This is a genomic window from Halopseudomonas oceani (genome assembly GCF_002903165.1).
GTDB lineage: Bacteria > Pseudomonadota > Gammaproteobacteria > Pseudomonadales > Pseudomonadaceae > Halopseudomonas > Halopseudomonas oceani.
In genome coordinates, this window is the sequence record NZ_PPSK01000002.1 from 168,497 (window position 1) to 223,965 (window position 55,469).

The window sequence follows — 55,469 nt, forward strand, 5'->3', positions numbered from 1 at the left end:
CGGCTGTATCACCTGATCATCGAGAACACTACCGACCTGATTTCGCGCCACCGCCCCGATGGTCGCTTTATTGATGCGTCTCCTGCGTCCTGGAACCTGTTGGGCGTGTGGCCCGAGCAATTGCGCGGCGAGCGCCTCGATAGCCTGTTTCATCCGCAGGAACGTGATGCCTTGTTGACCCGATTTCGCAGTTCGCTGGAGCAGGACGGCTACCTGACCTACAGCTACCGCATTCGCCACGCCAGCGGTGAGTACCGCTGGTTCGAAACTGCCAGCCGGGCGATCCGCGAGACCTACACCGGGGAGGTTGTGGAAGTGATCAGCGTTTCCCGTGATATCACCGAGCGGCTGCAAAGCGAGGAGCACAACCGCCGGTTGCAGGACGAATTGGCCCATGCGGCACGGCTGGCAACTCTGGGGGAGCTGGCATCCGGTATCGCCCATGAATTGAACCAGCCGCTCGCTGCAATCCTTAACTATGCCGGAGCCAGCCAGCGCTATCTGGCGCAGATGGGAAGTACCGAGCCTGAGGCCGAGCGGGTCGGACACGGACTGGCGCGAATCAGTGAGCAGGCTGAGCACGCCGCCTCGGTGATTCGCCGTTTGCGTGGTTTTTTACGCAAGGGTACGCGGCGGCTGCAGCAAGTGGATGCCGCCATTCTGGCGCATGAGGCGGTTGGGCTGTGCGCCTGGGAGGCGTCGCAACATCAGGTGCAGATCATTCAGCAGGCCGAGGCTGGCTTGCCCAAGCTGCAGGTTGACCCGATTTTGCTGCAGCAGGTGCTGTTGAACCTGCTGCGTAACGCAATCGACGCCAACCGTGAACAGCATCCCGAGCAGAGCTCACAGGTGCAGCTGCATATCCAGCTGGTTGACGAGATGGTCTGTATTGACGTGATTGATCAGGGTGCGGGGGTGAGTGCCGAGGCGCGTGAGCAGCTGTTTGTACCTTTCTACACCAGCAAGGCCGATGGTCTGGGCTTGGGGCTGTCGATGAGTCAGGGTATCGTAGAGGGCTTTGGCGGCAGCCTCAACGCGCTGCCCGCCGATACCGGTGGCCTGTGCTTGCGTTGCCTGCTGCCGGCCGTTTCCAACTAGGGGCTGCAATGCCGGAACACCTACAACAACTGGTTTATGTGGTAGACGACGATCAGGGCATGCTGGACTCGACCGTCTGGCTGTTCGAATCGATGGGCCTTAAGGCGCTGCCATTTACTAACGGTCAGGCTTTTCTTGATGCCTGCGACCCCACCGCTGCGGCCTGCGTTCTGCTTGATGTGCGCATGCCCGGAATGGGTGGGCTGGCCGTGCAGGATGCCATGCGCGAGCGTGATATTGGTCTGCCGGTGATTTTTGTCAGCGCCCATGCCGACGTGCCCATCGTGGTGCGTGCGTTCCGTGGCGGAGCCGTCGACTTTATCGAAAAACCCTATAACGAGCAGTTGCTGCTGGACAGCGTGCAACGTGCGCTGAGTCAGCGTCCCGCGCAGGTTGCACCGCAGGGGCAGGAGGTCCAGCAGCGGCTGGAGCGGCTGACGCCGCGCGAGCAGGATATCGTGCTACCGTTGGTTCAGGGCTACAGTAATCGGGAGATTGCCGAGCAGTTGGGCGTCAGTGTTAAGACAATTGATCTGTACCGCTCGCGGGTGATGAAGCGGATGCAGGCCGATAGCCTGCCTGCGCTGGTTGGCATGCTGGTTGGGGTGGGTGTGGTCGATCCGTTCACGCTGCAACCGCTGCGGTCCTTGCAGGACTGAGTTCAAACAAGGATGTGGAGTTGGGTCACAGGAGGTGACAGATAAAATAATGGCGTCATAATGACATCACTTCTTGAGATGAGCCGTCCGCTCCCGGTAGGCGGCGTGCACAATAATAAAAAGGATCTCACGGGTGCATACAGCTACGACCGATTACAGGCTCAGCGGCTGGCGCGGCGAGTTTGTTCATCCCTCCATCGAGCAGGCATTTCGTCGCCATAGCGAAGCTGATGCTGCACGTTCGCTGCGCCGGGCCCTGCTGGTCTGGGCGTCCCTTTTGTTGCTGTTCGGCCTGATGGATTACTCCGCACTAGGCAGTGGATACGACCTCTTCCTGCTGTTCGGCTGGCGTTTGGCAACCGCGGCGGTGCTGCTGTTGCTTTACTGGCAATTGCGCAGCAAGCCATCGCTGGTCAGCGATGGCTATGCCGTCACCGCCGCCGAGGTGTTCGGCAGTGTGCTGTTCTTCATGCTCTACTTCCTGCGTCACGATATGGTCAGCTGGGTGATCGCGGTAGTTGCGATTTCATTGCTGGCGCTGTTCATGTTCATCCCCAACCGTGTGTATCTGTCGCTGCTGGCGGCCGCCTTCCTCAGCATCGGTATGATGGCCTGTGTTGCCGCACGCGGTATGGGCGCCGACAAGGTGATTGGTCTGGGTTTCATTCTGGCGCTGCCGACCGCCGTGGGCTTTTTTACTGCCTTGCGCTGGCAGCTCGCCCAGCGGCAGCAGTATGCCCTGTTGATGCAGGTGATCAGCAGCAACCGCGATCTGCAGGACGAAATAAAGCGGCGCGAGGCGCTGGAAGCAGAACTGAAGCGGCAGGCCACCACCGATCCGCTGACCGGTCTGTTTAATCGGCGTCAGTACGAAATGCTGTTCCAGCGCGAACGGGAACGCTGCAGCCGGCTGCAGCAGGAAATGTCTCTCTGCGTGATGGACCTAGACCACTTCAAGCGGATCAACGATCAGTATGGGCATGATGTCGGCGATACGGTACTCAAGCATGTCGCTCAGCACCTCTCATGCGCTTTGCGTCACTCTGATGTGGTGGGTCGTTTTGGCGGTGAGGAGTTTATTTTGATCCTGCCCGATACGGGCCTGGAGCAGGCTGTCGCGGTGCTTAACCGGCTGCGCGAGGCGCTGGCCGAGACGCCGGTGCCGGTGCAAGGGGAGTTGCTGCCGGTCAGCGCTACGTTCGGAGTGACCACCGTTCAGCCGGATGATTTCGACCTTGAGGTAATCATACGCCGGGCGGATCAGGCGTTGTATGAAGGCAAAGGTGCCGGGCGCAATCGGGTAATGACCGCCTGATCGGTTACACTGCCTGCCTGTCTACCCGCTGTGTCGGTGGCCCGTGCGCAAGATTCTCCATATCGACTGTGATTGCTTCTACGCCGCGATAGAAATGCGCGACGACCCGCGCCTGCGCGGCCGGCCGCTGGCGGTCGGCGGCGATCCGGGCAAGCGCGGCGTCATCGCCACCTGCAACTACGAGGCGCGTGCCTACGGGGTGCGGTCGGCGATGGCCTCGGCCTACGCCAAGAAGCTGTGTCCGGAGTTGTTGATCGTGCCGGGCCGGATGTCGGTCTACCGTGAGGTCTCCCAGGCCATTCAGGCCATCTTCGCCGATTACACACCGCTGATTCAGCCGCTGTCGCTCGATGAGGCCTATCTGGATGTCACCGACAGTCCAGCCTGCCGCGGTAGCGCAACGCTGATGGCCAAGGAGATTCGCCAGCGGGTGCGCGATACCCAGGGCATTACGGTGTCGGCCGGGGTCGCGCCGAACAAGTTTCTCGCCAAGATTGCCAGTGACTGGAACAAGCCGGATGGCCTGAAGGTGATTCTGCCCGATCAGGTGGAAGATTTTTTGCGTGACCTGCCGGTGTCGCGGCTGCATGGCGTTGGGCGCAAGACAGCAGAGCGGCTGCAGCGTCTGGGCGTTGATGTGTGCAGCGAGCTGTTGCCGTGGCGCAAGCAGGATCTGGCTCGGGAGTTCGGCAGTTTCGGTGAGCGCTTGTGGGAGTTGGCGCGGGGAATCGACGAGCGTCCGGTGGTGGTCGAAAGCCGCCGTCAGTCGGTCAGCGTCGAGAACACCTACGAGCATGATCTGCCCGATCTGGACGCCTGCCTGGCGGCGTTGCCGCCGCTACTGGACAAGCTGGCCGAGCGTATTGGCAGGTTGGAAGGCAGTTACCGGGTCAGCAAGCCGTTTATCAAACTCAAGTTTCACGACTTCACCCAGACCACGCTGGAGCAGGCCGGTGCGCCAATTACCCCGGCTGGCTACGCCGAGCTGTGCGCTCAGGCGTTTGCCCGTGGCAATTGTGCGGTGCGACTGATTGGCGTGGGCGTGCGGCTGGACAGCAGTCACAGCCAGCTGGGTGAGCAGCTCAGGCTGTTCTAGGGTCTGTTGCCGTTTCGTTCACCGGCCTGTTGCAGCCTGTAAAGCCGCCAATCAAGGAGCGAGAAGCGTAGCGTGGTCATTCCGCGTAAGCGACGAGCGACGCCGAGTGGCGGCTTTACAGGCGCAACCCGCAGGGCCGGGGCCATTTTTCGGCCATGCTGCGTTGTCGGTCGCTCATGTGGACTAACCACACTGCACTCCCTCCGCCTTGCGTGGCCGAAAAATGGCCTCCGGCAGGCGGGTGAACGAAGCGGCAACAGACCCTATCCCGCCGCTCTGGCGCACTTGGGGCACAAGTGGTTGTCGCCGCGTGGCTGCCAGCCCAGCTCACTGATACGTGTGACCGCCTTGGCGGTGCGGGCGTTCAGGTCATCCCGGTCGGCGACAAGAAACTCGAATGGCTGCTCGCGGCCACACTCATCACAGGTAATCGACCAGCCCAGCACGCTCTGACCGCGCAGGTCTGGTCCGCGGGCTGAAGCAGTCCATTGGCCCGGTGGGTTGATCAGGTAGCGAATCTTATCGACCACCAGGCGCATGGGCAGATCGCGACTACCCTTGATCGTGCAGATCAGCTGGTCGCCGGGCTGCACGCCGCCGCCCTGACCGGTGACCTGAAACAGCCCGGCACCCAGGGTGCGACATTCGATCAGGGTGTGTGACGGGTTCAGTGCCGTGCGGCGAAAGTCGTGTTCTGCCATGGTGGGGGCTCGCTGGTCGGTGGGGCGCGCATGATAACACCGGAGTGTAGCGGCATATCACCCGCATCACTGATGGTCGGTCCGGGACGGGTCAGTGATTATCATGGCGCGGTCTTTTACGTATTCACAACGAGGAGTTCACATGAGCGTCAAGCAAATGTTCGATCTGAGCGGCAAGGTCGCCCTGATCACCGGCGGTACCAAAGGTCTGGGTCTGCAAATGGCAGAAGCCTTCGGCGAACTGGGTGCCAAGGTGTTCATCAGCGCCCGTAATGCTGCCGAGATCGAAGCGGTCGTCGCTGAACTGAAGAGCCAGGGCGTAGAAGCCGCCGGTATCGCCTGTGATCTGGGCAAGCTGGACAGCAACCCGGTAAAAACGCTGGTCGACGCCTGTGAAGCAGCCTTCGGCACCGTTGACGTGCTGGTCAACAATGCGGGCACCACCTGGGGTCAGCCGGCAGAAGAGCACAGCTACGAAGGCTGGCAGAAAGTCATGACCCTGAACGTGGACGTCTGCTTCCTGGTTGCACAGGAAGTGGCGCGCCGTTTCATGATCCCGCGCAAGTCCGGCAAGATCATCAACATCGCCTCCATCGCCGGCTTCAAGGGCAATCGTGCCAACTCCGGCGTATTCACGTCTGCCTACAACACCTCCAAGGCTGCTGCGATCAACCTGACTCGCGCACTGGCTGGCGAGTGGGGACGTTACAACATCAACGTCAACGCGATCTGCCCGGGCTACTTCCCGACCAAGCTGGCAAAAGGTCTGGACAAGGTCAGCGAGATGATCAAGGAAGGCACGCCGCTGGGTCGTATCGGTGGTGATGAGGACATCAAGGGCGCTGCGGTGTTCTTTGCGACTGAAATGTCCCGTCACGTAACGGGTCAGGCCATGGCCGTCGACGGCGGCAACTCCGTAGTCTGATGCATGAGGGCGGTCGTGCCATGCACGCGACCGCCCATCAGCCCCTCTCTGGCAGCTTAAGTCTGCTCAGTTCAGCCCTTGGGCCAAAGCCCGAGCTGCAGCTTCAACCTCACTGCGATGATCCCGTTCCAGGGTCTCCATCAGACGCAGATGCAATTTGCGCTCAGCCCGACTCAAGTCCTTCCACGCCTGATGGGTAGGGATGTGTGCAGTTTGGTCGTAGATACGTTCGAAGACGGTGACGTCCAGCCCTTCGCGGCGCTCGCCCTGGTAGTTATCCAGCAGCACTTTGATGCGAATGGCACCTTCGATGGTCGGCACCTGGCCGTCCAGCAGGCTCTGGGCAATGATGCGAATATCTCCGCTGAGGCGGTCGTCACGGGCTTCCAGTGCCTTGGCGCGGGCTTCGTCCTGCTGCCAGACCCTGCGCCAAAGGGTCAAGGCATACGCGGCCAGCGCCAGAATGATCAGGGTGCCTGCGGCAATCAGCCAGTAATGGTTTTGCATGGGGTTCAGAAACTCAGTTGTGAGGGATCCAGCGTCCCTTCCTCGTGCAGATTGATGCTGGGCGCCAGCCACATGCCTGTACGGATGTTGCCGTCGATACGGTAATCGACCGGCTGCTGTTTATCTACCAGCTTGATCAGGTCGGCGAGATGGCGCCACAGGTTGGAGCGTACATCCAGTTCAAAGTAGGACGAGCCGTAGGCTGGCACATCAAAACGATTATCGCTGACGCCGGTAGCCAGCTTCATGTCGTTGAGGTAGACCTGGTAGTGCATGCCGCGAATCGGCAATACCCGGTCGTTGGGGTTGTCGACCCGCAGCTTGAGCCGAAAGGATTGCTCCCAGAGATTCGACTTGAGCATCTCGACATTTGCCAGGCTGACGTCGGGCTTGGTGTAGGAAGGGCTGAAAACAGCGCAGCCGTGTAGCAGTACGCAGCAAAACAGCGTTATTACCCCCAGCATCCGCGCTTTCATCGCGTCCCCTCTCCCCATGCAGGCTGCTTTGTGTATGGAGTTGTTACGCAGCCTGGACCATACTTTACCCCTGATTTACGTACAGGGAGTGACAAGATGACCCGTTTCGAGGTGGTTTTTCAAGGTCAGGTACAGAAAGGCGCTGCGCCGGAGCAGGTTCGGGCCAACGTCGGCAAGCTGTTTCAGGTCTCGGGAGCCCAGCTGGATACGCTGTTCTCCGGTCGCCGCGTTGTGATCAAGCAGGGGCTGGATCAGGTCGGCGCCGAGAAGTACCGCATTGCCCTTGAGCGTGCTGGCGCTCAATGCAGCATCGTCCCGATGGACGACCCGGCAGCGCCCACCGCGGAGAGCCAGTCTGGACCCGCAGCAGCGCCGGGCACTGACCAAGCAGCCCAAGTTGAACCGACTCCTACGGTAACGCCCAGCGCTGAGCCGGAGGCAGGATCATCGTCGCGTGTTGTGCCACGAGACGAGTACATGGCTGCCTTCAGCGAGGTTGAAGCGCCTGATTTTGGTATTGCCCCGCTGGGCGCCGATCTTCAGGACGAGTATGACCCCCATACGCCGTTGCCGATTGACCTTTCGGCGCTGAGCCTGGCGCCGGTGGGGAGTGATATGGGCGAGATTTCGCGGGATCAGGCCGCACCTCTGCCTAATATCGACCACCTGAAGCTGGTCGACGACTGAGGGTGTGCCACCGGGTCAGTCCTGCACTGCCCCGGTGACAGCGTAACCGAGTTGCTGTTTTTGCCGCAAAATGCGGACTCCTTCGACTTCTGTCGCTTTTTCTCCTGCCATCAACCGCTTCTGTCCTTAAGCTTTGCTCCAGCGTTGGCCGTGATGTCGGCCGGCGTGGCTCGGATCGCATAGCAAGGAACAAGGATGTTCTCACCAGCAAATGAAGCCCATTTTGCGTTGCACATCGACGGCGTTGAGCATGATTTCAACGTGCTTGAATTCACCGGTGTGGAGCGGCTTAACCAGCCCTACAGCATCGAACTGACGCTGGTAAGCGAGCGGCCCGATTTCGATCCCACTAGCTTGTTGCATCTGCCGGCCTGGCTGGAAACCGGCTCCGACGGTGGTTTTCACGGTTTTATCAACCAGTTCACCCAGGGCGAGTCTGGCCGTCGCCTGACCCGTTACCAGCTCCGGCTGGGGCCCCAGCTCGGTTACCTTGAATACCGCACCAACCAGCGCATCTTTCAACACCAGTCGGTAGAGCAGATCATCACTTGTGTGCTGCAGGAGCATGCCATTCACAGTGATGCCTGGCGCTTCAAGCTGAACGCCGATCACGGCGAGCGCCGCTATTGCACCCAGTATGATGAAAACGACCTGCACTTTATCCAGCGTTTGTGTGAAGAGGAGGGACTGCATTTTCACTTTGAGCACAGCCGTCAGGGTCATGTACTGGTGTTTGGCGACGACCAGACCAGTTTCCCGCAACTGGCGCCGATCGGTTTCAGTCAGGGTTCCGGCATGGTCGCTGATCAGCCGGTGGTAAAGCGCTTCAGTGTGACCGCTGCCACCCGGCCTGACCGGGTCAGCCGTCGGGACTACAACTTTGAAACACCGCATCTGCTGCTGGAAGCAGGGGCTCAACTGGAGAGTGCGCAAGCCCAGCCTGCGCTAGAGGATTACGACTATCCCGGTCGCTTCAGTGATCGCGGCCGCGGCAGGCAACTTAGCCAGATTCAACTGGAGCGTCATCGTAGCCATCAGCTCGAGGCGCGCGGCGACAGTGATCGGCCGGACCTGCGCAGTGGACACTTTCTGCCGCTGACGGGGCATCTACGCGACGACTGGAACGATCTCTGGTTACTCACGGAAGTGCATCACCATGGCAAGCAGCCGCAGGCGCTGGAAGAGTCGATCAGCAGCGACACAAGCGTTGCCGACGGGTTCGTTCAAGGCTATCGCAATCGGTTTGTGGCCACCCCGTGGCAGGCGATCTGGCGGCCGCCACTGGAGCATCTTAAGCCGCGCATTGCCGGCAGCCAGAGCGCGGTGGTGACCGGCCCCGCTGGTGAAGAGATTCACTGCGATCAGCATGGCCGGGTCAAGGTACAGTTCCACTGGGACCGCGAAGCGCAGGCCGACGAGCACACCAGCTGCTGGCTGCGTGTGGCGTCCGGCTGGGCAGGGGACCGTTACGGTGCCATCGCCATTCCGCGCATCGGAATGGAGGTGCTGGTCAGCTTTCTGGAAGGCGATCCGGATCAGCCACTGATTACCGGTTGCCTGTATCACGCCGAACACGTACCTCCGGTCGAGCTGCCAGCGCACAAGACGCGCAGCTCTTTCAAAACGCTTAGCTCACCGGGTGGTGAGGGCTACAACGAGCTGCGCATTGAAGATCGCAAGGGAGCCGAACAGGTCTACATCCACGCACAGCGTGACTGGGATCAGCGCATTGAGCATGACCAGCGACTGCATGTAGGCAATGAGCGGCACGAGCACACCACGGCCAATCATTACAGCGACCACCTCGCCGAACTGCATCGCACCGTCCACGGCGACCGTCTGACGGAACTCAAATCCAGTGATCATCTCAGCATAGCCGGCAATCAACACTGCCGTATCGGTCAATCCCTGCTGGCCGACGTCGGCCAGGAGATTCATCTGGCCAGTGGCCGCAAGGTCGTCATCGAAGCGGGTATGGAGCTGACCATCAAGGCTGGTGGCAGCTTTATCAAACTCGACCCCAGCGGAGTCACCATTAGCGGCCCGGCGGTGCGGATCAACTCAGGCGGCAAGCCGGGGGTGGGGACGGGTGCTTCTCCGCGCTTGCCCGGCGACTTAACGGCCGCCGATCAGAGTCAAGCGGGAAGCCTGCTGGTGCCGGCGCAGCGTCAGGCGCTAATGCTTGGAAAGCCACTGTGCGCTATCTGTAAGGAGCCAGGTTCCGACGCCTGAAGTGCTTTGGGAGTGGACGCTTCGGCGGGCTGTGGGGCTTACCGCGCGCAGCACTGCTTGAACTTGCGTCCGGACCCGCACGGGCAGGGCTCGTTACGTCCCGCCTTGATCGGCTGGTTGGGGTCGAGGAAGTACCAGCGGCTCTGGATCAGGCGAAAGTCCGAGCACTCTCGGTGGGTCTGGGCGCTGCCGTCCGGGTCTTGCCAGCGGGCAATAAACGTTACCTGGGCAGTGGGCGCTCCCGGCAGCTCGTTTGCGCTCTCCACCGTCAGCCCCAGCCAGCGGCTGTGTTGGCTCCATTGGCGCATGGCATCAACGTCCAGGTAAGCCTGTTGGGCGGGAACGGTGGTAGCGACCAGGTAATCGATTAGACCGAGGGTGTAGGCGCAGTAGCGCGAGCGCATTAGGCGCTCGGCGCTGGGGGCCGCGTTGCCTTGATGTAGGGGCTGACAGCATTCGCCATATTGCCGACCGCTGTCGCAGGGGCAGGGCGCAGCGGCGGTGATGGTTGGAGTCATCGCGTTACCACCAATATTTGTCGAACATCTCCGGGTTGGCCCAGTACTTGGAGTTCAGCCAGTCCGGGACGCTCTTGTATTCGGCCAGATCGTAGGCGTAAAGCGTCAGGCTCTGGCCATCCTGGCTGAAGCGCGCGTGGCGTTGCAGGGCGAGGGCGTAGAAGTCATTCTCCTGCCAGTCGTCGGTGCGCTCTATGTCGACCAGCACCGCAATCCGGCTGGCAGAGAGGTTGCGCAGGCCGGCTAGCAGTTCGGTGGCGGTGCGTTTGTCGAGGTGCTCGAGCTGATCGGCGACAATGGCCAGGTCGTAGCGTTGATTGCGCAGGTCGTCGCTCAGCGGGACGTCATCTGTGCTGCTGACCTGACAGTCCGGGTGTTGCTGGCGCCAGGCTTCAACCGCCGGAATGGCGCTGCGGCTGACGCAGAGCAGGCTGGCGGGTCGATAGTGCTGGAGGATGCCCAGCAGGGAAGATGTCGGCGTGGCGCTCATCGGAAGACTCGACTGTGAACGGATTCAGCGCAGCAGGGTAGGGGCTGGTTGGTGTTGATGCAAGCACCGGCGGTCCAGCTTGGCGGCGTTGAATGGTATCATCGCCGGCTGATCCGGAGCCCGCATGCTGAACGACGAACTCAAAGGCCAGATCCAGACGGCCTACCGTACCTTTCTGGAAAACAAGTCGCTGAAGCCGCGCTACGGCCAGCGGGTGATGATTGCCGAGGTCGCCAAGGTCTTCGGCAACGTTGCGTTGGACGAGGAGGGACATCGCGCTGGTGATCCGGCGGTGGCGGTGATTGAAGCCGGCACCGGCACCGGTAAGACCGTAGCCTACTGCTTGGCGGCCATCCCGATTGCCCGTCATTTGGGCAAGCCACTGGTCATTTCTACTGCAACGATTGCCCTGCAGGAGCAGATCGTGCTCAAGGATCTGCCGGATATTCTGCGCAACTCCGGTCTCAAGTTCGGCTTCTCGCTGGCCAAAGGTCGCGGTCGTTACGTCTGCCTGGCCAAGCTCGACAATCTGCTGCGCGAAAACCAGTCTATGGCCGATCAGCAGCAGATCTTTGCCGATGATGGCTTTCGTATCGACGTGGACGAGGCCGGGCTCAAACTCTATACCCGCATGGTCGAAGCGCTTGGTGGCAACAAATGGGACGGCGAGCGTGACTCCTGGCCAGAGGCGCTGGAGGATCAGGACTGGTCGCGGCTGACCACTGACCATATCCAATGCAGCAACCGCCGCTGCGGCCACTTTCAACAGTGCGTGTTCTACAAGGCCCGTGAGGGCGTGCAGAAGGTCGACGTCATCGTCACCAATCACGACCTGGTGCTGGCGGATCTGGCGCTGGGTGGCGGCGCGATTCTGCCCGACCCGCGTGATTGTCTGTACGTCTTTGACGAGGCGCATCACCTGCCGGACAAGGCCATCGGGCATTTCGCCCACCATACTCGCTTGCACGCGACCGCCGAGTGGCTGGACCAGATCGACAAGAATCTTAGCAAGTTGCTGGCCCAGCATCCGCTGCCCGGTGATCTCGGCCGCGTGCTGGAGCAGGTGCCGACCACCGCCCGCGATCTGAAGCCGCATCAGCAGTTCATGCAGCAGGCGCTGGGCGATGTCGCCGACTTTGCCAGCGCCGAGGATCGAGGCGGCAACATTCGTCCGCAGTACCGCTTCGAGAATGGAGAGGTTCCCGCCGAGCTGTGCGACATGGGCATGGAGCTGAAATCGGGTTTTGGCAGGCTGAGTGACCAGTTGCAGCGGATCGTCGATATGCTCAAGGAGGCGATGGATGGGGAAACCACCATTGGCGTCTCCGAATCCCAGGCTGAGGAGTGGTATCCGCTGTTTGGCGCCCTGCAGGCGCGGGCAGAAGCCAACTGGACGCTGTGGACCCAGTTCTGCCTGCAGGACCCGGAGGGCAAACCGCCGACCGCGCGCTGGTTGACCCTGACCGAAGGCGGCGACATCGAAGTCCACGTAAGCCCCATTCTGGCCGCCGACACCCTGCGTCAGTACCTCTGGAATCCAGCCTTCGCAGCTCTGGCCACCTCGGCAACGCTGACCGCGCTGGGCAAGTTCGACCGCTTCAGCCACCGCGCCGGTTTGCCGCGCAGCGCGGTCTGTGCGCTGGCACCCAGCCCGTTCAAACATGGCGAAGCAGGCCTGTTGCGTGTGCCGAATTACGGCGCCGACCCGCGCGACAGCGTCGCCCACACGGCGGCGATCATTGAACACCTGCCGGAGATTCTGGCGGATGAGCGCGGCAGCCTGGTGTTGTTCTCCTCGCGCAAGCAGATGCTGGAGGTGTTTGCCGGGGTGCCTGCCGAGTTTCGTCAGCGGGTGCTGGTGCAGGGCGATCTGTCCAAGCAGGAGCTGATCCGTCAGCACCGCAAGCAGGTGGATGATAACAAGCAGAGTGTGATCTTCGGCTTGGCTAGCTTCGCCGAAGGGGTCGACCTGCCCGGCAAGTACTGCGAGCACGTGGTGATCGCCAAGATCCCCTTTGCCGTACCGGATGACCCGGTTGAAGCGGCGCTGGCCGAGTGGATCGAGAAGAATGGCGGTAACCCGTTTATGGAGATCGCCGTGCCGGACGCCAGTTTGCGGCTGATTCAGGCCTGCGGCCGCTTGCTGCGCACCGAGAGTGACAGTGGCACCGTCACCGTGCTGGACCGCCGGCTGGTTACCCAGCGCTATGGCAAGGCGATTCTCAATGCGTTGCCACCGTTCCGCCGCGAGATCGATTGAGTCATCAGCCTGAGCGATGGGCTGTCGACAGGCGAACTGATGATGGCTGCCACGCGTCGGCGGCTTCGGTTTAATGGCAGAAAACAAGACAACAAGGACCGCATGATGAGTACTATCCAGGGTTACTTTGATCCCCGTTTCGAGTCGGTACGCGAGCTGTTCGCTGAACAGCAGCAGGATGAGCAGGCCTGTGGCGCGGCGCTGTGTGTCACCGTTGGCGGCGAAACCGTGCTGGATCTCTGGCAGGGCGTGCGTGACAAGGACAATCAGGCGGTCTGGGAGCAGGACACCCTGGTCAACGTATTCTCCTGCACCAAGCCGCTCGGTGCGGTCGCGTTGCTGCAACAGGTGGCGGCCGGGAAGCTGGAACTGGACGCGCCGCTGGCGGTGGTTTGGCCCGAGTTTGCCCAGGCCGGCAAAGCGTCAGTCACCCTGCGGCAGATCCTCAGTCATCGCTCCGGCCTGTCGGCCGTCAGCGAAACCCTGCCGCCGGAGGCGCTGTTCGAGTGGGACGCCATGAGCGCCGCGCTGGCGGCGCAGCAGCCCTGGTGGACGCCGGGCGAGCATCACGGTTACGCGCCGGTTACTTACGCCTGGTTGCTGGGTGAGCCGCTGCGACGACTGACAGGGAGGCGTCCCGGCCAGGCGATTGCCGACAGTATCTGCGAGCCGCTGGGTATGGATTTCTTCATTGGCGTGCCGGATCAGGATCTGGAACGCATCGCCTCTGTCTCCCGCCTTCGCAACCAGATGGGGGACGACGGCGCGCGCCGCCTGTTCGCGGCCATGGGGCAGGGCGACAGCATGACCGCCAAGGCCTTCGGCAACCCGTCGAGCATGATGACCAGCACCAACCGCCGGGAGTGGCAGCAGGCCGATATTCTGTCGGCCAACGGCACCGGCAATGCGCGTTCACTGGCGCGCTTCTGGCAACTGCTGGCCAATGATGGTCAGCTCGATGGTGTCAGCCTGCTGGATGCCGAACTGGTCAAGCAGATGCAGCAGGAGCACAGCGCCGGTGACGATCGCACCCTGCTGTGTCAGACCCGCTTTGGTCTCGGTGTGATGCTGGAGCATGACGGCCCCGGCGGCAGTTTCGGTATGGGCAAGAACGCGTTCGGTCACCCCGGTGCAGGCGGTTCTCTGGGCTTCTGTGACCCGGACGCGAAAGTCGGCTTTGGCTACGTCACCAATACCATGGGGCCCTACGTGCTGATGGATCCCCGTGCGGTGTCGCTCAGCCAGGCGGTGTACCGCTGCCTGCAGTCGATCGACTGACGTCTGCGCAAAGCCTGCGCTGCATCAATGTGCGGCGCAGTTTGCCTGCTAGCATAGGATACGTTCTCATCGTCTCCATTCACTGTTGCCGGAAACTGATCTGATGAAACCCAGTATTGCCGATCTGCGTCGTGACTATACCCGCGATGGCCTGACTGAAGCTCAGGCGCCCGCCGATCCCTTTGCTCTGTTTGGGCAGTGGTTCGGCCAGGCCGTCGAAATTGAGAGCACCGAAGCCAACGCCATGATGCTGGCCACGGTCGACGGTGAAGGCCAGCCGCATCTTCGCACCCTCTTGCTCAAGGGCTTTGACGAGCGCGGCTTTGTCTTCTTTACCAACTACCAGAGTGCCAAGGGACAGCAGCTGGCTGATCAGCCGGCGGCGGCGATGACCTTCTGGTGGCACGATCTGGAACGTCAGGTGCGAATCGAAGGTCAGGTCGAGCAGACCAGCGCCGAGGAGTCTGACGCTTACTTCCACAGCCGCCCGGCAGGCAGCCGGCTGGGTGCCTGGGCATCACCACAGAGTCAGGTTATCGCCAGTCGCGAGGTGTTGGAGCAGCGCCTAGATGCGGTGCAGCAGCAATACGCCGATGCCGCAGCGCCGCGTCCGCCGCACTGGGGCGGTTATCGTTTGCTGCCCACCCTGATCGAGTTCTGGCAGGGGCGCCCCAGCCGCCTGCATGACCGGCTCTGCTATCGTCTGGTTGAGGGCAACTGGGTACGGGAGCGACTGGCACCCTGATTTGCTCATTGTCGGGTCCCGTTGCTTGCTGCTGCCGCGCTTCGGCTTTACGCTGAAAGACAACCGCGACAGCAGGAGGCGACATGGGCAGAGGGGCGTTTCAGCAGAAGGTTGTTGTGATTACTGGCGGCTGCGCCGGAATCGGTCGGGCACTGGCCCTGCGCTTCGCGCAGGCCGGAGCTCATCTGGCCATCCTCGATGTGCAGGACGAATCGCTGGCCGCCTTCCGCCAGCAACTGCACGATAAACTCAATGCCGATGTGCTGGCGCTCAAATGCGATGTGTCCGATGACCAGGCCTGTGCGGAGGCGATGGCGCAGGTGGTGGAGCGTTTTGGGGGCATCGACCTGCTGATCAATAACGCGGGTATCACCCATCGCAGTGCCTTTGCCGATACCGACTTGTCGGTGTTCCAGCGGATCATGGCTGTAAACTACTTCGGTGCTGTCAACTGTACCCGTCATGCGTTGCCCAGCCTGCTTGAGCGCCGCGGTCAGGTGATTGTGCTCAGCTCGCTGTCGAGTTTCGCCCCGCTGCTCCACCGCAGCGCTTATAACGCCAGCAAGCACGCGCTGCACGGCCTGTTTGAAACCCTGCGTATGGAAGTGCGCGAGCAGGGCGTCAACGTCATGCTGGTTTCCCCCGGTTTTACCGCCACGGATATTCGCAAGAATGCACTGGTCGGCGACGGCTCGGTCGCCCAGGCCAATACTGCCATGCCGTTCAAGGTGGCGGCGCCGGCGGATGTGGCTGAGGCGATTTACCAGGGTGCCTGTCGGCGCAAGCGGCAGCTCATTTTGTCCAATGTGGACTGGCAGGCGAGGCTGGTTGCGCGCTTTTTTCCGCGGCTATTCGAACGCTGGATGGTGCCGCGGTTGTCGGGGGTTAAGCCGGCGCCCGCGAGCGAGCAGTGAGCGCCAGCGCCGTTTGATGCTGACGCTTATCTGCTATTGCCGTTGCTGGTCGCGTGCACGTGGCCCAGGAAGTATGCCGTTCTGAACGTTGCTGGACAGCAGGCGGAAACTGGTCAGGCCGGAGATCTGGTAGCTTCTGTCGACGCTGGTGTTGATGACCTGGTCCACCAGTGCCACGACCAACATGCTTACCAGATCGCCGCCGCTATTGTTGCTTTGCTCGGTTGAGGATGCGGTAGCGGCCCCTTTCCAAAGCAACTGCCCGGTACGGCTGTCCACCAGCGATGCCTCCGCTGTCACCCGAGTATCACTGGCGATTAGCTGATAGCTGGTGCCGTATTGGGTAATGTTGATATACAGAATCGAGTCGGCACCAAATACATCGTTCAGCTTGTCCAGTGGCAGCGAGTGAATTTCCTGGGGATCGGTCATCCCATTTTCGCGGAAGGTTTCTTCGACCACCGCGACGGGAAATACGTAGTAGCCTGATTCGGCCAGTGGATAGCTTACCTGGGTCAGAAAACTGTAGCTGGCGCTTACGTCCAGTGATTCGTTCACTGGTGGTAAAACCAGAATTGAGCGGGGCTTGCTCTCACGGAAGGCGGTGTAGTCGTAGGGCTGCACCGCACAGCCGGTCAGCATCGCAGCCAGGGTTAGCAGTGCGAATATCGTTCTTTTGTTCATTGCGCTGTCTCCGGCTGCTCATGCAGGATTTGCTCGACAAAATGAGCGGACTCGGGAAACAGGTTCCTTTCCATCGCAAACTGCTCACGTGCTTCGATTTCGCGGCCGGTATTGAAGTACAGCATGCCCAGGTGCGCATGCAGCCCGGGCGGTACGCTCTTACCCTGAGCTTCGGCCTGAGACAGGATGGACTCGATGCTTGAGACCTGGGCGGAGTAGTCGGTTACGCCGTCCTGATGGTGAAGGTACAGGGTGTTCTGATAATCGCCCCAATAGTAGAGCGGTGGATTGACCGGTGCGCAGGCACCCAGTACTGCGGTGGCTGCGAGGCAGCCACCCTTGAGCAGAAACGACTTCATGTGACGTCCTTGTTATGCCTAGTTGCTGGCCGGGTTCCAGGCGCCCGATTCGATGCCTTGCACCAGATTGTTTACTGCTTCCCGAATCGCCAGGTCCAATACCTTGCCGTTCAGTGTTGCGTCGTAGCCTGCGGTGCCGCCGAAACCGACGACTTCCCGGTTTGACAGACTGTATTCACCAGCGCCCTGAGTGGAATACACCACTTCCGAGGTGCTGACGTTGACAACATTGAGGGCGACCTTGGCATAAGCGACCTGGGATTTGCCGCGACCGAGAATGCCGAACAGCTGCTGATCGCCGGTTACCTTGCGGCCAAACTCGGTGACGTCGCCGGTAATGACGTAGCTTGCGCCCTTGATGTTCTGGCTCGCGCCGCTGTAGCCCGCTTCCGTTGCCAGCTGAGCCATGTTGGTCCGCTCCAGCACATTGAAGCGGTTGGTCTGCTGCAGGTGGGTAACCAACGTGGTTTTGGCCTGATTACCGAGTCGATCCACGCCGTCAGAGAATAGACCGCGCTGGTAGCTGGAACGGTTGTCGAACTGGCCAACGGCAATCGGTGTGCGCACACCCTGATAGTGGGAGCCGTAGCTGGTGACGCGAGGTACGTCAACGGTACGGGACGATTCAGTGGCACAAGCGGAGAGCAGCAGGGTGCCGGTGATCGCGATGGAGATTGAGAGTGTTCGAAGCACGGGGGCGAGTCCTTTCGATGTGATGTGGCGTCATGCTATCAGCCCTAGGGATAGACGCAAAGTGTTCTGTTTCAGGGTGTTGCGAGCCAGGCGAGCACGCCTTCTGCGGCGCGTCGGCCGCTGGCAAAACAGGCGGTCAGCAGGTAGCCGCCGGTGGGTGCCTCCCAGTCGAGCATCTCGCCAGCGCAGAACGTACCGGGCAGCGCCTTCAGCATCAGATGGCTATCCAGCGCGCTGCGGCAGACACCACCAGCGCTGCTGATCGCTTCGTCCAGCGGGCGGGTTTGGGTCAGGATGATGGGCAGTGCCTTGATGCCGGCGGCGAGCAGGGCGGGATTGGCAATCACCTCTTTGTTCAGACACTCGTGTAGGAGCGCGACCTTTACTCCGTCCAGGCCGGCTTTCTTGCGCAGCAGATTGCTCAGGCTCTGGCCGTTGCGCGGCTGGCTGAGTGCTTGCTGCAGCTGTGTCTGGGTATGATCCGGCGCCAGATCCAGTGTCAGTTCAGCTTTGTTGCGCGCCTCCAGCTGCTCTCGCAGGACGGCGGACAGGGCGTAGATCAGGCTACCTTCCAGTCCGTCGTGGGTGAGGATGGCTTCGCCGCGGCGGCTGATGGTTTCCCCCGCAGGGCTGCGGGTGCTGGCGACTATCTGCTTGAGTGGTTGACCGGCGAAGCGTTCGCTGAGAAATGGGGTCCATGCGCTGATAAAGCCGCAGTTGCTGGGGCGCAGTGAACGTACGTCAACGCCGCGCGCACTGAGCAGGGGTGCCCAGCTGCCGTCGGAACCGAGGCGCGCCCAGCTGCCGCCGCCCAGCGCCAGTAGTGTTGCCGCTGCCCTTGCTTTGATTTCACCGTCCGGGGTGTTGAAGCGCAGCACTGCGTTGTCATCCCAGCCTAGCCAGCGGTGCCGGGTGTGCAAACGGACGCCCTGTTCGCGCAGGCGTTTGAGCCAGGCGCGCAGCAAGGGCGCGGCTTTCATGTCAGTTGGGAAAACGCGCCCGGAGGTGCCAACGAAGGTGTCGATGCCCAGGCCGTGAATCCAGTCGCGCAGCGCCTGCGCATCGAATTCAGCCAGCCACTCGCCAACCCAGGGGGAGGCTTCGCGGTAGCGCGACAGAAAGGGGGCTGCCGCCTCCGAATGGGTGATATTCATGCCGCCAACACCGGCCAGCAGGAACTTGCGCCCGACCGAGGGCATGGCATCGTACAGGTCGACCGGCAGACCTGCCGCTGACAAGACCTCGGCTGCCATCAAACCGGCCGGGCCGCCACCGATAATGGCAATAGAGCGGGCATCGATGTTGGCGGTGTCGGTCATGGTGCGATCCTGAAAGCGGGGCGCGCAGTTTAGCCCAATCCGCGCTGCTGCCAAATCTGTGCGGCGCTGTGGTGCAGGATACCGTGCCGGCGGGCCAGGGCATCGCGATCGTTGTCGTAACCGCCGCCGATGACGGCGCAGACGGGGATGTCCCGGCCCAGACAGCTATCGATTACCAGCCTGTCGCGGTCAGCAATGCCCTGGTCGGTCAGTTGCAGGTGACCTAGCGCGTCCTGCCAGTGGACGTCGACGCCAGCGTCATAGAGCACCAGGTCCGGCTGGTACAGTGGTAACAGGTAATCCAGTGTCTGCTGCAGGGTATGCAGGTAGCCCTGATCATCCAGTCCCCGCGGTAGGGGAATATCCCAGTCGCTGGCCGCCTTGCGCGCCGGAAAGTTGTTTTCGCAGTGCAGCGATACGGTGATTGCCGCGTCTACGTCCGCAAGGATGGTCGCTGTGCCGTCGCCCTGGTGTACGTCGCAGTCGATGATCATTACTCGCTCGACGCGTTCGCTGGCCAGCAACGACAGGCTGATGATCGCCAGATCGTTAAAGATGCAGAAGCCGGAGGCGAAATCCCGGTGGGCGTGGTGGGTGCCGCCCGCCAGATGGCAGGCCAGGCCATGACGCAGCGCCAGCTCGGCGGTCAGCAGCGAGCCGCCTACGGCACGGGTGGTGCGTGTAACCAGCGCCTCGCTCCAGGGCAGGCCCATGCGGCGCAGAGCAGTCGCGTCCAGTGCGTTGTCGTGGAAACGGGCGACGTAGTCTGGGGCGTGGGCCAGTGCCAGCAACTCGCGGCTGCAGCAGTCCGGGCTGTGCAGATTGCTGTCGTGCAGCAGGGTTCTGGCGCGCAGGTGGTCGTGCAGCCGCACGAATTTGTCCATCGGGAAGCGATGGGGTGCGGCGAAGGGGAAGCTGTAGTCCGGGTGGTAGATCAACGGCAGATCCACAACGGCTCCTGACGGCGGTGGATGGCGAACTGAGTATGCGCATTGCGCCCTGGCCCAACAAGTCTCGGCGCTGATGCACCTGACGTTTCGGTCTGCTAAAGCGAGACAAACCGGGTTAAACTGGCCGCCATTTCCGCGGCGAGTGCGCCGCCATTACAGTCAAGACGTACCCATCTGCGAGCGGATGGGCATTATGTGAGGATCCGCTATGAGCGAATTGCTGGATGATCTGGTAGACCTGCTGGCGCTGGAGAAAATCGAGGAGAACCTGTTCCGGGGTCGCAGTCAGGATCTGGGTTTCAAGCAATTGTTTGGCGGTCAGGTGCTGGGGCAATCGCTGTCGGCTGCCAGTCAGACGGTTGACCCTGAGCGTCACGTACACTCGGTGCACGGCTATTTCCTGCGCCCGGGCAATGCCGATCTGCCAATCGTCTATCAGGTCGATCCGCTGCGTGACGGCGGCAGCTTTACTACCCGCCGTGTGCAGGCCATTCAGAAGGGCAAGCCGATCTTCACCATGATCAGCTCGTTCCAGGGCGATGTGGAGGGCTTTGAGCATCAGGCGGCGATGCCAGACGTCCCTGGCCCTGAAGACCTGCCCAACGAGACCGAGTGGACCCGCCGCTATCAGCACCTTATTCACGAAAAGGTGCGAGACAAGGTGCTGTGTGGCAAGCCGATCGAAATTCGTCCGGTTGGTGATTTCAACCCTTTCGAGCCAGTGGTTGGCGAGCCGGTGCGCTACATGTGGTATCGCGCCGACGGCACTCTGCCGGACGATCCGCAGGTCCACCGGTATTTGCTGGCATATGCGTCAGACTTTCACCTGCTGGGTACGGCGATGCAGCCCCATGCGATTTCCAGCTGGTCGCCCGACATGCAGGTAGCCAGCCTCGACCACTCACTGTGGTATCACCGCCCGTTGCGCATGGACGACTGGCTGCTGTATGCGATGGACAGCCCGTCAGCCAGCGGCTCCCGCGGTCTCTCGCGTGGTCAGATCTTCAATCGGGCCGGTGAGCTGGTAGCCTCGGTAACCCAGGAGTCGTTGATGCGCAGGGTGCAGCGCTAAGATGCAGCATTTGCGTGGCTGGGTATTCGATCTGGACGGCACGCTGACGGTCGCTCAGCACGACTTCCCAGCGATTCGTCGCGAGCTGGGCGTGCCGGCGGATGCAGATATCCTGACGTTTATGTCGACCTTGCCGGCAACCGAATATACCGCCATGAAAGCGCAGCTTGATGCCATTGAGCTGCGTCTGGCTGAGCAGGTTGAACCAGCACCCGGTGCGGTTGCCCTGGTTCGGCAGCTGCACGAAGAGGGGCGTCGACTGGGTATTCTGACCCGTAACCTGCAATCGGTTGCCCGCTCAACGCTTAGTTGTCTGGGAATCCTCGACTGTTTTGCTGCCGAAGATGTGTTGGGGCGCGAGGAGGCTGCGCCCAAGCCTTCACCGGACGGTATTCACCGTTTGCTGGATCGTTGGCAGCTGTCGGCGACTGAGGCGGTGATGGTCGGGGACTTTCGCTTTGATCTTGATGCCGGGCGTGCGGCGGGCAGTCATACCTGCCTGATCCTGCCCGATAATCCCTGGCCTGAGCTGGCAGACTGGCACCTGCCCGATTGCAGTGCCCTGCTGGCTCGACTCTAGATCGGGCTGTCGACTGGCCTGCAGGGGTGGTTGGTCAGTCTGCCGCCTGAAAGCGCAGGCGCATTGACAGGTCGACCGCCTTGACGTCCTTGGTCATGCTGCCGATCGAGATGTAGTCCACACCGGTTTCAGCAACGCTGCGCAGGGTCGCTTCGGTTATGCCACCAGACGCCTCCAGCTTGGCGCGCCCGGCGTTTAGGCTGACGGCGGTACGCATGTCCTCGTCGCTTAGCTCGTCCAGCATGACGATGTCGGCGCCCGCTTCCAGCGCCTGTTTCAGCTCTTCAAGACTTTCCACCTCGACCTCAACCGGTTTGCCTGGCGCAATGTCGTGCGCACGGCTGACGGCCTGGGTGATGCCACCGCAGGCGGCGATATGGTTTTCCTTGATCAGGAAAGCGTCGTACAGACCGATACGGTGGTTGTGACAACCGCCGCAGGTCACCGCGTATTTCTGTGCCAGGCGCAGGCCGGGAATGGTCTTGCGGGTATCAAGCAGCTTGACGTTGGTGCCGGCAACCAGATCAGCGAAGTGACGGCTACGGGTGGCGGTTGCCGACAGCAGCTGGATGAAGTTGAGCATCGAGCGCTCTGCGGTTAGCAGACCGCGGGCTGGGCCGCTGAAGCGGCAAATCGTCTGATCGGCGAGCAGGGTGTCGCCGTCATTGACCAGCCATTCAATGGCGATTTGCGGATCGACCTGACGGGCAACTTCATCGGCCCAGGCGCGGCCACAGAAGACGGCGGACTCACGGGTGATGATGCGGCCATCGGCCTGGCGATCTGCGGGAATCAGGCTGGCGGTGATATCGCCGTCGCCCACATCTTCGGCCAGGGCACGGCGGACGTCATCAACGATGCTGGTCTGCAGGCTGTCGAGTGTGAGGTTTGGCATAGAGGCTCCGGCGTCTGGTCGCAAGTGCCGCGAGTATACCGATTGGCAAAAAAAAATGCCCGCCGGGGAGGCGGGCATTCTGTGCGGGCCGACTTACTTGTTGAGGTAGTTGGCCGGGTCAGCGAAGTAATCCTTGGTCATCTTGAAGACCACGGGACTCAGCAGCAACAACGCAATCAGGTTGGGAATCGCCATCATCGCGTTGAGTGTGTCGGCCACCAGCCACAGGCTGTTCAGATCGATGCCGGGCAGGGTGCCCAGCGGAATAGCGATGATCCACAGCAGGCGGAAGGGCAGGTTGGAGCGCTCACCGAACAGGAACTGGGTGCACTTCTCTGAGTAGAAGCTCCAGCCGATGATGGTGGTGAAGGCGAATACAGCCAGGCCAATGCTGACAATGTACTGCCCCCACACGCCCGGCAACCCCTGACTGAAGGCCAGTGCCGACAGCGGAGCGCCGTTCTCGCCGCTTTGCCAGGCACCGGTCACCATGATCACCAGACCGGTGATCGAGCAGATGATGATAGTGTCGATGAAGGTGCCGAGCATGGCAACGGTACCCTGGCGGATCGGGTTGTTGGTTTGCGCGGCGGCGTGTGCGATCGGCGCACTACCCAGACCCGCCTCGTTGGAGAACACGCCGCGGGCGATACCAAAGCGCATGGCCATCCAGACAGTGGCGCCGGCAAAACCGCCAGCAGCGGCACTCGGGTTGAAGGCGTAGTAGAAGATCTGGCTGAAGGCTTCCGGGATCTTGTCGGCGTGCATGATCAGGATGATCAGGCCGCCGCCAACGTAAAAGATCGCCATGATCGGCACCAGTTTGCCTGCCACTTCACCGATACGCTTGATGCCGCCCAGCAGAACCAGGGCGACCAGCACGGCGATGATAATGCCGGTGGCCAGCGGCGGGATGCTGAAGGAGCTGTTCAGGGCGTCGGCAACCGAGTTGGACTGGATGGTGTTGCCGATACCGAAGCCGGCCAGCATGCCGAAAATCGCAAACAGCACGCCGAGCCATTTCCACTTCTCGCCCAGGCCGTTCTTGATGTAGTACATCGGACCGCCGACGTGGTTGCCCAGGGCGTCTTTCTCGCGATAGCGCACGGCGAGGACGGCTTCGCAGAACTTGGTGGCCATGCCAACCAGTGCGATGACCCACATCCAGAACAGCGCGCCCGGGCCGCCAAGGAAAACGGCGGTTGCGACGCCTGCGATGTTACCGGTGCCTACGGTGGCCGAAAGCGCGGTCATCAGCGCGTTGAAGGGGCTGATGTCGCCTTCTTCAGTGCTTTTGCGGCCGCGCCACAGCATACTGAAACCGTAGAACAGCTTGCGTTGTGGGGTTAGCTTGAGACCAAGTGTAAGATACAGGCCGGTGCCGGCCAGCAGTGCCAGCATGGCCGGCCCCCACACGATCCCGTTGATTTCCCCAATGAGGGAGATAAGTGCTTCCATAAAATGCAGCTCCTGATGTTGTGTTTTCGATGCCTTCACTGGTGCATCGTTACTGTGCTGTCAGGCAGATGTTGACCAATTGAGCATATACCAGAGATTACGGGAGCGGTTACAGAATATGTCCGTACTAGGGTCTGTTGCCATTTCCTTCATCCGCCTGCCGGAGTCCATTTTTCGGCTAGGCAAGGCGGAGGGATTGCAGTGTGGTCATTCCACGTAAGCGACGAGCGACGCCGAGTGGCGGTTTTACAGGCGGCAACAGGCGGGTGAAGGAAATGGCAACAGCCCCTAATATCAGAAAGGGAACTGTGACTTCGATCAAGAATTCGATCGAGGGTGGCAGCGTTGCCAACGTAAGTCGGTATACTGAAAATTAGTGAAAGTTTGACGCCAATTTGTCGACATAGGGATAGCGAAAAGCGCGGCAGGATGGTCTCCGCTGGCGTGCAGCACCATATGACAAGCTTGACTTGTCTGGAGAGCAATAATGTCCCAAGACCCAAAAGTGGTTTCAATCAAGCCGAACCTCGCGGCCCGCGCCGCTGCAGGGGTGTCGTCGTTGCCTGCTCCGCTGATCAGTGTGCGGGATCTGACGGTGGGTTATCTCCAGTCCGCACTGGGGGAGATGTTCGACAAGGCCGATGACAACCTGTTCGAGATGGCCGACAAGGCCGGCAACAATGCTGATCAGGCGTTGTTCTTTGAGGCGATGCGCAATGTTCGCCTGCAACGACATAATGTCGTCAAGCGCACCTGTGATGCTTTGGCTCTGGCGGCAGAGCAGATCAATACGGAGGCGCCTTCAGCGGCGCCAGCTGTTACCTTCGAACTGGATACCTTGAGCCTGGTTCAGCCTGACGAGTTGGAAGAGACGGTGGCTATTGACGGAATGGTCAACCGGGTTGTCAGTCGTAATCAGACAGCGCTTGCCCACCTGTTGATGAGGGTAAACAGCCTCGCAAAAAAGTCCTTGGACGAACGCAGCAACCCTTTTGCGCCGGGGGCGCTTGCCGAGCACTTTGCTGAGGCGACGAAGTCGCTGGACCTGGATATCAAAGTCCGTTTGATTATCTTCAAGTTGTACGAACGTTACGTCTTCAACGGGATTGACGGGCTCTATGAAAGCCTGAACGAAGCGTTTATTTCTGCAGGCGTCATGCCAGACCTGCGCTTTTCCACAGCAGCGTCCTCACGTCGACCAGCACCTGCGCCAGGGGCGGGTGCCGGTCGTGGCGATAGCGCCGAATCCAGTCGTTTTGCCGAGAACAGTGACCAGCAGGAAATTCTGGGCATGTTCGGTGATCTCATCGGCAAGTGGCGGGTTGCCAGCGGTGATGTTGCGCTTGCAGGGCTGACTGCGCCGGGTGGCGTGCCGATGGGAACCAGCGAGCTGCTGCGTGTGCTTTCGGGCGTGACCGCCGACAATTTTGCCGGAGATGCCGGGCAGAACGGCTTGCGCCGCCATGTCCAGCAGTTGCTGCATGAGCAGCGAGTGCAGAGTGGTGGTGCCAAGACAGTTGCTCGAGTTGATGATGATGTCATCAGCTTGGTGTCCATGCTGTTTGATTTCATTCTGGAAGACCGGGAGCTGCCCGCCGCGGTGAAGGCGTTGATTGCCCGCCTGCAGTTGCCGGTGCTTCGGGTCGCTATCATCGATAAAACGTTTTTCAGCCGGGCCTCTCACCCGGCTCGTCGCCTGCTGAACGAACTGTCGCGGGCCACTATGGGCTGGAATGACCATGATGACCTGCGCCGCGATCAGCTACATGGCTTGCTCGAGCAGATTGTCGAGCAGTTGCTGGCAGAGGCAGAGCCCGATGCAGACATGTTTGATGCCCTTTATCAGCGCTTGACCGACTTCCTGCGCACCGAGCAGCGCCGTGCCGAGCGGGTGGAGCAGCGCACCCGTGATGCGGAGGAGGGGCGTGCCAGAATCAAGGCCGCTCGGGCAGAAGTGGCTCGTGAGATGAACAAGTTGCTGTTGGGCCGGACCTTGCCGGTCACTGTGGTCGACCTGCTGCGCGATACCTGGAGTCAGGTAATGCAGGTGATATTCCTCCGTGAAGGTGGGGAATCCAAGGCGTGGCGCCATGCGCTTGGCACGGCCAAAGCCATGGTGCACAGCGTCCAGTCGGTCGATAAGGCCGGTGTGGCGATGCGCCTGGCCCAGAATCGGCAGATCGAAGCTGCGGTCCGGGATGGTCTGGAGTTGTTGGGGCTGGATGCAGCTTCGATTGAGCGTCATGTGCAGGCAATTGTCTTGCCCCAGCGTGCTGTACTCGCTGCGGTGGCCGCTGCGACACCCCCTGACGTGCCGAGCGAAACTGAGCCGGCTGAGGTTGCTGCGGCTGAGCCCGCAACGGTTGTTGCTGATGAGTTGCCGGTTCGGGTCGAAGCCGTGCGGGTAGAGGAGCCGGTGCTGGAGCAGGAGCCTGTCGAGGCGCCGCCGGAAACAATCGATGATCTGCCGAGCGTTGGCGCGCAGCGCTGGGTCGAGAGTCTGGGTACTGGCTGCTGGTTGCAACTGGTTGTGGCTGAGGGCAAGGCGCCCCAGCGGTGCAAACTGGCGGCAATCATCAGCTTCAGTGGCAAATATATCTTCGTCAACCGTAACGGCGTCAAGGTTGCGGAGTTGTCCGGCCAGGAGCTGGCTCACGGTTTTGACCGGGGTCAGGTCAGCCTGCTGGATGAGAATCAGTTGTTTGATCGCGCTCTGGAGTCGGTCATCGGCAACCTGCGCCAGTTGCAAGCGCGTACCTGAGGTCTGATGCAGTAGACGCTGCCACCTGCTAGCATGGCGTTTTGGCTGTCAGGGGGCGTTTATGCGCATAAGCGAGGGTTGGTTGGAAGGGGGGGGGCGCTGCCCGTCCAGTCATTGCAACGAGCGGCCCGCCGAGTGTGACGTATCGCTGCTTGTCATCCACAACATAAGCCTGCCGCCGGGCGAGTTCGGCGGCGGTTATGTGCAGCCCTTTTTTACCGGGCAATTGAATCCATCCATTCATCCCTACTTTGCCGAGATCGCTGATCTGCGTGTGTCTGCACACTTCCTGATTGAGCGCGATGGCACCATTACTCAGTTCGTTTCCTGTAATCAGCGCGCCTGGCATGCCGGTGCGTCTTGCTTTGGTGGGCAGGAAAACTGCAACGATTTCTCGGTCGGCATTGAGCTTGAGGGCGCAGACGAGGTGCCGTATACAGACGCCCAGTATCGCGTTCTGGTGCGTTTGACCAAGGCCCTGCAGTGTGCTTATCCCGCCATTGAAAATCACCGTATCACCGGGCACGAGTTCATTGCCCCGGGTCGCAAGACCGATCCTGGACCGGCCTTTGATTGGCGACGCTACCTGCGAGCGTTGGTTTGTTCATCCCCTGCTCAGGAGCTGCACTGATGCACTTTCTTGCCTTGCTGCTGGTTGTTGTACTGATGTGGCTCACCCCTTTGCGGACCGGGCTGCCGCTGGATCTGCCGAAATACTGGGTAGGTCTGGTCGTGCGTCATGGGGGGGGGCAGGCGCGGATTGGCGGAGTGTTGCTGGTATTGTTACCCGTCTTGCTGCTGGTGTTGCTGCAGTGGTGGCTGCAGCGCAATGGGCTGGGGTTCTTCGGATTGCTGCTGTTTGCCCTGGTATTGCTTGCCTGTGTTGGTCGTCAGGACCCACTGGGCGAGTTGGCGGCCGGATTTGAGCGCGCCTGGGCGCGCGGTGATGAGGCGGCCGCTGCGCTGGTGGCAGAGCAGGATCTGGGCGTGGTGGCGGAGGGCGAGCAGTCGGTGCTGGCAGAGGTCAGGGCGGTACTCGTTCGGGAGGTGCTGCACGGTTATGTGGTGACTGTCTTCTGGTTCGCGCTGCTGGGGCCGGTTGGTGCGCTGGGCTACCGCCTGTTGCGGGTGCTGGCTGACGCGTCAGGCACCAATGCGGCCGGACCTGCCGCCGCTCTGGTGCATGCGCTGGAGTGGATTCCTGCGCGCCTGCTGGCCGCCAGCTTTGCGCTGGTGGGCCATTTTGACCATGTTCGCGCTGTGCTGGAGAATGTCCTGTTCAGCTGGGACGTGCCCTCTGATGAGCTGATACATAGCGCGGCCGAAGCGGCGCTTCAGGGCGGGTCGCAGCGGCTCGCCGACGCAGGGGATGAGGGTGTGCTGGCTGATACCCGTACGCTGCTGGTGCGCGCGTTGATGGTCTGGGCCGTCGTACTAGCCTTGTTGGCCGTACTTGGTTAGATTCCTTTGCTGACTGTCTTAAAGTTGCGCTGCTTGGAGCCGATAGCTTTTCTATGAGACAGTCAGTGGCGAAGCAAGAACGCGTCGTCGCGGTAGATAATACAAAAAGCAGCGCTGGTTCAGTCAGCGCATAGCCCTTGCCGCAGGGCAGTTTATTATTAGGAGAGACCTCGGGTGAACAGTCTGCTTTCCCCTGCCATTGCGTTAATGAACCGGCTGAGCTATGGCATGAAGTTCTGCCTGATCAGCGTCCTGTTTTTTGTCCCGCTCGGTATTGTCAGCAGCATGCTTGTGCAGCAGGCCTACGACCGTGTCGAGGTGACTGCCCACGCCCTCGACAGCTTGTCGCTGGTGCAGGCGACCTCGGGGGTGCTACGCAACGCTGAACTGGTGCGTGACCTGGATGCGGTCAACACCCGCTTGGGGCAGGGCGGCCAGGCCGATAGTATTGAGCAACGCCTGATACAGGCGCGCTCCTCGTTGATCGAACAGCTGAACAATCTGCCGCTCGAAGCGGACGATCCGGCCGCAGCAGACCTGATAAAAATGCGCGACGGTCTGGTGCAAAGCTACAAGGAGATTGCGGCCGAGTCGATCACCTCCCGTGGTCCCATGTCGGTCCGTGCGATGGACGAAACCGAAAGCCTGCTGAAAATGACAGCCGCATACGCGGGTCTGCCGCAGGACTTCGACCGCAACGTTCGCCAGCTTACCGAGTTACTGATTGGTTCGACGGTAGAGGTGACCTCGGCGCTGGGGCAGGGCCGTGCAACCGGCTCGTATTCCATGGGACTGGGTTTCCTCAACTCAGACGCCAGCCGGGAAATGGATGACCTGGTCAATTCGCTGCAGAAGCTCGGAACCGATTATGCGCAGGCGCTGGATCAGGCGGTGACCAGTACCGGCAGCAGCGCGTTGCAGGGCGCGGCGCAGAGCAGTCGTGAGAGCATCGACAGCGCAATGTCGATCTTTGAAGACGACGTGATCATTGCTGCCTCTCTGGACAGTACCTGGGACGCCTTTTTTGACCGCATCACTGGCGAAATGGATGCGACCTATGCGTTGGATGAGGCCATCTTCGATTATCTGGGTGCCCAGCTCGAGACCCGTCTGGCGAGTAACAAGCGAACCATGCTCGCCCTGGTGGCTTCGTTGTCGCTGGTTGGTCTGTTGATTATCTACCTCTATGCCGGCTTCTATTTCGCTACTCGCCGCACACTCAAGCGACTGTCTCTGCAGATGGGGCAGGTGGCGCGTGGCGATATGACGGTACAGGTTGAGGTTGACAGCCGTGACGAGCTGGGAGCGCTGGCGGCGGACTTCAACAATACCGTTCAGCGCGTGCGCGAGCTGATCCGTCAGGTCAGCGATACCTCTGGTCAGGTGCAGGAACAATCGAGTCAGGTCGAGCATATCGCGACAGAGAGCAGTCAGGCGGTCGCGTCGCAGCGCAGCCAGATTGAGCAGGTGGCGACGGCAATGAACGAAATGGCAGCCACGTCTCAGGAGGTGGCGCGCAGTGCGGCGCTGGCGGTGAACAACGCCGAGCAAGTCAATACCGAGACGCTGAATGGTCGCCGTATGGTTGAGTCTTCAGTGGACGGTATCGAGAAGCTTGCAGGAGAAATCGAGAACTCGGTACGGGTGATCAATCAACTGGCTGACGACAGCTCGTCGATCAGCCGCGTGCTTGATGTGATCAAAGGTGTCGCTGAGCAGACCAACCTGCTGGCGCTCAATGCGGCCATTGAAGCTGCGCGTGCGGGTGAGCAGGGGCGCGGGTTTGCGGTCGTTGCTGATGAGGTGCGCACTCTGGCTCGACGTACCCAGCAGTCCACCGAGGAAATTGAGCAGATGATCGCGCGGCTGCAAGACGGTGTTTCAGCAGCGGTCAAGGCGATGGGCAGCAGCCACAGCATGACGGCATCGACTGTGGAGTCGTCGTTGCAGGTACAGCAGGGGCTGGACAGCATTCTCAAGGCGGTTACCCAGATCGTTGACCAGAGTCAGCAGATCGCCGCCGCTGCCGAGCAGCAGACGGTGGTCAGTCACGATATCGATCAGAACATCGTGCAGATCAATGAGGCCGGCGAGCGCACTGCGCAGGGCGCGCAGCGCGCCGAGGAAGCCAGCGGCCGCCTCGGGCAACTGGTCCACTCGCTGCAAGGCATTATCAACGCCTTCAAAGTGTGACCGCAGGGGCTGCCAGGCTCAGGCCTCAGGCTTGGGCTTGGCAGCCCACAGTACTTCGGCAGTTCCTTCCAGTATGGCGATCGTTCGCGCCACAACAAATAGCAGGTCAGACAGTCGATTCAGATAGATGGCCGACTGATTGTTTACCTCTTCCTCAACCGCCAGCGTCAGATAATGGCGCTCGGCACGACGACACACGCTGCGAGTCAGGTGGGCCTGGGCAACAAGCACTGAACCACCGGGCAGAATGAAGTTCTTCAGTGGCTCCAGGCTGGCGTTGTAGTGGTCAATCAACTGCTCCAACTGGGCGACGTCGGCTGCTTCAATCAGGTCGTGGCCGGGCACGGCCAACTCGCCACCCAGATCGAATAACCGGTGCTGGATTGGGGTGAGTGCGAGTTTGAGGTCTGTCATGTGGGCAGTGTCCATCTGGCATAGCAGCAGGCCCAGATGGCTATTTAATTCGTCCGCATCGCCCATGGCTTCGATCCGGGGGTGATCCTTGCGAATTCGCTCGCCGTTGGCCAGCCCGGTTTCTCCGCCGTCGCCGGTGCGGGTGTACAGTTTGCTCAGGCGGTAGCCCATCGCGTGTGTCTCCTCGAAAGTGTGCGCGCCAGTCTAGGGGCTGTTGCGGTTTTATCACAAGCCATATCACCGGCCCAGGGCGGGCCGAGTGGTGTTGCCGGCAGGATCATCAGTCGGCTGGCAGCCGGTGCGTGCGCAGTGTGTCCTGGGCGGCCCTGTGCAGCCGGTCCAGGGCTGGTGTCGCAAGACCCGCAGCGTGTGCCGCACGGCAGGCGTAGCCGAGAATGTAGTCGAGTTCGGTGCGGCGGCCTGCGTGCAGATCCTGGCGAGTCGAGGAGCTGTTGTTTGCGGTGGCCAGAATGACGGAGTGAACCTGCTGGTCGAGGTCGCCCTGCACGCCTTGCAGCGTCAGGAGTTGCTGCAGCTCGGCCAGGCACTCGGTCAGCCAGCCGTCGGCTCGTTCTGGAACCTCTCCGTTGCGGCAATCATAAATCAGCGTGAAAGGGTTGATCGCGCAATTTACCGCGAGCTTGCGCCAGAGCACTGGCATGATGTCGGGCTGCCAACTGGTTGCGATGCTGGCGGGAAGGGAACTGAGCCAGTCGGGCGCCGGTATATCCGGATGCAATGGACCAATGATGTTGTGGCCGCGGCCCGCCCAGATAAGCTCTTGCTCGCTCGGACGCCAGGCGCCGTCGGTGACGCTGATGCAGTACACGCGGCAGGCGGGAAAGGCGTCCGCAATCGCCTGTTGCGAGCCCAGGCCGTTTTGCAGCAAAAAAATCTCGGCATCGGGCTGCAGGCGGTGGCGCACTGACTCGACAGCAGGCAAGGCAGCATAGGATTTGGTTGCCACCACAAGGCGCAGGATAGGCGTGGTGGCATCCGCTGTTTCTGCCGCCAACGGTAACCGATGCACAGCGGCTCCATCGTTGAACCCAAGCTCACCGCCGTTGCGGTTCCACTGCTCCAGTCGGCTGCTGTTACGAAGGATCAGGCGGCAATCCCTGTTTGCCAGGCGCAGCCGAGCAGCCCACAGCAGGCCGAGACTGCCCGCCCCGACGATATACAGCATGCGGTCCTTAGCCGAGTCGGGCTTCGGTGATCAGGTTGGTTTCGTAAGCATCGTTAAGATGGCTTTCTACCTGTTGCAGCAGCGCCTCGGCCTCGGGTGCTGCCTGTTGGTTGCTCAGGGTACAGATAACCATGCCTGCGCGGATTGACAGGTAGCCTTCGCTGGTCTTGAACGCTTTGAGATTGAGACCGTCGTGCAGACGGCGAAAACTCGCCGGTTTCAGATCGGCTGCCTGGTCGGCGATGGTGACGATGGCGAACGCGTTGTCGTCAACCCGGGCAATCACGTCGGTGGGGCGCACCAGCTGCTGTAGGCGTCGCGCAGTGCCGCGCAGCACTTCCTGTTGTACGGTGTCACCGAAGCGTTCGCTCAGGGCGGGCAGGTTCTGTACGCCCATGACGACCAGGCAGCACGCACCGCCGCGTGATTCAACATTGCGCAGGACTTCGGTCAGGCGCTGAATCAGGTAGCGGCGGTTGCCGATGGCCGTTAGCCGGTCGACCAGGTTGTGTTCTTCCAATTGCGCGTTGTTGGTTGCCAGCAGCTGGTTCTCATCCAACAGACGGTTGATCAACTGGGAGGTGCGGTCGGCAGCGTAAATGCGGGGCAGCAACTGCTCATTCATCGCCGATTTGCTGATGAAGTCATCTACGCCGCGATCAAAGGCTTCGCCGAGGACGTTGTCGCCCTCGCGTGCGGTCAACAGGACCACGTAGGTGTAATGGACCGATTGCTCGTCCAGCTGACGGATACGTGTGGTCAGCTCCAGTCCGTCCATTTCCGGCATCAGCCAGTCGGCAACCATCACGCTGGCCGGCTGTTCTTCATGCATGCGCAGGGCATCCATGGCCGAGCTGGCGAAACGGATGTTGTTATAGCCGGCCTGACTCAGGGTATGGCCGATGACAGCACTGCTGAACTTGGTGTCATCGACTACCAGGATGCTGAGTTGGGGGTTCGGCATGTAGTTGCTCCCTGCTGGACGTTGGCCGGTCTAGGTATAATGCCATGAGGTTATACCGTCGTTTTGTAATGAACATCATAATTTTGGGTTTTTCTGTGAGGTAGCACAATGCCATCTTTTGATGTCGTGTCCGAACTGGACAAACATGAAGTAACCAACGCGGTTGATAATGCCAAGAAAGAGCTGGAGCGGCGTTACGATCTGCGGGGAAAAGGGGAGATCGACTTCAACGATAAGCAGAAGACGATCACCATGAGCGCGGAGTCCGACTTTCAGCTTGAGCAGATGATGGGGATTCTTGAACTCAGTCTGACCAAGCGCAAGATCGATATTCGCTGTCTGGACGCGGGCGAACCATTTGCCTCTGGCAAGCAGGTCAAGCAGGATGTGTCGTTTAAGGAAGGGATCGACAAGGAACTTGCCAAGAAAATCGTTGCCTTGATCAAGGATTCCAAGCTCAAGGTACAGGCCGCGATTCAGGGCGATCAGGTACGGGTAACGGGCAAGAAGCGCGACGACTTGCAGGATGTCATGGCGCTGTTGCGCGGCAGTGAGCTGGAGCTGCCGCTGCAATACAACAACTTCCGCGACTGAGGTCGCGATCCATCGCTGATAAAAGGGGGCACGAATGGATGAAATCATGAACAAGCTGCAAGGGCTTGAAGAGACGCTGCTGCCGCTGCTGGTTGAGTATGGCAGCAAGCTGGCACTGGCGCTGCTGACGCTGCTGATCGGCTGGTGGCTGATTGGTCGTCTGATGAAAGCTATGAACGGGGTCATGACCAAGCGCAACCTAGAGCCAACGCTGCATGGCTTCATCGGCTCAATGGTATCCGTCGCGCTCAAGGTGCTCCTGCTGATCAGTGTTGCCGGTATGGTGGGTATCGAGACAACGTCCTTCATCGCGGTGCTGGGTGCCGCTGGCCTGGCTGTAGGCTTGGCACTGCAGGGCAGTCTGGCCAACTTCGCCGGTGGAGCCTTGATTCTGTTTCTGCGTCCGTTTCGCGCCGGTGAATACATTGAGGCGCAGGGCGTTGCCGGCACGGTTGATAGCATTCAGATTTTCAACACCGTACTGAAAACGCCTGACAACAAGACTGTGATCGTGCCCAATGGCAGCCTGTCCAACGGCAATATCATCAACTATTCCCGCCAGGCGACCCGTCGCGTCGATCTGAATATCGGTATTGATTACAGCGATGACCTCAAGCAGGCCAAGGATATCCTGATGGGGCTGGCCCAAGGCGACAGCCGTGTGCTCAAGGATCCAGAGCCAGTAGTCTGGCTGGTATCGCTGGGTGACAACTCGGTGAACCTGTCGCTGCGTATGTGGACCAAGACAGAGGATTACTGGGGCGTTTTCTTCGAGTTGCAGGAAAAGGCCAAGCTGGAGTTTGATGCAGCAGGCATCAGCATTCCGTTCCCGCAGCGGACTGTGCATCTGGTACAGCAGACGTCCTGATTCACTCGGGCACTGTGACAAAAAAACCGGCCATGGCCGGTTTTTTTGTGTCTGTAAGTCAGTCTATGCCGGGGCGGCGCAAGCGATCCGGGTGGGCGTATCTGAGCAGGGCGAAAGCGAGAATGATCGCCGGTAACCCGGTCAGTGCGGTGGCCATAAAGAAGTGGACCCAACCCAACTGGGTGGCCAGAACGCCGGTGAAGCCGGCGGCAAACTGGCCCGGCAGGGTCATCAGAGAGCTGAACAGGGCGTATTGGGTCGCGGTGTAGGCGGTGTTGGTCAGGCTCGATAGATAGGCAATGAACACCGAGATAGCCAGCCCGCCAGTAATGTTGTCGGCAATGATGGCGACGATCAGCCCGTCCGGTTGTGGGCCGATGAAGGCCAGCCAGGCAAAGATCAGGTTGGTCGCTGGCGCCATGAACGCGGTCAGAATCAGGATCGGCGCAATGCCGAAACGGGCCACCATCAACCCGCCGAGGGCTGCGCCGGCCAGTGTCATGGCCAGACCGAAAGCGGCGGCGATGTTGGCGATCTGCTCCTTGCTGAAGCCGATATCGAGATAGAAGGGGTTGGCCATGGTGCCCATGAAAATATCGCTGACTCGGAAGGTCGCGATAAACAGCAGAATGATGAAGGCAACCCGGCCATAGCGCTCAAAGAACTCGGTAAAGGGCGCAATGAATGCGTTGAAGGCCCAGCCGGACAGCTGCAGTCGCCAGCCACTATGAACCGACTCGCTCAGGTGCTGAGTCAGGCGGGCCTCCTGCGCTCGGGTTGCATCAGTAATTTCCACGCTCGGTTCAGCAATAATCAGTGTTGTTACCAGCCCGATCAGCATCATGCCGGCCATCAGCCCATAGGCCATGCTCCAGTCCTGCAGGGCGGCGATGTGCAGGGCGCCCGCGCCGGCAGCGAGGATGGCTACCCGGTAACCGGTGACGTAGGTGGCGGCCATGGCGGCCTGGCGGTGCTTGGCTTCGGCTTCGACCCGGTAGGCGTCAATGGCGACATCCTGAGTGGCCGAACCGAAGGCGGCCAGCACTGCCCATAGCGCAACCCATTCCAGATGCTCCAGCGGATTGGTCATCGACATGCCAAGCAATGCGCCGGCAATCACCAACTGGGCAAGTAGCATCCAGCTGCGCCGACGCCCGAACAGGCGCGTCAATATGGGGACCGGCAAACGGTCGATCAGTGGCGCCCACAGAACCTTGATCGAGTGCGCCATACCGACCCAGCTGAGAAAACCGATAGACGCTAGTTCGACGCCGATATCGCGTAGCCAGGCGCTGAAGGTGCCGCCGACCAGCAACAGTGGCAGACCGGCGGAGAAGCCGAGAAACAGCATGCCGATGACGCGTGGCTTGAGGTAAACCCGAAGGCCTTCAGCTGGCAGGGGAGTGGTACTGGAATCGGAAGGGCTGGAACTCATGCTTGTCCTTGTGATGGCGCGGGGTACTCTGGCCAGCCGTAGTGTCGCAGATTCACGCGACCGTTGCGTACCAGTATGCCTTCGGCAGCCAGTCTTTCGCGTTGTTCCCGGCCGCTGGGGGAATCGGGCCCGAGTGACAGCTTTCCCTGGCTGTTGAGGACGCGATGCCAGGGCAGGTTTGTACCCTCAGGCAGTTGTCCAAGCCAGCGCCCGACCAGGCGCGCTCCACGGCCAAGGCCAGCCAGCTCCGCGAGGCGGCCGTAGCTGGTGACGCGGCCGGGCGGGATGCTGGCCAGCACCTGAAAAAAGACCGCCTTGCGTTCGTCACCTGCTGGAGGGTTGAACGCTGGCGCTATCTGCCGGTCTTTCATGGATAATCGCCCGTTTAACCTGATGCCTGCTGGATGGTGTTCAATGCCGTTGTTCCGCGTTGTCTTGTTGTGCTGTCTTACCTTGCTTTCCTGGCGCAGTGTCGCTGATACCCTGTGGCTGGACAATGGGGATCGTCTGACTGGCAAAGTCGAGTTCCTCGAAGGTGGCAAGCTGGTGCTGGAGACGACCTATGCCGGGACCTTGACCATCAGTGTCGCCCGTATCAGAACTTTCAACAGCGAGGAGCCAGTGTTGGTCAAGTTGCGCGACGGCATCCAGCACACCGTGCAGTTGGCCGAGTCGGAGCAGGATGGCCAGGTGCTGCTGCGGGTACCTAACCGGCGACCGGTCGCCACCGAGATTGGCTCGATACGCCAGTTGCTGGTCCCCAGGCCATTGGTTCAGGACTCGGTCTGGGAGGGCGATGCCAGTGCGGCGCTCGATATTAAGGACACCTCCGGAAACGAGAAGCGCGATATCGATATCGATGTCACCTCACGCCTGCGTCACGGTCGCTGGCGCCATGATTGGGCACTGGACTACGACCGGGACTACAGCAACGACGTCAAGACCAGTCACACGCTCGACGTCTCCTACGATCTCAATCGCTTTATCACCGACCAGTGGTTTTGGGCCAGCAGCGTGCAGTACAAGCGTGACCATATTAACGAGATAGCCAAGCAGCGTCAGTTTGGCATGGGCCCAGGTTACGAGTGGTGGAATACCGCCCTTGGGCGGTTCGAGACATCTGCGCGGCTGGACCGGGTCTGGCTCAAGGAGCGCGATGGCAATCGTTCGCGCTATGACGCCCTTGGCCTGCAGTGGGATTACCGGCGTTTTCTGCTGGGCAAGCGCTTCGAGTTGTTCCACAGCGCAGAGACACAAATCCCCGACGATCCAAAGGTCCGCTATCTCATGGATGCCGATCTGGGGATACGCTATCGGCTTACCAGTTGGGCGTCGCTAAGCCTCAAGGGCGAGCTGGATTACCTGAATACCACCGACGACAGTGGCTATCGAGATACCCGATACACCCTTGGACTGGGTGTGGGCTGGTAGGGACGGCAGGGGAGAAAAAACGTGCGGATTGGCGGCGCGCGGCCACCAATCCGCAGACAGCATCAGAGACGCAGACCACCGTCCAGTTCAAGGATGCGGCCGGTGTAGTAGTCGTTCTCGAACAGGTAGGCTGCCGAGTGAGCGATCTCTGCCGGTTTGCCCATGCGCTTGAGCGGAATGCCTGAAGTCATTTTCTCCAGCGCTTCCGGCTTCATGCTGCCGGTCATCTCGGTTTCGATGAAGCCCGGAGCAATGCCGGCAACACGGATACCGTAGCGGGACAGCTCTTTCGCCCAGGTGACGGTCATAGCGGCCACTCCGGCCTTGGCGGCGGAGTAGTTGGACTGACCAACGTTACCGGCGCGAGAGATCGACGAGATGTTGATGATCAGGCCTTGAGTGCCCAGCTCGATCATCTTGGCAGCCACTTCGCGGGTGCCGAGGAATACGCCGGTCAGGTTGACGTCGATAACCGCCTGCCACTGCGCCATGCTCATTTTCTGGATTTGACCGTCTTTAGCCTTCAGCAGCAGACCGTCGCGCAGGATGCCCGCGTTATTGATCAGTCCGTGAATGGCGCCAAAGTCTTCGGCAACCTGGTTCACCATGTGGGTGACCTGCTCTTCGTTGGCAACGTTGCAGATGTACGAGCGGGCGTCGCCGCCAGCGGCTTTGCAGGCTGCAACAGCAGCATCCAGCGCTTCCTGATTGAGGTCGACCAGAGCCAGTTTGGCGCCTTTGGCAGCCAGGAATTCGCCCATGGAACGACCCAGGCCCTGTCCGCCACCGGTGATGATGATAACGCTGTCTTGCAATTGCATTGGGCTCTCCTCGCAAGGGGGGATGGAAATGAGGTGCGCAAGCATGCACCAGATTTTCGATATTTTGAATACCTGAAGCCGTATTCTGGTCACTTTCTGACCTTGGTGGCGGTGCCATTGGTCGACCTGCCGGTTGAAAGCTGAAGAGGTCGTACCCATATACTTGAAACCTGTCCAATACGAGGTGCGTATGCCCCTGTTCAGATTCTTCCTTTTGCTCCTGCCCCTGCTTGAGCTGGCTACCCTGATCCTGCTTGGCCAGCGCATTGGTGTAGGCGCAACCCTGCTGTGGGTGCTGGGTACCGGCCTGCTGGGTCTGGTGCTGATCCAGCGCCAGGGCTGGTCGATGCTGCAGCAGCTGCAAATCCGCATGGCGGAAAATCGCTCACCTTTTGCCGTGTTGAAGACCGGCATGTGGTGGCTGCTGGCCGGCGTGCTGTTGATGATCCCTGGTTTGATAACCGATGCGCTGGCGGTGCCTTGCCTGGTGCTGGCGCTGGTATCCCGTGGCAAACCGGGGCCGGGCGAGCCCGGTGGCCCGAACGTGTGGCGGCGCGGAAACACCACCATTATCGAGGGCGAATGGCATCCCGATGATCCAGATCAGGTGTCGCCGGATCGCCGTATCGACCGAGATTGAAAAAAATCTTGCGCTTACCTCTTGAAATGGCCTTGCTAAGCCCCATCTAGTTCACACCGGTTTGGCGGGCTCTGTGAAAGGGCTGAGCCACGAATAGCGACGGGCCGCAAGGCTCGTCCTTCGGATTCGCACTGCGGGTCCGGATTACAACGTGAAAGCGCCGGGTTTCCGGCATTGAAGATCATTTATTGGGAGACACACAACGATGAAAATTCGTCCGTTACACGATCGCGTAGTCGTTCGTCGCAGCGAAGAAGAAACCAAGACTGCTGGTGGTATCGTTCTGCCCGGCTCGGCCGCTGAAAAGCCGAACACCGGGGTTATCGTTGCTGTAGGTACCGGGCGTCTGCAGGACAACGGCGAAGTTCGTCCGCTGGCCGTCAAAGAAGGCGACAAGGTGGTTTTCGGTCCTTACTCCGGCAATAACACCATCAAGGTCGATGGTGAAGACCTGCTGATCATGAGCGAATCCGAAATCTACGGTGTACTGGAAGGCTGATCCGCCACCCCGACACCCCTTAACGAATTCATTTGAAGGAAAGCAAACATGGCTGCAAAAGAAGTTAAATTTGGTATTTCCGGTCGCAACAAGATGCTGGACGGCGTAAACACGCTGGCCAACGCGGTTAAAGCTACCCTGGGTCCGAAGGGCCGTAACGTGCTGATCGAGCGCAGCTTCGGCGCGCCGCTGATCACCAAAGACGGCGTGTCCGTTGCCAAGGAAATCGAGCTGAAAGACAAGTTCGAAAACATGGGCGCGCAACTGGTTAAGGACGTTGCTTCCCGTGCCAACGATGACGCCGGTGACGGTACCACTACTGCAACCGTACTGGCGCAGGCCATCGTGACCGAAGGTCTGAAAGCGGTTGCTGCTGGCATGAACCCGATGGACCTGAAGCGCGGTATCGACAAGGCCACTGCTGCCATCGTTGCCGAGCTGAAGAACCTGGCCAAGCCGTGTGCAGATTCCAAGGCCATCGCCCAGGTTGGTACCATCTCCGCCAACTCTGACGAGTCCGTCGGCAGCATCATTGCCGAAGCCATGGACCGCGTTGGCAAGGAAGGCGTGATCACCGTTGAAGAAGGTTCCGGTCTGGACAACGAACTGTCTGTTGTAGAAGGCATGCAGTTTGATCGTGGCTACCTGTCTCCCTACTTCGTCAACAAGCCGGAAACCATGTCTGCTGATCTGGATCAGCCTTACATCCTGTTGGTCGACAAGAAAATCTCCAACATCCGCGAGCTGCTGCCGGTTCTGGAAGCCGTTGCCAAGGCTGGTCGTCCGCTGATGATCGTTGCTGAAGACGTTGAAGGTGAAGCGCTGGCGACACTGGTTGTCAACAACATGCGTGGCATCGTCAAGGTTTCTGCGGTCAAGGCACCGGGCTTCGGTGATCGTCGCAAGGCCATGCTGCAGGACATCGCCATCCTGACCGGTGGTACCGTGATCAGCGAAGAAGTGGGTCTGAGCCTGGAAACCACTACTCTGGAGCACCTGGGTCAAGCCAAGAGCGTTCAGATCAACAAGGACAACTCCACTATCGTTGACGGCGCTGGTGCCAAGGCTGATATCGAAGCCCGCGTTAACCAGATCCGCAAGCAGGTTGAAGAAACCACCTCCGACTACGACCGTGAGAAGCTGCAAGAGCGTCTGGCCAAGCTGGCTGGCGGTGTTGCTGTGATCAAGGTTGGTGCTGCTACCGAAGTGGAAATGAAAGAGAAGAAGCACCGCGTTGAAGACGCGCTGCACGCTACTCGTGCTGCCGTTGAAGAAGGTGTGGTACCTGGCGGCGGTGTTGCCCTGGTCCGCACTCTGGCGGCTATCGAAGGTCTGGCTGGTGACAACGAAGACCAGAACGTCGGTATCAAGCTGCTGCGTCGCGCTGTTGAATCGCCGCTGCGTCAGATCGTCACCAACGCTGGTGAAGAAGCTGCCGTTGTGCTGGAACGCGTCAAGGCAGGCGAAGGTAACTTCGGTTACAACGCTGCAACTGGCGAGTACGGCGACATGATCGACATGGGCATCCTGGACCCGGCCAAGGTCACCCGCAGCGCGCTGCAGGCTGCCGCCTCGGTCGCCAGTCTGATGATCACCACTGAAGCCATGATTGCCGAGCTGCCGGAAGAGAAGCCGGCTATGCCCGACATGAGCGGCATGGGTGGTATGGGCGGTATGGGCGGCATGATGTAATCAGCCTCCCGGCAAACCCGAAACCCGGCTCGAGAGAGCCGGGTTTTTTTATGCGTCAAAAGCGCGCCCTGACGTTGGGCGTATGAAACAACCAGTCCCGCAGGCCCGGACAGGAAGGCGAAAAGGGGCTGGCTAGCGCTCGGCAGTCGGACGCTGCTGGTCGAACGTATGCGCGAAGACGCTCTTCATTCACATCAGCCATTGCTTAACCCGCTGCTGCGCTGGTGTCTCTCCTGAAGCAGAACCACTGCGGTGGTCGTTAGCATAAAGCCGACGGCCGCCCAAAGCACGCCGGTGGCCAGCCCGCGATCCAGCAAGAGGCCGAACAGGATCGGGCCGATGACGCCACCCAGGTTGAAGCCGGTGGAGACGATGCCGAAGGTCTTGCCCTCGGCACCCGCCGGCGATGCTGCCCGCACCAGCATGTCACGCGAAGGAGCCACCATTCCGGTCAGGAACCCCGCCGCCCCCAAGGCGATCGTCAGGGCAATGGGGGGTAGCGCTACCTGGATAATCAGGACGACGATCAATGCCGCCAGCGCAAAGGCCCCCGCCGCGACATAGCCATGCCGGCTGGTGCGATCCGCCAGCACACCACCGGCCAGCACGCCAAAGGCGCTGGCAAACAGAAAGACTGTCAGTGCCAGGTTGGCTGCCGGCAATGTCACGTCAAAGCCCTGTACCAGCGCTGATACCGAAAACTTCTCGATAGCGCCCGTGCTCAGGCTGAGCAGAGTGAACAGCAACGTCAGGACTGCCAGCGTCATTACCGATGTGGACACCGGGCGGGTCCCGGCGTTGTGCGATCCACCGGCAATGGCATCGGGATGGTGGTTTGTTGTCGGTGTGCTGCTGACCATCACACCCCAGGCAGCCAGCCCGGCCAGCGCGGCAACGGCAAAGGACCAGCGCGGTGCCAGAAGCAGTGCAACGCCAACCATGACCGGCGGTGCCAGAGCCCCACCCAGAAAACCTGCGAAGGTATGAATTGAGAAGGCTCTGCCCATTTTGTCGATAGGCAGGCCGCGTGACAAAAGCGAGTAATCGGCCGGGTGGTAGACCCCGTTGGCGAGGCCAGCAAGGGTCATGGCGACGAGCAGACATGGGTAGCTGGGGAACACGGCGACCAGTCCGAAGCTGAACGTCCCCAGCAGGAGCGCAGCCATCAGCATCCGCCGGGCTCCCAGTCGATCAACCAGATAGCCGAGCGGCACCTGTACCAGCGCAGAAACGATATTGAACAGACCGATCGCAAAGCCCAGCTCGACAAAGCCGACTTGCATGGTGTCAGGTAGCAGCGGCAGCAGCGCGGGGAGCGCCATGATGTGCAGATGGCTGACCAGATGGGCGGTGGATACCTGCCCCAATAACAGATTGGGTGACGACTTCATTTCAGTCCCTCGTTATTCCCCTGCCGGGGATCAGCCGCAGAGCGTATCCAGTACGGTTGCAAGTTTTTTGACTGCCGCTTCCAGTTCATGGGGCGCATGAGCGGCGAACCCCATCAGGAAACCCGCCTGGTGCCTGCTCGACGCGTGCAGGGCTGTTAGTCCCAGCAGGTCGATGCCGGCCCGGCGTGCAGATTCCACTGCCTCATGTTCGGGGAGGTCACGGGTGAACAGGCAGGGCATCTGCATGCCACCTGCGGGCACGCGCGGTTCCAGATAGTCAGCCAGGTGCTCTGTTATCAACTGGGCCAGTACATCGCGTCGCTTGGCATAGATGGATCGCATGGTTCGCACATGTGCGCCGAAGTGACCGTCGTCGATAAAGCGTGCCAGCGTGAGTTGCGGAATCGGTGCGCTGTGTCCGTCAAGCAGGGTGCGGGCCACGGTCATGGGGGCGACCAATGCGGGAGGCAGCACCATGTAGCCGATGCGCAGCCCGGGAAACAGCGATTTGGTGAAGGTGCCGATGTAGATAGTGCGATCGTGCGGATCAAGCCCCTGTACGCAGGCGGTAGGCTTGCCGGCGTAGTGAAACTCGCTGTCGTAATCGTCCTCGATGATCCAGCCTTGCTGCTGGCTGGCCCAGTCGATGACTGCCAGCCGCCGATCCAGGGCCAGTGTCGCTCCGGTAGGGAACTGGTGCGATGGCGTAAGGAACACCGCCTTCGCCGCCCCATTGGGTGCCTGTGTTGACTCGAGCAGTTGGTCCACGCGCAGTCCGTCCGAGTCCACAGGGATGGGCACGCACTCCAGGCCGGCAGCATCGAATGCCTTGCGTGCCCCGTGATACGCCGGATCTTCGATAAAAATCCGGTCACCAGCGTCGAGTAGTACCTGGGCGCACAGGGTCAAGGCTTGCTGGGAGCTGGTCAGCACCAGTACGCGTTCAGGCGTGGCGCGTGCCCCGCGTTCAAGATTGACGTAGTTGGCGATGGCGCGCCGCAGTGACTCCATGCCCTGTGGCGGGCTATGCAGCAATGCCTGCGTGCCGTAATCCTTCAACACCTGTCGCTCCAGCCGCTCCCAGGTCTGCAGTGGAAAACTGCGTGTCTCGGGTACACCCGGCGCAAAGGCACGTGGCAGCAGAAAGTCGCGTACGCCACCACCCTGAAATAGGGCGCTCCCACGCTGGCTGAGACGTGTTGTCTCGTGCTGTGTTCTGGGGCGTGCTGTATTGCCGAGGCCTTGCAGGCGTTGCGCACGCTCTGAGACGAAGCTGCCGCTACCCACCCGCCGTTCGATGAAGCCCTCCGCGTGCAGCTGGCTGTAGGCTGACTCAACCGTGTCGCGGGACACCCCCAAAGACTTTGCCAGCGCACGTGTCGCAGGCAGCGGTCTGCCCACATCGAGCACGCCATCAAGGATCAGCTGACGAATGGCCCGCTGCACACGTGCATGCAGCGGCAAGGCGGCATGCGCCGGATCACTGATCCAGGCTTTGACTGATTCAAGTTGAGCATGTCTGAACAATTGGTCTGATCCTCTATGCGTAATTGGCTGGTATCACCAGTCCATTTTAAGGGTATAAATATATTTCACAACCCGCCCAGTCATGTTTCAGGAGCCAACATCAGGCCATGTCATCTGTCTCTGCACCTTCATCTGTTCGCGGGAGCGACTTGCTCCATCCTGTTCTGGCAGGTCTGATCTCGGTTATCGTCAACTACGGCGGTACCTTCATCCTGGTGTTCCAGGCCGCCAAGGTAGCGGGGCTTGGCCCTGAGTTGACCGCCTCCTGGGTGTGGTCGATTTCCATTGGTGTGGGCGTGACGGGGATCATTCTGAGCTGGGCTTCCCGTGAGCCGGTCATCACCGCCTGGTCCACCCCAGCAGCCGCATTCCTGGTCACGGCGCTGGCGACTACGTCCTATGCCGAAGCTGTGGGTGCTTACCTTGTTTCGGCTGCGGCTTTTGTGGTGCTGGGGTTGTCGGGCTGGTTCGAGCGGGTTATCCGTTTGATACCGCCGGGCGTGGCTGCCGGCTTGCTGGCCGGCATCCTGCTCCAGTTCGGTATCGGGGCGTTCGGTGGAATGAGCATCGACCCGCTGCTGGCTGGGGTGCTGATCGTTGCTTACCTGGTGTTCAAGCGGTTCTCGGCGCGCTATGCGGTGGTCGGCATTCTGCTGCTAGGGCTTGGCTTTCTGCTGGTTCAGGATCGCGTCGACCTGTCGGAGCTGAGGCTGGAACTGGCGACACCGGTTTTCACCATGCCGGTCTTCTCCCTCAATGCGCTATTGAGCGTGGCGCTGCCGCTGTTCTTGATCACCCTGACCGGACAGTACATGCCAGGCATGCTGGTATTGCGTAACGACGGTTTTAAAACCAGTGCCAACCCTATTGTGACAGTCACCGGGCTGGGTTCGTTGCTGATGGCGCCGTTCGGCTCACACGCCTTTAACATCGCTGCGATCACGGCCGCCATCTGTACCGGCCAAGAGTCACACGCGGAGCCATCCAAACGCTGGATCTCCGGTATCGCTGCGGGCGTGTTTTATATTCTGGTCGGCGTGTTCGGGGTCACATTGGCTGCGGTTTTCATGGCGTTTCCGGCGACTTTCATCACCACACTGGCAGGCTTGGCGTTGCTCGGCACCATCGGTGGCAGTCTTGCCAGCGCGATGGCTGATACCAAGACCCGCGAAGCCTCGTTGATCACTTTTCTGGCTGCGGCCGCCAACATCAACCTGTTGGGTATTGGTGGTGCTTTCTGGGGGCTGGTGATCGGGCTGGCGGCGTATGCGCTGCTGCACGGCCGGCTGCCCCAGCGAACAGCGGCATCGACTGTCGCGCCGGCATCGACTGAAGGGAGCACACGCTGATGAGTATGGTATCCGAGACCCCAACCAGCCACGACCAACACGGTCGCTACCCCGAAGCTACGACGGTTGAGGAGGTTCGCCGCAATCTGGCTGCGGTGCAGGCGCGGATCGTTGCCGCTTGCCAGCGCGTTGGCCGAGACCCGGCAACGGTGCGCCTGCTACCCGTCAGCAAGACCAAGCCCGAAACCCGTTTACGGTTAGCCCATGCTGCAGGCTGCAGGATGCTGGGTGAAAACAAGCCACAGGAGGCGTACCGCAAATGGACGGCGATGCGGGATTTGACCGATCTGCGCTGGTCTGTCATCGGCCATCTGCAGACCAACAAGGCCAAACTGGTCGCACGTTTCGCGACTGAGTTTCAGGCGCTGGACAGTGTGCGTGTCGCTGCCGCGCTGGATCATCGCCTGCAGCTGGAAGGCCGCACGCTGGACGTGTTTGTGCAGGTCAATACCTCGGGGGAGTCCAGCAAGTACGGACTCAGCCCCGACGCAGTACCGGCCTTCCTGCAGGCGCTACCGGCATTCACGACCTTGCGGGTCCGTGGACTGATGACGCTGGCGCTGTTCTCCAGCGATGCCGAACGGGTGCGTCAGTGTTTTGTGCGGCTGCGAGAGCTGCGTGATCGCCTGCGGCAGGACGCGCCGCCAGGGATGGTGCTGGATGAGCTTTCAATGGGCATGTCGGGTGACTTCGAAATTGCTATTGAGGAAGGCGCCACCGTGGTGCGCGTCGGCCAGGCCATCTTTGGCGCCCGTCCAATGCCGGACAGCTATTACTGGCCCGGTGAACCCAGCACAAAGGAACCGAAAACATGAAAACCGCCATTGCCATCCGCCATCTGGCTTTTGAAGACCTCGGAACGCTGGAGCCGCTGCTGCAGGCTCGTGGCTATACCGTGCGTTATCTGGATGCCACCGTTGATAGTCTGTATGCGGCCGATACGCTATCGGCCGACTTGCTGGTGCTGCTGGGTGGCCCCATCGGCGCCTTTGATGATCCCGCCTATCCTTTCATTACTGATGAGTTGGCGGTGATCAGGCATCGCCTGGAGAGTAAGCGCCCACTGCTGGGCATTTGTCTGGGTGCACAGTTGATTGCACGCGCTCTGGGCGCCAGTGTCAGCAGCATGGGGGGCAAGGAAATCGGCTTCTCGCCATTGACGCTCACCGCGGAGGGGAACGCTTCGCCGCTGGCAGCGCTGGGCGATGTGCCGGTGCTGCACTGGCACGGTGATCGCTTCGACATGCCTGCCGGCGCCACGCGGTTGGCGGGAACAGCCATCTGTGCCAACCAGGCTTTCAGGGTGGGTAACCACGTACTGGCCCTGCAATGCCACCTGGAGGCGGACCCCCGGCGTATTGAGCGCTGGCTGGTCGGCCATGCATGCGAACTGGCACTCGCTGGCATCGATCCGTGTGCTCTGCGTGCCGAGGCGCAGGCGTTGCAGTCCGATCTGCCGCAGGCTGCACGGGCGGCGTTTGCAGCTTGGCTGGATGAGGTTGAAGCAGCGCCATCAGGGGGGATGTCACCATGACCGCCTCTCTGTCTTTGCCCTGCTCAGTTCAAGCTTTGCCTGTCGATGTGGTGTCGGTGCAGTCACAGGTTGTGTATGGCCGGGTTGGTAACAATGTTGCCGTGCCGACGCTCGAAGCGCTGGCATTGTCGGTGGCTGCGGTTCCTACCGTTATGTTCAGCAATACGCCGCATTACCCGACAATGCACGGTGGCGCGCTGCCCCTTGAGTGGTTCGGTGGCTACCTGAATGACCTGTCGGCTCGCGGTGCGCTGCACGCCTTGCGCGGTATTCTGGTCGGCTATCTTGGTAACGCCCGGCAGGTTGATGCGCTGGCGCCCTGGATTCGGGCGCGGCAGCGGCAGCAGACCGATTTGCGCGTCGTGATTGATCCGGTGCTGGGCGATACCGATCACGGCATCTATGTCGATCCGGGTCTTGTGGATGCTTATCGCCGGGATCTGCTGCCGCTGGCCGAGGGCTTGACGCCCAACGGATTCGAGCTGGGGCGCCTGACCGGCCGGCCGGTGAATGATGTTGAAAGCGTGGTTGCCGCCGCCCGCACCTTGCTGACCGGACGCACGCAATGGGTTGCCGTCACCAGTGCGGCGCCTGATACCTGGGCCGCTGACGAAATGCAGGTCGTGCTCGTCTCCCGCACCCAGGCCGAAGTTATCGCGCATCCGCGCCTCACTGCGACCCCCAAAGGCACTGGCGACCTGTTCTGTGCCAGCTTGGTTGGGCATTGGATCAATGGTGTCGATCTGTCGGAGGCGGCCACCCGCGCGTGCCGCCACGTCGTTAGCGTGTTGCAGCGTACCCAGCAGGCGCAATGCGCTGAATTGCTGCTGCCCCTGACTGGCCGATGCAATGCCGGCAGGGCGGTGGATCATGCGTCAGTCAGCAAATTTACCTACAGGATTTTTCCATGCAAGCAGTCACTTCCCATCTGATGCGCGCCTATGCTCGTCAACCGGTCTCCTTCGTGCGTGGTAACGGCGCGCAGCTCTGGGATGAACAGGGTGTTGAGTACCTAGATGCAATTGCCGGTGTCGCGGTCACCAGCCTTGGTCACGCTCATCCGGAGATTGCTGCTGTCATCGCCGATCAGGCAAAGACACTGCTTCACACCTCCAACGTGTTTGGCATCGACTGGCAGGAGCGGCTGGGAGAACGACTGTGCGCGTTGACCGGGATGCAAAGCGCCTTTTTCTGCAACTCGGGCGCCGAAGCCAACGAGACGGCTATCAAGCTGGCCCGGCTGCACGCCCATCGTAAACAGGTCCTGCAGCCGCAGATACTGGTCATGGGAAATGCCTTTCATGGCCGCACCCTAGCGACACTCGCCGCCACAGACAATCCGGCTAACCAGCAGGGGTTCGGGCCGCTACCCGAGGGCTTTCTGCGGGTCCCCTACAACGACATTCGTGCTGCACGCGAGGCGGCCGAACATTGCCCGGACATTGTCGCGGTGCTGATTGAGCCGGTGCAGGGTGAAGGCGGCATTCGGGTGGCCAGTGCTGACTACTTACGCGAGCTGCGCTCACTCTGTGACCAGCATAGCTGGCTGTTGATGCTGGATGAGATTCAAACCGGCCTGGGCCGCACAGGCGCCTGGTTCGGCTATCAGATAGCGGACATCGAGCCGGACGTCATAACGCTGGCAAAGGCCCTGGGTAACGGGTTTCCTATCGGCGCCTGCCTGGCGCGCGGTGCGGCGGCTGATCTGTTTTCTCCCGGTCTGCACGGTTCGACTTTTGGCGGTAATCCGCTGGCCTGCAGGGTGGCCTTTACCGTGCTCGACATCATGGCGCGAGAGCGGCTGGCGGAACGGGCTGCGGTGCAGGGTGCTCGTTTGCTCGCGGGGTTGCAGCAGGCGCTGGGCGCTCATCCGCATGTCACTGCCATCCGTGGTCAGGGACTGATGGTAGGAATCGAGCTGGATCGGCCCTGCAAGGAGCTGGTGGGACGCGCGCTGTCCGAGCAGCAGCTGCTTATTACGGTGACCCGAGATACCGTCATTCGGCTATTGCCGCCGCTTACCTGCACTGACGAGCAAATCGACGACATTGTGCTGCGTCTTACCCGCCTGCTGTCGGCGGGCACGGAGGTGGGTGTGATGAAAGTTCAACCTAGCGCAGAGCTGGAGCCCGCGACCTGATTTGCGAAGTGAACCCGCAAGTGACGGTGGGCGTAGTTGAGCTGAATGACGCTCGCCGACCTGAATAGGCCAATCCCGAATTTCAGAGAAAGGAACAACCCCATGTACGACACCTCCCTGGCGCTCAGCGACTTTGACCCAGAGCTGGCCGATGCGGTTAAGCAAGAAGAACGCCGGCAGCAAGACCACGTCGAGCTGATTGCGTCAGAGAACTACGCTAGCCCGCTCGTGATGGCCATGCAGAACTCGGTATTCACCAACAAGTACGCTGAGGGCTACCCCGGTAAGCGCTATTACAGCGGCTGCGAGCATGTGGACGTTGCTGAGCGCCTTGCTATCGAACGGCTCAAGAGGCTGTTCGACTGCGATTATGCCAATGTCCAGCCCCATGCCGGTGCCCAGGCCAACGCGGCTGTATTTCTGGCGCTAACCAATCCCGGCGATACGGTGATGGGTATGAATCTGGCCCAGGGTGGCCATCTTACCCACGGCAATCCGTCCAACTTCTCGGGTCGCCTTTACAAGATCGTGCCTTACGGGCTCAACCCGGAGACCGGGCTGATCGACTACGATGAGATGGAACGCATCGCCCTGGAAACCCGGCCCAAGATGCTGATCGGCGGGTTCTCCGCCTACTCGCGTTACAAGGACTGGGCGCGCATGCGCTCGATCGCCGACAAGGTGAGCGCCATCTTCTGGGTGGACATGGCTCACGTAGCTGGACTGGTTGCGGCGGGGGAATACCCCAATCCGCTGCCCTATGCCCATGTCGTCACCAGCACCACCCACAAGACGCTCCGCGGCCCACGCGGCGGCATCATTCTGGCCAAAGGTCAGGGTGATGACTTTTACAAGAAGCTCGACTCCGCTGTGTTCCCGGGCACCCAGGGCGGCCCGCTGATGCATGTCATCGCCGCCAAAGCCATCGCCTTCAAGGAGGCGCTGCGGCCGGAGTTCAAGACCTACCAGCGCCAGGTGGTTGCCAACGCCCGGGCGATGGCGGCCGTGCTTCAGCAGCGTGGCTACAAGATCGTCTCGGGCGGCACCGACAACCACCTGATGCTCATCGATCTTTCCGCCAGGCCTTACACCGGCAAGGAGGCTGATGCGGCCCTGGCGGATGCCTACATCACGACGAACAAGAACTCGGTGCCCAATGATCCGCGTTCACCTTTCGTCACCTCAGGCATACGCATTGGTACGCCAGCCTTGACTACGCGTGGCTTTGGGATCGTCGAGTGCGAACAGGTGGCGGGTTGGTTGTGCGACGTGCTGGATGCAATGGCAACCGGTGTAGACGAACTGACCGCAGTGCGTGACCGGGTCCGGGAGGAGGTGGTGACGTTGTGCCGCCGTTATCCGGTATACGGCCCATGCATGTGCGATTGATTGCGGCTGTAGGAGGTTCGGGTTGCCGAGCGCTGTTGTGCTAGAGAAACTCAGCGCTCTTCTTGATTGATGACATTTTGTTGGGCTGTTTTTTGTAAGAGATTTCCTACAAAGCGTGTGAGACTTCGCCGTTGCAAGATGTGGGTGGAACGAGTTTTTGCCCGTGCTTGAAATGGTAAGTGCATGAAAATATTGATTTTTATTTTTGATAGTGTGCCTGTTTTGGTCGCTGTAGGGGGCTTGCGGACGATCCGGCATTCGTTAAGATGTACTCAAGCGCGACGGATAGCGCTACTCGGCAGGGAGCTGAGTCAGGGATTTTCAGGAAGATGAAGCCAGGATGGCTGGACACGGAAAGCACATATGGAATAAAGAGTGGGCGGGCTATCCCGCCCCTTTTTTTGCCTGAAATTTGACCCCAAAATTCAGAGCCTCAAGCCTCAAGCCTCAAGCCTCAAGCCTCAAGCCTCAAGCCTCAAGCCTCAAGCCTCAAGCCTCAAGCCTCAAGCACCAAGCTAAAACCACATAACAGGCTCACACTGGTGCGCTTCCAGCTTGCAGCACAAAAAAACCGGCACATGGCCGGTTTTTTTATTGCGTGGCAGCTGGCTGCTCAGCGCTCCAGGTATTGCAGCTTGTCCGGTACGCCATCCCACTCTTCGGCGTCGGCCAGTGCATCCTTCTTCTCGGTGATGTTCGGCCACACTTCAGCCAGATCGGCGTTCAGCTCGGTGAACTCCTGCATATCCTCTGGCACCTCGTCTTCAGAGAAGATGGCGTTGGCCGGGCATTCGGGTTCGCACAGGGCGCAGTCGATGCACTCGTCTGGGTGAATGACCAGGAAATTCGGGCCTTCGTAGAAGCAATCAACCGGGCAGACCTCAACACAATCGGTGTACTTGCACTTGATGCAGTTGTCGGTAACAACAAAGGTCATGGTGAGGTCTCCATTGAATCAGGCTGGCAAAATCTGGCGCGTAGTCTAGCAGTTTTTTACCGGCGGTACAGAGTAACGCCGGGTTTTGCGCAGATTAAAGCGAGGTCGCGACACGTTTGATGCAAATGAATATCATTTGCCGAAATTACGACCACTCTCGTTTCAGTTTGTACAGTAGCTCAAGCGCTTGGCGAGGGCTGAGATCATCCGGCTCCAGTGACTGCATCTGTTCGACCAGAGGGTGAGGTGCGCTGGCAAACAGATCACTCTGGAACGGTTGCTCGCTGGTGCCTGCAGGCTTGCTGCCGTGCTGCTCCAGACTCTGCTGCTCCAGCTGGGCGAGGTGTTCGCGCGCACGCAGGATGACCGGACGCGGTACACCGGCAAGCTGGGCGACTTGCAGGCCATAGCTCTGGCTGGCCGGACCGGGCTGGACGTTGTGCAGGAACACGATGCGCTCGTTATGTTCAGTGGCATTCAGGTGCACGTTGGCCACGCCTTCGTCAGTATCGGCCATGCCGGTCAGCTCGAAGTAGTGGGTCGCGAACAGGGTGAAGGCGCGAACCTTGGCCAGATACTCGGCAGCAGACCAAGCCAGCGACAAACCGTCGAAGGTGCTGGTGCCACGGCCGACTTCGTCCATCAGGACCAGGCTGGCGGCGGTGGCGTTATTGAGTATGTTGGCGGTTTCGCTCATTTCGACCATGAAGGTTGAGCGGCCGCCGGCCAGATCGTCACTGGAACCGATACGGGTGAAGATGCGGTCGACGCAGGACAGCTCGACGTCTGCCGCCGGCACAAAGCTGCCAATATGGGCCAGCAGTACAATCAGCGCAGTCTGGCGCATGTAGGTGGATTTACCGCCCATGTTCGGGCCGGTAATCACCAGCATGCGGGTGTCGGCGTCCAGGTCCAGATCGTTGGCGACGAAGGGTGTTTCCAGCACCTGTTCGACCACCGGGTGGCGTCCCTGGCTGATCTGCAGCTGACTGCCCTCGATAAAGCGCGGGCGGCTGTAATCGAGGCTGCCGGCGCGCTCGGCGAGGGTGCAGAGCACGTCGATCTCGGCCAGGCTGGCAGCGCTGGTCTGCAGTGCGGCAAGGTCTTCGTTGAGACGGTCGATCAGCTCATCGTACAGCTGCTTCTCGCGAGCCAGCGCGCGGCTGCGGGCCGACAACGCCTTGTCTTCAAAGGCCTTCAGTTCAGGTGTGATAAACCGTTCGGCGCCCTTGAGGGTCTGGCGGCGAATGTAGTCTGCTGGCGCCTGATCGGCCTGGCTGCGGGACAGCTCGATAAAGTAGCCGTGTACCCGGTTATAGCCGACTTTGAGCGTGTTCAGCCCGGTACGCTCGCGTTCGCGGGTCTCCAGGTCGATCAGATACTGGCCGGCGTTTTCGCTGATGTTCTGCAGCTCGTCCAGTTCGGCGTCGAAACCGGCCTTGATTACGCCGCCGTCGCGCAGCACGGCGGGCGGGTTGTCGATCACGGCGCGTTCCAGCAGCTCGGCCAGCTCCGGGTAGGTGCGTACCTGTTCGGCCAGATTGCGCAGGTGCGTTGTTTCCAGCGTCTGCATGCAGTCCTGCAGCGCGGGCAGGGCGGCCAGCGCGTCGCGCAGGCGTGCCAGATCGCGCGGACGCGCAGAGCGCAGGGCAACCCGGGCGAGTATGCGTTCGATATCGCCGATGCCCTTGAGCTGCGGCTGCAGGTCGAGATAGAACTGCTGGTCGAGCAGGGCGCTGATGCTGTCCTGGCGTGCGCCCAGGACCTTCAGGTCCCGCAGCGGACGATTCAGCCAGCGCGCCATCAGGCGGCTGCCCATGGCCGTTGCAGTATGGTCGAGCACGTCGAGCAGGGTGTTGTCACGGCCACCAGACAGGTTCTGGTCGATTTCCAAATTCCGGCGGCTGGCGCTGTCGATAATCACGCTGTCTTCGAATCGCTCTTGCGCCATGCTGCGGATGTGCGGCAGGGCGGTGCGCTGGGTTTCCTTGGCATAGCTCAGCAGCGCACCGGCGGCGCCGAGGCCGAGGGTCAGGTCCTGACAGTCGAAGCCAACCAGATCCTTGGTGCCGAATTGCTGGGTGAGGGCCTTGAAGGCGCTGTCCTGATCGAACTCCCAGGGGGCGCGGCGACGCACGGCGCGGCGGCGTTCGATTGGCGTATTGCTTTCCCAGTCATCGGGAATCAACAGCTCGGCTGGCGCCAGACGTTCCAGCTCACCGAGCAAGGTCTCCCAGCCGCGCAACTCCATGACCACAAAGCGGCCGCTGTTGATGTCGAGCGTTGCCAGACCGAAGCCGCGCTCGGCACCCACCAGCGCGGCCAGCAGGTTGTCACGGCGCTCATCGAGCAGTGCTTCATCGCTGACCGTGCCCGGGGTAATGATGCGGGCAACCTGGCGCTCGACCGGGCCCTTGCTGGTGGCCGGATCGCCGACCTGCTCACAGATGACGACCGACTCACCCAGTTTGACCAGCTTGGCCAGATAGCCTTCGGCGGCATGGAACGGAATGCCGGCCATCGGGATCGGCTGACCGCCGGACTGGCCCCGTGCGGTCAGGGTAATATCGAGCAGTCGAGCCGCTTTTTTGGCGTCGTCGTAGAACAGCTCGTAAAAGTCACCCATGCGGTAGAACAGGAGCTGCTCGGGGTGCTGCTGCTTGATGCTGAAATACTGCTGCATCATCGGCGTGTGGGCGGGGGATTCGGATTTGCTCTTTTTCATCAATGACTCGAAATATGCGGCAAAGGCGGTGTCACCGGGCGCGGCGGATGCGCTGGGAACGGTGGCTGAAGCGCCGTTTCAGGTTGGCGCAAAGGGTATCACGTCGCTGTCGCCTGCTGCAGTGCCGCAGGTGGTTGGCGATGGCGGGAAACCCTGATTGCCGAATGTGGTCGCAGGGTATTCGCAGGCAGCGTGCCAACTGGCATGCTGTTGTCTGATATCCACGCGTACAGGAGTGAACCATGTCGCACTATGACCCGCTGATCGACTCTGCCGCTGCAAGGCTTGGCAAAGTGCTGGAGCAGCTGGGGTTGCAGGTCAGCACTGCTGAATCCTGTACTGGAGGCGGGATTGCCGAGGCGATAACCCGGGTTGCTGGCAGTTCGCGCTGGTTCGAGACCGGCTTCGTCACCTACGCCAACGCCAGCAAGAGCCGTTGGCTTGGGGTGGACGCAGAGGTTATCGACGCACATGGCGCGGTGAGTGAGCCGGTGGTCAGAGCGATGGCTTCCGGGGCCAAGGAGGCTGCCGGGGCAGCGATGGCAGTAGCGGTCAGCGGTATTGCCGGCCCTGATGGCGGTAGCGCCGAGAAGCCGGTAGGAACGGTCTGGTTCGGTTGGGCGCTGGCAGACGGTAGCGTCGTCAGCGAGTGCAAGCGCTTCCAGGGGGGGCGGCGAGAAGTGCGCGCGCAGACGGTTCTGCATGCGCTTGAGCGGCTGGTAAAAGAAGCTCAGCAGCAGGCTGCGAACCGGTTGTCAGTCTGAGTGAAATCGGGGGTAGGCGGGCCATTTTTTCTGTGGAATAATACTGACCAAATATACAGTAGTTGATCGGTCGGTCGCCTCGGTGCCCGCCCCAAGCCAAGAGGATGCGAAATGGACGAGAACAAAAAGAAGGCGCTGTCGGCTGCCTTGAGCCAGATTGAACGTCAGTTTGGCAAGGGCGCGGTGATGCGCATGGGTGATCACGAGCGTCAGGCTATTCCGGCCATCTCCACCGGCTCGCTCGGACTGGATATCGCCCTCGGTATTGGCGGCCTGCCCAAGGGCCGTATCGTCGAAATCTACGGGCCGGAGTCTTCCGGTAAGACCACGTTGACCCTGTCTGTCATTGCCCAGGCGCAGAAACACGGTGCGACCTGTGCCTTCGTCGACGCCGAGCACGCGCTGGACCCGGAGTACGCTGGCAAGCTGGGCGTCAACGTAGATGACCTGCTGGTGTCTCAGCCTGACACAGGCGAACAGGCACTAGAAATTACCGACATGCTGGTCCGCTCCAACGCGGTTGACGTGATTATCGTCGACTCGGTGGCGGCGCTGGTGCCCAAGGCTGAAATCGAAGGCGAAATGGGCGATCACCACGTCGGTGTGCAGGCCCGTCTGATGTCCCAGGCGCTGCGTAAAATCACCGGTAACATCAAGAACGCCAACTGTCTGGTGATTTTCATCAACCAGATTCGCATGAAAATCGGCGTCATGTTCGGTAACCCGGAAACCACCACTGGTGGTAACGCGCTCAAGTTCTATTCCTCCGTTCGTCTCGACATTCGCCGTACCGGCGCAGTCAAGGACGGTGATGAGGTGGTCGGCAGTGAGACCCGCGTCAAG

Annotated in this window: 54 protein-coding genes (2 of these 54 running past the window's edge); 32 read left to right on the top strand and 22 right to left on the bottom strand. The window is 60.7% G+C overall.

Features of this window, described 5'->3' with window-relative positions; translation table 11 throughout:
* The 4 genes from C1949_RS02970 to dinB form a co-directional block, all read left to right on the top strand.
* Window positions 1–1,098, top strand: partial view of a sensor histidine kinase gene (locus C1949_RS02970; RefSeq protein ID WP_104736994.1) — the 3' portion only. The gene continues 339 nt to the left of window position 1, outside the view; the window shows 1,098 of its 1,437 coding nt (coding positions 340–1,437); the start codon falls outside the window, past its left edge; it ends in the stop codon at window positions 1,096–1,098.
* An 8-nt stretch (window positions 1,099–1,106) separates the two neighbouring features.
* A complete protein-coding gene (locus C1949_RS02975) occupies window positions 1,107–1,757 on the top strand; it encodes a response regulator transcription factor (RefSeq protein WP_104736995.1) in 651 nt (216 codons plus the stop codon).
* A gap of 133 nt (window positions 1,758–1,890) precedes the next feature.
* On the top strand, window positions 1,891–3,072 hold the full coding sequence (locus C1949_RS02980) for a GGDEF domain-containing protein (RefSeq protein ID WP_104736996.1): 1,182 nt from the start codon (window positions 1,891–1,893) through the stop codon (window positions 3,070–3,072).
* 43 nt (window positions 3,073–3,115) lie between these two features.
* Entirely contained in the window at window positions 3,116–4,168 is a 1,053-nt protein-coding gene (gene dinB / locus C1949_RS02985) for a DNA polymerase IV (RefSeq protein WP_104736997.1), read from the top strand.
* 263 nt (window positions 4,169–4,431) lie between these two features.
* Here dinB and C1949_RS02990 read toward each other — a convergent pair whose 3' ends face one another.
* On the bottom strand, window positions 4,432–4,869 hold the full coding sequence (locus tag C1949_RS02990; protein ID WP_104736998.1) for a hypothetical protein: 438 nt from the start codon (window positions 4,867–4,869) through the stop codon (window positions 4,432–4,434).
* Between the two features lie 142 nt (window positions 4,870–5,011).
* On the opposite strand from C1949_RS02990, the gene C1949_RS02995 reads away from it, so the two are divergent.
* Window positions 5,012–5,794 carry an SDR family oxidoreductase gene (locus tag C1949_RS02995; RefSeq protein ID WP_096002939.1) on the top strand — a complete coding sequence of 261 codons (783 nt, stop codon included), beginning with the start codon at window positions 5,012–5,014 and terminating at the stop codon, window positions 5,792–5,794.
* Between the two features lie 66 nt (window positions 5,795–5,860).
* Here the strand turns inward: C1949_RS02995 and C1949_RS03000 are convergent, their stop codons facing one another.
* Together C1949_RS03000 and C1949_RS03005 are read right to left on the bottom strand one after the other, a co-directional pair.
* On the bottom strand, window positions 5,861–6,301 hold the full coding sequence (locus C1949_RS03000) for a DUF2489 domain-containing protein (RefSeq protein WP_104736999.1): 441 nt from the start codon (window positions 6,299–6,301) through the stop codon (window positions 5,861–5,863).
* Window positions 6,302–6,306: 5 nt separating this feature from the next.
* Window positions 6,307–6,777 (bottom strand): LEA/WHy family protein, encoded by a 471-nt coding sequence (locus tag C1949_RS03005; protein WP_170062986.1) that lies wholly within the window; start codon window positions 6,775–6,777, stop codon window positions 6,307–6,309.
* Window positions 6,778–6,873: 96 nt separating this feature from the next.
* Here C1949_RS03005 and C1949_RS03010 point away from each other — a divergent pair, with 96 nt between their 5' ends.
* Both C1949_RS03010 and C1949_RS03015 read left to right on the top strand, forming a co-directional pair.
* Complete coding sequence (locus C1949_RS03010) at window positions 6,874–7,464, top strand: hypothetical protein (RefSeq protein ID WP_104737001.1); 591 nt, start codon at window positions 6,874–6,876, stop codon at window positions 7,462–7,464.
* A 195-nt stretch (window positions 7,465–7,659) separates the two neighbouring features.
* Window positions 7,660–9,696: a type VI secretion system Vgr family protein gene (locus C1949_RS03015; protein ID WP_104737002.1), complete on the top strand. Its 2,037-nt coding sequence runs from the start codon at window positions 7,660–7,662 to the stop codon at window positions 9,694–9,696.
* Between the two features lie 38 nt (window positions 9,697–9,734).
* On the opposite strand, the gene C1949_RS03020 is transcribed toward C1949_RS03015, so the two are convergent.
* Both C1949_RS03020 and C1949_RS03025 read right to left on the bottom strand, forming a co-directional pair.
* The gene (locus C1949_RS03020) at window positions 9,735–10,214 is read right to left on the bottom strand and encodes a YchJ family protein (protein WP_104737003.1); all 480 of its coding nucleotides are present in this window, start codon (window positions 10,212–10,214) and stop codon (window positions 9,735–9,737) included.
* Window positions 10,215–10,218: 4 nt separating this feature from the next.
* Window positions 10,219–10,704 carry a DUF6231 family protein gene (locus tag C1949_RS03025; RefSeq protein ID WP_104737004.1) on the bottom strand — a complete coding sequence of 162 codons (486 nt, stop codon included), beginning with the start codon at window positions 10,702–10,704 and terminating at the stop codon, window positions 10,219–10,221.
* A gap of 124 nt (window positions 10,705–10,828) precedes the next feature.
* On the opposite strand from C1949_RS03025, the gene dinG reads away from it, so the two are divergent.
* The 4 genes from dinG (at window position 10,829) to C1949_RS03045 (ending at window position 15,901) form a co-directional block, all read left to right on the top strand.
* On the top strand, window positions 10,829–12,964 hold the full coding sequence (dinG, locus tag C1949_RS03030; protein WP_104737005.1) for an ATP-dependent DNA helicase DinG: 2,136 nt from the start codon (window positions 10,829–10,831) through the stop codon (window positions 12,962–12,964).
* Between the two features lie 105 nt (window positions 12,965–13,069).
* A complete protein-coding gene (locus tag C1949_RS03035) occupies window positions 13,070–14,242 on the top strand; it encodes a serine hydrolase domain-containing protein (protein ID WP_104737006.1) in 1,173 nt (390 codons plus the stop codon).
* 103 nt (window positions 14,243–14,345) lie between these two features.
* Window positions 14,346–14,987 carry a pyridoxamine 5'-phosphate oxidase gene (gene pdxH, locus C1949_RS03040; protein WP_104737007.1) on the top strand — a complete coding sequence of 214 codons (642 nt, stop codon included), beginning with the start codon at window positions 14,346–14,348 and terminating at the stop codon, window positions 14,985–14,987.
* An 83-nt stretch (window positions 14,988–15,070) separates the two neighbouring features.
* A complete protein-coding gene (locus C1949_RS03045; protein WP_104737008.1) occupies window positions 15,071–15,901 on the top strand; it encodes an SDR family oxidoreductase in 831 nt (276 codons plus the stop codon).
* 33 nt (window positions 15,902–15,934) lie between these two features.
* Here C1949_RS03045 and C1949_RS03050 read toward each other — a convergent pair whose 3' ends face one another.
* From C1949_RS03050 to C1949_RS03070, 5 genes are all read right to left on the bottom strand, one after another.
* Entirely contained in the window at window positions 15,935–16,585 is a 651-nt protein-coding gene (locus C1949_RS03050) for a DUF799 domain-containing protein (protein ID WP_104737009.1), read from the bottom strand.
* A complete protein-coding gene (locus C1949_RS03055) occupies window positions 16,582–16,944 on the bottom strand; it encodes a DUF4810 domain-containing protein (RefSeq protein ID WP_104737010.1) in 363 nt (120 codons plus the stop codon). The genes C1949_RS03050 and C1949_RS03055 overlap by 4 nt, the downstream gene beginning before the upstream one ends.
* Window positions 16,945–16,962: 18 nt before the next feature.
* Entirely contained in the window at window positions 16,963–17,637 is a 675-nt protein-coding gene (locus C1949_RS03060; RefSeq protein WP_104737011.1) for a CsgG/HfaB family protein, read from the bottom strand.
* A 71-nt stretch (window positions 17,638–17,708) separates the two neighbouring features.
* Window positions 17,709–18,956 (bottom strand): TIGR03862 family flavoprotein, encoded by a 1,248-nt coding sequence (locus C1949_RS03065; RefSeq protein WP_104737012.1) that lies wholly within the window; start codon window positions 18,954–18,956, stop codon window positions 17,709–17,711.
* 29 nt (window positions 18,957–18,985) lie between these two features.
* Window positions 18,986–19,906 (bottom strand): histone deacetylase family protein, encoded by a 921-nt coding sequence (locus C1949_RS03070; protein ID WP_104737013.1) that lies wholly within the window; start codon window positions 19,904–19,906, stop codon window positions 18,986–18,988.
* Between the two features lie 208 nt (window positions 19,907–20,114).
* Here C1949_RS03070 and tesB point away from each other — a divergent pair, with 208 nt between their 5' ends.
* Both tesB and C1949_RS03080 read left to right on the top strand, forming a co-directional pair.
* A complete protein-coding gene (tesB, locus tag C1949_RS03075; RefSeq protein ID WP_104737014.1) occupies window positions 20,115–20,978 on the top strand; it encodes an acyl-CoA thioesterase II in 864 nt (287 codons plus the stop codon).
* A gap of 1 nt (window position 20,979) precedes the next feature.
* Complete coding sequence (locus C1949_RS03080) at window positions 20,980–21,558, top strand: HAD family hydrolase (protein ID WP_104737015.1); 579 nt, start codon at window positions 20,980–20,982, stop codon at window positions 21,556–21,558.
* A gap of 34 nt (window positions 21,559–21,592) precedes the next feature.
* Here C1949_RS03080 and nadC read toward each other — a convergent pair whose 3' ends face one another.
* Complete coding sequence (gene nadC, locus C1949_RS03085; RefSeq protein WP_104737016.1) at window positions 21,593–22,453, bottom strand: carboxylating nicotinate-nucleotide diphosphorylase; 861 nt, start codon at window positions 22,451–22,453, stop codon at window positions 21,593–21,595.
* A gap of 93 nt (window positions 22,454–22,546) precedes the next feature.
* A complete protein-coding gene (locus tag C1949_RS03090) occupies window positions 22,547–23,911 on the bottom strand; it encodes an alanine/glycine:cation symporter family protein (protein WP_104737017.1) in 1,365 nt (454 codons plus the stop codon).
* A gap of 487 nt (window positions 23,912–24,398) precedes the next feature.
* On the opposite strand from C1949_RS03090, the gene C1949_RS03095 reads away from it, so the two are divergent.
* The 4 genes from C1949_RS03095 to C1949_RS19370 all read left to right on the top strand — a co-directional run bounded on the left by C1949_RS03095 (window position 24,399) and on the right by C1949_RS19370 (window position 30,326).
* A complete protein-coding gene (locus C1949_RS03095) occupies window positions 24,399–26,672 on the top strand; it encodes a DUF1631 domain-containing protein (RefSeq protein WP_104737018.1) in 2,274 nt (757 codons plus the stop codon).
* Between the two features lie 61 nt (window positions 26,673–26,733).
* Window positions 26,734–27,303: a 1,6-anhydro-N-acetylmuramyl-L-alanine amidase AmpD gene (gene ampD / locus C1949_RS03100; protein ID WP_104737019.1), complete on the top strand. Its 570-nt coding sequence runs from the start codon at window positions 26,734–26,736 to the stop codon at window positions 27,301–27,303.
* Window positions 27,303–28,133, top strand: coding sequence for a regulatory signaling modulator protein AmpE (gene ampE, locus C1949_RS03105; protein WP_104737020.1), 831 nt, complete (start codon window positions 27,303–27,305; stop codon window positions 28,131–28,133). Before ampD ends, ampE begins: the two co-directional genes overlap by 1 nt.
* A 174-nt stretch (window positions 28,134–28,307) precedes the next feature.
* Window positions 28,308–30,326 (top strand): methyl-accepting chemotaxis protein, encoded by a 2,019-nt coding sequence (locus tag C1949_RS19370; protein ID WP_104737021.1) that lies wholly within the window; start codon window positions 28,308–28,310, stop codon window positions 30,324–30,326.
* A gap of 18 nt (window positions 30,327–30,344) precedes the next feature.
* On the opposite strand, the gene C1949_RS03115 is transcribed toward C1949_RS19370, so the two are convergent.
* From C1949_RS03115 to C1949_RS03125, 3 genes are all read right to left on the bottom strand, one after another.
* Window positions 30,345–30,911: a cob(I)yrinic acid a,c-diamide adenosyltransferase gene (locus tag C1949_RS03115; protein ID WP_104737022.1), complete on the bottom strand. Its 567-nt coding sequence runs from the start codon at window positions 30,909–30,911 to the stop codon at window positions 30,345–30,347.
* A gap of 109 nt (window positions 30,912–31,020) precedes the next feature.
* On the bottom strand, window positions 31,021–31,926 hold the full coding sequence (locus C1949_RS03120) for a 2-dehydropantoate 2-reductase (RefSeq protein WP_104737023.1): 906 nt from the start codon (window positions 31,924–31,926) through the stop codon (window positions 31,021–31,023).
* Between the two features lie 7 nt (window positions 31,927–31,933).
* The gene (locus C1949_RS03125; RefSeq protein ID WP_104737024.1) at window positions 31,934–32,890 is read right to left on the bottom strand and encodes a GGDEF domain-containing response regulator; all 957 of its coding nucleotides are present in this window, start codon (window positions 32,888–32,890) and stop codon (window positions 31,934–31,936) included.
* Window positions 32,891–32,998: 108 nt separating this feature from the next.
* On the opposite strand from C1949_RS03125, the gene C1949_RS03130 reads away from it, so the two are divergent.
* Complete coding sequence (locus C1949_RS03130) at window positions 32,999–33,484, top strand: YajQ family cyclic di-GMP-binding protein (RefSeq protein ID WP_104737025.1); 486 nt, start codon at window positions 32,999–33,001, stop codon at window positions 33,482–33,484.
* Window positions 33,485–33,518: 34 nt separating this feature from the next.
* Window positions 33,519–34,352, top strand: a complete 834-nt coding sequence (locus tag C1949_RS03135; protein WP_104737026.1) for a mechanosensitive ion channel family protein — start codon at window positions 33,519–33,521, stop codon at window positions 34,350–34,352.
* 58 nt (window positions 34,353–34,410) lie between these two features.
* Here the strand turns inward: C1949_RS03135 and C1949_RS03140 are convergent, their stop codons facing one another.
* Together C1949_RS03140 and C1949_RS03145 are read right to left on the bottom strand one after the other, a co-directional pair.
* Window positions 34,411–35,787 (bottom strand): AmpG family muropeptide MFS transporter, encoded by a 1,377-nt coding sequence (locus tag C1949_RS03140; protein WP_104737027.1) that lies wholly within the window; start codon window positions 35,785–35,787, stop codon window positions 34,411–34,413.
* On the bottom strand, window positions 35,784–36,158 hold the full coding sequence (locus tag C1949_RS03145; RefSeq protein WP_104737028.1) for an MGMT family protein: 375 nt from the start codon (window positions 36,156–36,158) through the stop codon (window positions 35,784–35,786). The genes C1949_RS03140 and C1949_RS03145 overlap by 4 nt, the downstream gene beginning before the upstream one ends.
* A 43-nt stretch (window positions 36,159–36,201) precedes the next feature.
* On the opposite strand from C1949_RS03145, the gene C1949_RS03150 reads away from it, so the two are divergent.
* Window positions 36,202–37,218: a DUF481 domain-containing protein gene (locus tag C1949_RS03150; protein WP_170062987.1), complete on the top strand. Its 1,017-nt coding sequence runs from the start codon at window positions 36,202–36,204 to the stop codon at window positions 37,216–37,218.
* Between the two features lie 62 nt (window positions 37,219–37,280).
* On the opposite strand, the gene C1949_RS03155 is transcribed toward C1949_RS03150, so the two are convergent.
* Window positions 37,281–38,039: an SDR family oxidoreductase gene (locus C1949_RS03155; protein WP_104737030.1), complete on the bottom strand. Its 759-nt coding sequence runs from the start codon at window positions 38,037–38,039 to the stop codon at window positions 37,281–37,283.
* Window positions 38,040–38,229: 190 nt separating this feature from the next.
* Here C1949_RS03155 and C1949_RS03160 point away from each other — a divergent pair, with 190 nt between their 5' ends.
* The 3 genes from C1949_RS03160 to groL all read left to right on the top strand — a co-directional run bounded on the left by C1949_RS03160 (window position 38,230) and on the right by groL (window position 40,870).
* Complete coding sequence (locus C1949_RS03160) at window positions 38,230–38,679, top strand: FxsA family protein (protein ID WP_104737031.1); 450 nt, start codon at window positions 38,230–38,232, stop codon at window positions 38,677–38,679.
* Between the two features lie 205 nt (window positions 38,680–38,884).
* Window positions 38,885–39,178, top strand: coding sequence for a co-chaperone GroES (locus C1949_RS03165; RefSeq protein WP_104737032.1), 294 nt, complete (start codon window positions 38,885–38,887; stop codon window positions 39,176–39,178).
* Between the two features lie 48 nt (window positions 39,179–39,226).
* Window positions 39,227–40,870: a chaperonin GroEL gene (groL, locus tag C1949_RS03170; protein ID WP_104737033.1), complete on the top strand. Its 1,644-nt coding sequence runs from the start codon at window positions 39,227–39,229 to the stop codon at window positions 40,868–40,870.
* A gap of 194 nt (window positions 40,871–41,064) precedes the next feature.
* Here groL and C1949_RS03175 read toward each other — a convergent pair whose 3' ends face one another.
* Together C1949_RS03175 and pdxR are read right to left on the bottom strand one after the other, a co-directional pair.
* Window positions 41,065–42,261 (bottom strand): MFS transporter, encoded by a 1,197-nt coding sequence (locus tag C1949_RS03175; protein ID WP_104737034.1) that lies wholly within the window; start codon window positions 42,259–42,261, stop codon window positions 41,065–41,067.
* 30 nt (window positions 42,262–42,291) lie between these two features.
* Window positions 42,292–43,788 carry a MocR-like pyridoxine biosynthesis transcription factor PdxR gene (gene pdxR / locus C1949_RS03180; RefSeq protein WP_104737035.1) on the bottom strand — a complete coding sequence of 499 codons (1,497 nt, stop codon included), beginning with the start codon at window positions 43,786–43,788 and terminating at the stop codon, window positions 42,292–42,294.
* 107 nt (window positions 43,789–43,895) lie between these two features.
* On the opposite strand from pdxR, the gene C1949_RS03185 reads away from it, so the two are divergent.
* The 6 genes from C1949_RS03185 (at window position 43,896) to glyA (ending at window position 50,200) form a co-directional block, all read left to right on the top strand.
* The gene (locus tag C1949_RS03185; RefSeq protein ID WP_104737036.1) at window positions 43,896–45,137 is read left to right on the top strand and encodes a benzoate/H(+) symporter BenE family transporter; all 1,242 of its coding nucleotides are present in this window, start codon (window positions 43,896–43,898) and stop codon (window positions 45,135–45,137) included.
* The gene (locus C1949_RS03190) at window positions 45,137–45,952 is read left to right on the top strand and encodes a YggS family pyridoxal phosphate-dependent enzyme (RefSeq protein ID WP_104737037.1); all 816 of its coding nucleotides are present in this window, start codon (window positions 45,137–45,139) and stop codon (window positions 45,950–45,952) included. Before C1949_RS03185 ends, C1949_RS03190 begins: the two co-directional genes overlap by 1 nt.
* The gene (locus C1949_RS03195) at window positions 45,949–46,671 is read left to right on the top strand and encodes a glutamine amidotransferase (protein ID WP_104737038.1); all 723 of its coding nucleotides are present in this window, start codon (window positions 45,949–45,951) and stop codon (window positions 46,669–46,671) included. The genes C1949_RS03190 and C1949_RS03195 overlap by 4 nt, the downstream gene beginning before the upstream one ends.
* A complete protein-coding gene (pdxK, locus tag C1949_RS03200; protein ID WP_104737039.1) occupies window positions 46,668–47,603 on the top strand; it encodes a pyridoxine/pyridoxal/pyridoxamine kinase in 936 nt (311 codons plus the stop codon). The genes C1949_RS03195 and pdxK overlap by 4 nt, the downstream gene beginning before the upstream one ends.
* Complete coding sequence (locus C1949_RS03205; RefSeq protein WP_104737040.1) at window positions 47,579–48,811, top strand: aspartate aminotransferase family protein; 1,233 nt, start codon at window positions 47,579–47,581, stop codon at window positions 48,809–48,811. The genes pdxK and C1949_RS03205 overlap by 25 nt, the downstream gene beginning before the upstream one ends.
* 102 nt (window positions 48,812–48,913) lie before the next feature.
* Window positions 48,914–50,200, top strand: a complete 1,287-nt coding sequence (glyA, locus tag C1949_RS03210) for a serine hydroxymethyltransferase (RefSeq protein ID WP_104737041.1) — start codon at window positions 48,914–48,916, stop codon at window positions 50,198–50,200.
* A gap of 613 nt (window positions 50,201–50,813) precedes the next feature.
* Here glyA and fdxA read toward each other — a convergent pair.
* Together fdxA and mutS are read right to left on the bottom strand one after the other, a co-directional pair.
* The gene (gene fdxA, locus C1949_RS03215) at window positions 50,814–51,137 is read right to left on the bottom strand and encodes a ferredoxin FdxA (RefSeq protein ID WP_104737042.1); all 324 of its coding nucleotides are present in this window, start codon (window positions 51,135–51,137) and stop codon (window positions 50,814–50,816) included.
* A gap of 145 nt (window positions 51,138–51,282) precedes the next feature.
* The gene (gene mutS, locus C1949_RS03220) at window positions 51,283–53,862 is read right to left on the bottom strand and encodes a DNA mismatch repair protein MutS (protein ID WP_104737043.1); all 2,580 of its coding nucleotides are present in this window, start codon (window positions 53,860–53,862) and stop codon (window positions 51,283–51,285) included.
* On the opposite strand from mutS, the gene C1949_RS19375 reads away from it, so the two are divergent.
* The 3 genes from C1949_RS19375 to recA form a co-directional block, all read left to right on the top strand.
* The gene (locus tag C1949_RS19375; RefSeq protein ID WP_170062988.1) at window positions 53,849–54,019 is read left to right on the top strand and encodes a hypothetical protein; all 171 of its coding nucleotides are present in this window, start codon (window positions 53,849–53,851) and stop codon (window positions 54,017–54,019) included. The two genes, mutS and C1949_RS19375, sit on opposite strands and share 14 nt — an antisense overlap.
* An 85-nt stretch (window positions 54,020–54,104) precedes the next feature.
* The gene (locus C1949_RS03225) at window positions 54,105–54,626 is read left to right on the top strand and encodes a CinA family protein (RefSeq protein ID WP_104737044.1); all 522 of its coding nucleotides are present in this window, start codon (window positions 54,105–54,107) and stop codon (window positions 54,624–54,626) included.
* A 111-nt stretch (window positions 54,627–54,737) separates the two neighbouring features.
* On the top strand, window positions 54,738–55,469 hold the 5' portion of the coding sequence (gene recA, locus C1949_RS03230; RefSeq protein WP_104737045.1) for a recombinase RecA. The gene runs 306 nt beyond the window's last position; the window shows 732 of its 1,038 coding nt (coding positions 1–732); its start codon is at window positions 54,738–54,740; its stop codon lies off the right edge, out of view.

Excerpts from the sequence above, each read along its gene's own strand:
- C1949_RS02975 (WP_104736995.1), top strand. The coding sequence starts at position 1,107 with ATGCCGGAACACCTACAACAACTGGTTTATGTGGTAGACGACGATCAG.
- C1949_RS02990 (WP_104736998.1), bottom strand. The coding sequence starts at position 4,869 with ATGGCAGAACACGACTTTCGCCGCACGGCACTGAACCCGTCACACACC.
- C1949_RS02995 (WP_096002939.1), top strand. The coding sequence starts at position 5,012 with ATGAGCGTCAAGCAAATGTTCGATCTGAGCGGCAAGGTCGCCCTGATC.
- C1949_RS03000 (WP_104736999.1), bottom strand. The coding sequence starts at position 6,301 with ATGCAAAACCATTACTGGCTGATTGCCGCAGGCACCCTGATCATTCTG.
- C1949_RS03005 (WP_170062986.1), bottom strand. The coding sequence starts at position 6,777 with ATGAAAGCGCGGATGCTGGGGGTAATAACGCTGTTTTGCTGCGTACTG.
- C1949_RS03010 (WP_104737001.1), top strand. The coding sequence starts at position 6,874 with ATGACCCGTTTCGAGGTGGTTTTTCAAGGTCAGGTACAGAAAGGCGCT.
- C1949_RS03015 (WP_104737002.1), top strand. The coding sequence starts at position 7,660 with ATGTTCTCACCAGCAAATGAAGCCCATTTTGCGTTGCACATCGACGGC.
- C1949_RS03020 (WP_104737003.1), bottom strand. The coding sequence starts at position 10,214 with ATGACTCCAACCATCACCGCCGCTGCGCCCTGCCCCTGCGACAGCGGT.
- C1949_RS03025 (WP_104737004.1), bottom strand. The coding sequence starts at position 10,704 with ATGAGCGCCACGCCGACATCTTCCCTGCTGGGCATCCTCCAGCACTAT.
- dinG (WP_104737005.1), top strand. The coding sequence starts at position 10,829 with ATGCTGAACGACGAACTCAAAGGCCAGATCCAGACGGCCTACCGTACC.
- C1949_RS03035 (WP_104737006.1), top strand. The coding sequence starts at position 13,070 with ATGAGTACTATCCAGGGTTACTTTGATCCCCGTTTCGAGTCGGTACGC.
- pdxH (WP_104737007.1), top strand. The coding sequence starts at position 14,346 with ATGAAACCCAGTATTGCCGATCTGCGTCGTGACTATACCCGCGATGGC.
- C1949_RS03045 (WP_104737008.1), top strand. The coding sequence starts at position 15,071 with ATGGGCAGAGGGGCGTTTCAGCAGAAGGTTGTTGTGATTACTGGCGGC.
- C1949_RS03050 (WP_104737009.1), bottom strand. The coding sequence starts at position 16,585 with ATGAACAAAAGAACGATATTCGCACTGCTAACCCTGGCTGCGATGCTG.
- C1949_RS03055 (WP_104737010.1), bottom strand. The coding sequence starts at position 16,944 with ATGAAGTCGTTTCTGCTCAAGGGTGGCTGCCTCGCAGCCACCGCAGTA.
- C1949_RS03065 (WP_104737012.1), bottom strand. The coding sequence starts at position 18,956 with ATGACCGACACCGCCAACATCGATGCCCGCTCTATTGCCATTATCGGT.
- tesB (WP_104737014.1), top strand. The coding sequence starts at position 20,115 with ATGAGCGAATTGCTGGATGATCTGGTAGACCTGCTGGCGCTGGAGAAA.
- C1949_RS03080 (WP_104737015.1), top strand. The coding sequence starts at position 20,980 with ATGCAGCATTTGCGTGGCTGGGTATTCGATCTGGACGGCACGCTGACG.
- nadC (WP_104737016.1), bottom strand. The coding sequence starts at position 22,453 with ATGCCAAACCTCACACTCGACAGCCTGCAGACCAGCATCGTTGATGAC.
- C1949_RS03090 (WP_104737017.1), bottom strand. The coding sequence starts at position 23,911 with ATGGAAGCACTTATCTCCCTCATTGGGGAAATCAACGGGATCGTGTGG.
- C1949_RS03095 (WP_104737018.1), top strand. The coding sequence starts at position 24,399 with ATGTCCCAAGACCCAAAAGTGGTTTCAATCAAGCCGAACCTCGCGGCC.
- ampD (WP_104737019.1), top strand. The coding sequence starts at position 26,734 with ATGCGCATAAGCGAGGGTTGGTTGGAAGGGGGGGGGCGCTGCCCGTCC.
- ampE (WP_104737020.1), top strand. The coding sequence starts at position 27,303 with ATGCACTTTCTTGCCTTGCTGCTGGTTGTTGTACTGATGTGGCTCACC.
- C1949_RS03115 (WP_104737022.1), bottom strand. The coding sequence starts at position 30,911 with ATGGGCTACCGCCTGAGCAAACTGTACACCCGCACCGGCGACGGCGGA.
- C1949_RS03120 (WP_104737023.1), bottom strand. The coding sequence starts at position 31,926 with ATGCTGTATATCGTCGGGGCGGGCAGTCTCGGCCTGCTGTGGGCTGCT.
- C1949_RS03125 (WP_104737024.1), bottom strand. The coding sequence starts at position 32,890 with ATGCCGAACCCCCAACTCAGCATCCTGGTAGTCGATGACACCAAGTTC.
- C1949_RS03130 (WP_104737025.1), top strand. The coding sequence starts at position 32,999 with ATGCCATCTTTTGATGTCGTGTCCGAACTGGACAAACATGAAGTAACC.
- C1949_RS03135 (WP_104737026.1), top strand. The coding sequence starts at position 33,519 with ATGGATGAAATCATGAACAAGCTGCAAGGGCTTGAAGAGACGCTGCTG.
- C1949_RS03140 (WP_104737027.1), bottom strand. The coding sequence starts at position 35,787 with ATGAGTTCCAGCCCTTCCGATTCCAGTACCACTCCCCTGCCAGCTGAA.
- C1949_RS03145 (WP_104737028.1), bottom strand. The coding sequence starts at position 36,158 with ATGAAAGACCGGCAGATAGCGCCAGCGTTCAACCCTCCAGCAGGTGAC.
- C1949_RS03150 (WP_170062987.1), top strand. The coding sequence starts at position 36,202 with ATGCCGTTGTTCCGCGTTGTCTTGTTGTGCTGTCTTACCTTGCTTTCC.
- C1949_RS03155 (WP_104737030.1), bottom strand. The coding sequence starts at position 38,039 with ATGCAATTGCAAGACAGCGTTATCATCATCACCGGTGGCGGACAGGGC.
- C1949_RS03160 (WP_104737031.1), top strand. The coding sequence starts at position 38,230 with ATGCCCCTGTTCAGATTCTTCCTTTTGCTCCTGCCCCTGCTTGAGCTG.
- C1949_RS03165 (WP_104737032.1), top strand. The coding sequence starts at position 38,885 with ATGAAAATTCGTCCGTTACACGATCGCGTAGTCGTTCGTCGCAGCGAA.
- groL (WP_104737033.1), top strand. The coding sequence starts at position 39,227 with ATGGCTGCAAAAGAAGTTAAATTTGGTATTTCCGGTCGCAACAAGATG.
- C1949_RS03175 (WP_104737034.1), bottom strand. The coding sequence starts at position 42,261 with ATGAAGTCGTCACCCAATCTGTTATTGGGGCAGGTATCCACCGCCCAT.
- C1949_RS03185 (WP_104737036.1), top strand. The coding sequence starts at position 43,896 with ATGTCATCTGTCTCTGCACCTTCATCTGTTCGCGGGAGCGACTTGCTC.
- C1949_RS03190 (WP_104737037.1), top strand. The coding sequence starts at position 45,137 with ATGAGTATGGTATCCGAGACCCCAACCAGCCACGACCAACACGGTCGC.
- C1949_RS03195 (WP_104737038.1), top strand. The coding sequence starts at position 45,949 with ATGAAAACCGCCATTGCCATCCGCCATCTGGCTTTTGAAGACCTCGGA.
- pdxK (WP_104737039.1), top strand. The coding sequence starts at position 46,668 with ATGACCGCCTCTCTGTCTTTGCCCTGCTCAGTTCAAGCTTTGCCTGTC.
- C1949_RS03205 (WP_104737040.1), top strand. The coding sequence starts at position 47,579 with ATGCAAGCAGTCACTTCCCATCTGATGCGCGCCTATGCTCGTCAACCG.
- glyA (WP_104737041.1), top strand. The coding sequence starts at position 48,914 with ATGTACGACACCTCCCTGGCGCTCAGCGACTTTGACCCAGAGCTGGCC.
- fdxA (WP_104737042.1), bottom strand. The coding sequence starts at position 51,137 with ATGACCTTTGTTGTTACCGACAACTGCATCAAGTGCAAGTACACCGAT.
- mutS (WP_104737043.1), bottom strand. The coding sequence starts at position 53,862 with ATGAAAAAGAGCAAATCCGAATCCCCCGCCCACACGCCGATGATGCAG.
- C1949_RS03225 (WP_104737044.1), top strand. The coding sequence starts at position 54,105 with ATGTCGCACTATGACCCGCTGATCGACTCTGCCGCTGCAAGGCTTGGC.